Consider the following 52,293-nt stretch of genomic DNA (forward strand, 5'->3'; position numbering starts at 1 on the left):
AAATACTGGCCTCCAACAGTTTTTCTCAAATTGAGAAAACTTGCAACGTCATCGTTTCATTCCTTGTGATTTCTCACAATTCGAGCGAATCTGCCGTTTTTCACCAGACTTCTAGAGTTATCCGCTTCTGTCGCTTAGTTGTCGAAGCGGCCCCGCGTCTTTTCGCGAAAATCTATTTTTCTTGCCCATATGCCCCTTCGAGCAATAAGTCAATAATCGGGCAGTTGTAGAGATTCTCCTCATGGGGGCAACATGCCTTCAGCTCAAGGAGCATCGCCTCCATTTTCATTAAGTCCTGAATCTTCTCCTTGATCTCCTTGATTTTCTGCTCGACAAATTGGTACATATCTTTGCATCGATCGCGATCCCGATCGACAACGCCAAGCAGTTTATCAATCTCTGCCAAGGTGAACCCGAGCGCTTGCAACCGCTTAATAAACTGGATGCGCCTGACGGTTTCCTCCGTATACAGACGGTATCCGCCTTCCGTCCGCTCGGTTTCGGGAATGAGCCCCTTCCGTTCGTAGTACCGAATGGTTTCTTTATTGACATGGCATTTTTCTGCCAGCTCCCCGATGCGGTAATGTTTCACATAACCACCTCACCCAAAAGGATCCACCGTGCACGATCGTACACGGTCAAGGAAATAGGAACGTTGCGCCGACATTTCGTTATGAATGGGGAAGCGCCCGGCCAAACGGATCGCTTCTTATTCCGCTTCATTGCAACCGCAATGAGTTCCAGCCCCTTCATAACGGTCCGCGAAGCGGCGGCCCCATTCGAAGGCCTCATCCCGCGCAGCACGATAACTTCGAAACATCTTGGTCAAACGTCAGCGCCGCTAATTTCAGCCCCTCCGCCATCGTTAAATACGGAGCCAACGTGCTGCGAAGGTCGTCAATCGTTAATCCGAACTGAATCGCCAACGTGGCGGCATAAATGACATCACCGGCATTGTTCGCCACAACATGGGCGCCTAACAGCTTGCCCGTGCGCGCCTCAGCCACGAGTTTAAACAGTCCTGTCGTGTCCCGGTTGACGATCGCGCGCGGCACCGCCTCAAGCGGCAAGACAGACGCTTTCACGTCATACCCGTTTTCTTTCGCCTGTTGCTCAGTCAACCCGACGGTGGCGATGGCCGGATGGGTGAACGTCACCGCCGGAACAACGGCCGTATCCCAGCGCTTGTTCAGTCCGCCGACGGCATTGGCTGCGGCAACGGCGCCTTGATAGGCTGCGACATAGACAAACTGCGGGCCAAGCGTGACATCGCCTGCCGCATAAATGTACGGGTTCGTCGTCCGCGCGTATTCGTCAATCAAAATTTCCCCGCGCGCCCCGACGTCCACACCGGCTGCCGTCAAGTTCAACGCGGCTGTATTCGGCGTTCTCCCCGTCGCCACAAGCAGTTCGTCCGCTTCGATGACCCGGGTGCGCCCGTCTACGTTCACATATACGTTTTTCGTGTTTCCGTTTTGTTCGACACGTTCAAACGAAGCGCCCGTGATGACGCGGATGCCTTGTTCCGCGAGCGCCTCTGCCACCGCTTCGGAAATTTCCGGGTCATACGCTTTCAAGAGGCGCGGGCTCCGCTGCATCAATGTCACCTCGGAGCCAAGATGGTGGAACAGCTGCCCCAACTCCATCCCGATGTAACCGGCGCCGATGACAGCAAGCCGCTTCGGCACCTTTTTCAGCTCAAGCAGCGTCGTGCTTGTCAAGTAATCGACATCATGGAGCCCTGGAATGTCCGGCACGGCCGGGGAAGCACCCGTCGCAATCAAAAACCGTTTCGCCGACAGCGTTTGGCCGCTGACGTCAATCGTTTGACGTCCGACGAATCGGGCTTCCCCTTGGATGAAATCGAACCCGTACTCCGCGATTAAATCGGCATACTTCGCTTGGCGAAGCTGTCCGACCAATTCATTTTTTTGCTTCACTAACGGCGCCAAGTCCACCGGACCGGCAAAGGTGTGCAGGCCAAAAAACGGGTGATTACGCGCCAACGCATTGATTTCCCCAGCCCGAAGCAACGTCTTTGACGGCACGCAGCCGATATTGACGCACGTCCCCCCGACCGTGCCGCGTTCGACCATGGCTACTTTCGCCCCGTATTTCACCGCTTCGATCGCCGAGGAAAACGCGGCCCCGCCGGAACCGATGACGATGTAATCATACTCTCCCCCGCCATCGAAGGAAGGGGTGGCTGGCACGGTGATCTCCTCGATATCCCCCGGCTCGTAATGAGCGTTTCGGACCGCTTGTTTCGCCAGGCCAATCTCCGTGCCATCAGGAAGCGCGAATACCGCTTCACCGCGCCGGAAGCTGACGTCAATCTGCTTGGCCCCGATCGCCTCCAGCGCTGCAGTGACATGTTGTTCACAACCGGTGCATGTCATGCCTTGCACATTCATTCGGTACGTTTTCATGGTCACAAACACTCCTTAATGAAAAGTGGTCTTTCCTAGTTTTGAGCAAAAAGGCGGCTCCTACCACAAAAAAACACGAACGTCACTCCTGCCTGAACGGAGCACAGCACGCCTCATCGCCGTTTCCCGTTTTCCCCGGGGAGCAGCCGGCCGTTTCGCCTGACGGTTTTGGCTTTCGCCTGTAAAATATCATTGTCAGTGAAACGAAACATAACACCGTCAAAAGACCAACAGCAAGACTTTGGTGCCGGGTCAAATACGCACCGGCCGATGTTCCGGCCAACAGCGGCAGAACAAGCACCAAATGGCACGGGCAGCTGAGCAGCGCCAGCACCGCCCAAAACGATGGTTTGACCATTTCGTCCGTTCTCCCTCCTCACCATGACGAAACGTTTCTCCTCGTTGTTTCCCATTATAAACGGTGTACTAAGGTACAAGGTCAAGAGAAATGACGTGTAGACCGGCTGTGAAGTCGAGAACCGAAGAAAAAGACAAGGCATTTTTAATGGCCGCGCCCCCGCCCGGAAGACTGTTGATTTCATGAGAAGCCTGCCCAAAACGTGCTTTTCTCAAGTTGAGAAGCGTGTTAAAACCCGATTTTTTATGGCGGCTGCCAATACTTGTTGGAGGAAAATGGCCGTGTTTCACCGGCAGTCGACACGAACGAATGACAAAAAAAATACGCAACTTGTCCGCCTCATAGACAGACAAGTTGCGTATAGGAGAATTTCTTTCTTAATTTAGAAAGCGATGTAACCGCGCGGATCGACCGCATTCGTTTTCCCTACGTTCCAGCCGCCGCGGTGCAATTCAAAGTGAAGGTGCGGGCCGAACGAACGGCCGGTATTGCCCATGTAGCCGATCACCTGGCCTTTGCGGACGCGCTGTCCTTCCCCGGCCAGACGCGCCTCGAGATGGGCGTAGACGGTTGTGTACGTTTGTCCGTTGATGACATGGCTGACAAAAATGACGTTGCCATAGCTGCTAGAATAGTAGGATCGGAACACAACCCCATCGGCGGCCGCGACAACCGGAACGACCGGGGCGCGCTTGCCGATGTCAACCCCTGGGTGAAAATCAGTGCCGCCAAACCGGTAGCCAAAGCCGGATGTGATCGGCCCGTTGGCCGGACGGGTGAAAGCGCCGCTCGACACAGGCGGGGTGCTGCCACCAGATGGCGTTCCGCTATTCGGTTGCGAATATGTACGTCCACCTTGCCGGGCGGCTTCCGCCTCCGCCCGTTTTTGCCGCTCGAGTTCGGCAAGCTGCTGCTTAACAGCCGCTTCTTGCTTCGCGATCAATTCTTTTTCCTCTTCAAGCGCCATTTTATGGTCATGCTCTTCCTGTTCTTTTCGTTTCAAATCAGCCATGAGACGGTTTTTCTGTTCCAGCTGGGCGGCAAGCTCGGCTTGCAGCTGCTTCAATTCTTGCAAGTCCGCTTGCAGCTTGTTTCGTTTTTCGGTCAGTTCGGTTTCTTTTTTCTCTTTCAGCGCCTTGTCCGCTTCCTGCTCGCGGATGATTTGCTGGTCGGCTTCCATAATCGTGGTGACGGCGCTCATCCGGTCGATAAAGTCGCTGAAGCTTTGGGCGCCAAGCAGCACTTCCAAATAGCTGACCGCCCCGCCGCTTTCCTGAAGCGAACGCATCCGCGCTTTTAAAATTTCGTTTCGCTTTTCAATCCGTTCTTGGATTTCGGCAATCTCTTGTTTCAGCTTCTCAATCGCCCGTTCGGTTTCATCAATGTTTTTGCTGACGTTGCGGATTTTGCCGCTCGTTTCTTCAATGGCGGCGTTGAGTTTTTCAATGTCGTTGGCCACTTGAGTTTGCTGCGACCGAAGCGATTCGATCGTTTTTTGCGCCTCGTTGATCTTTTGCTCGACATCGGACCGCTTCGAGCGCAGCGAATTCACTTCATTCTGCTTTTGCTCAATCTCGCGCGTGCTGACAGCGTTCGCCGCCGGCGGGAGAATGCCCAGTCCGAGCGCCCCGGCAACGGCGAGCGCCAACATGCTTTTCTTTTTCATTGCCTATCCCCTCTCCCTATCAGTCTTTATTTCTACACTTTCAAAAACTTGCGCACGGACATAACGCTTCCCCAGACGCCGATTACCGCGCCAATGGCCAGCAACAAAACACTCAGCTGCCAAATGAATGGAGAAAACGGCAAAAGTTCAAAAAGCTGCAGTGAAAACTGTTGCTCATATAGGCGGTACACATTGTAATAGACGAGCGCCAGTACAGCGATCGGAACGATAGAACCGAGCACCCCAAGCCATAGCCCTTCAAGGAAAAACGGCCAGCGGATGAAGCCGTTTGTCGCCCCGACGAGCCGCATGATTTCAATTTCGCGGCGGCGGGCGAAAATCGTGATTTTAATCGTGTTGGAAATTAAAAACATCGCCGTAAACAACAGGCCGAGAATGAGCACGAGCCCGACGTTGCGCATAACTTTCAGCGCATCAAACAGCTTTTCAATCGTCCCTTGGCCATAATTGACTTTATGGACAGACGGGAACGTTTCAATTCGCTTCGCAATTTTGACGGTATCTTGCGGATGAGCTGCCTTCACGACATACACATCGCTTAACGGGTTGTCCTGCTCAAACAGACGGAATGACGAGCCTTCCTCGCCCATGCTTTCAATCAACCGCTTCAGCTCTTCATCTTTTGATGAATAGCGGACTTCTTTCACATTCGGAATGGCTTCAATCCGCCCCCGCAGCGCTTCCTTGTCTTTGGCGTCAGCGGTCAAATCGATATGGACGCGAATTTCCACGTCATTTTCAACTTTTTTCGCAAAGTAGTTAATGTTGAACATGACGACAAAAAAGACACCGACAAGCAATAGCGTCACCGTGACGGCGCTCGCGGAGGCAAACGTCATCCAGCCGTTGCGGCCAAGGCTTTTGACACTCTCCCGAACGTGGCGCTTGAACGTGTTAAGCGTCATAACCGTATTCTCCCTTCGCCTCGTCACGGACGATTTTCCCGTTTTCGATGGCGATGACGCGCCGACGGGTGGCGTTGACAATTTCCTTGTTGTGGGTGGCCATTACAATCGTCGTGCCCCGATCGTTGATTTTCCCAAATAGCTCCATAATATCCCATGACGTTTCTGGATCCAAATTTCCTGTCGGTTCATCGGCAATGACGATTTTCGGGGAATTGACAATCGAGCGGGCGATCGAGACGCGCTGCTGTTCGCCCCCAGATAGCTCGTTCGGGTAAGAGCGGACTTTATGTTTGAGGCCGACGAGATCAAGGACTTCCATCACTTTTTTGCGGATCACTTTCGGCGATTCTTCAATGACTTCCAACGCAAACGCGACATTTTCGTAGACATTGAGCTTCGGAAGCAGCTTGAAATCTTGAAACACGACGCCGATGTTGCGGCGCAGCAACGGGACTTTGCTGTCTTTGATTTTGGCGAGGTTCACGCCGCTGACGATAATTTTGCCGCTCGTCGGCTTTTCCTCGCGGTACATCATTTTAATGAACGTCGATTTGCCCGCTCCGCTGGGGCCAACGACATAGACAAATTCTCCCTGCTTAATCCGGACATTGACGCCGTTTAGCGCCACAACCCCATTTGGATATGTCTTGTACACATCTTGCATTTCAATCATCATAATCACCTATTTTTCGACTCACTTGCTGTCATTCCTCGAGCTGTTTCGAATGAATCATACAAAATTCCGCAAGGTTTATTATAGCACGATTTTCTGTTGTCGAATTTTACATTTATATTTCAAATAGGGGACAACAGTAAAACTAGGGGAAAAGACCTAACAAATGCAATAAAATACCGTCCAGTTCCTGAAACAAACTGGACGGTGCTTGTTCATGCATTATTTTTTCGCGGCAAGCCATTCAGCCACTTTGTCGGCGTCTTCACCTTTAATGATTCCCCCCGGCATAGCGCCGCGGCCGTTGGCGATGACATCTTTAATTTCATCCGCCGAATATTTGCTTCCGACTTTTTGCAAGTTCGGGCCAACCCCGCCAGAGAGGTCTTGCCCATGACATGATGCACAGTTTTGTTGATATACTTGCTCAGCAGCAGCAACGGTGTCCCCTCCGCCGCCCGCATTGCCACCGTTTTGCTCCCCGGCGTTATCCTCGCCACCGCCACATGCTGCCAGCGCGAGCGAAGCGCCAAGAAACAGAGTAGCCAATTTCCATTTCATGGTGAACTCCCCCTAAAAACATAAATTCAGTTCTTCACTTATTATAACCGATTTCGTCCGTTTTACGTACGTTGAAATCCTTCCCCGAGCACTTCGGCGGCGTTGGCAGCGACGACAAACGCGGTTGGATCAATGGTTCGCACGATTTGTTTCAATTTTGTGAACTCCGATTGAGCGACGACGCACATCAACACCGGCCTTTCGTGTTCGGTGTAGCCGCCGTACGCCGGCAGCCGCGTCACCCCGCGATCGATTTCATGCAAAATGGCGCGCCGCACTTTTTCTTCTTCCTTGGTGATAATCAAGGCAATTTTCGAATAGCCAAGGCCAACTTGGACGAGATCGATCGTTTTGCTTGTCACATACAACGCAATCAAAGCATACAGCGCTCGCTCAATGTCAAACACAAACGCTGCGGTCAAGACGATCAAGCCATCGATCAAAATGACGCACATCCCAAGCGACAGCCCGGTATATTTATGGATGATTTGCGCCGCCAAATCGGTGCCGCCCGTCGAAGCGCGGCCGCGAAACACAATGCCAAGGCCGAGCCCGACGCCGATGCCGCCAAAGATCGCGCCAAGAAGCGGATTGGCCGTCGCCGGTTCCATCTCTTTCGTCATGTAGACGACAAGCGGCAAAAACACTGTCCCGACAAACGTTTTCGCGCCAAATTGCCGGCCCAGCAGCACGACGCCGGCGATAAACAGCGGAATGTTGAGTGCCCATTGGACGTAGGCCGGCTCAATGCCAAACAAGGCGTGCACAATCGTGCTCACGCCGCTTACCCCGCCCGAGGCGATCCGATTCGGCAGCAAAAACACGTTAAACGCCACCGCGACGATCGCCGCGCCGGCAAGAACGTACACATAGTCCAACGCCGCCTCCGCCGCTGGATGCATCGTTTTGTCTCTTTTCCTCCGCATGCTTCCCCACCTTCCTCTGTGAGTATAGCATGCCCGTTTTAGTAAGTAAATGACAGCCGATTAACGCGATAATCGTCTGCTATAGTAAAGGAAAAAAGGACGATCCGATGATCGCCCTAGCCAAAAAATACAAGCCTCAATACACATCCCCGCGGTTGCCGATTGCCTCAATATAGATGATTCGTTCATCATGATCGATGCGAAACAAAACACGATATGTTCCGACCCGCAGACGATATAATCCATCCTGCCCCTTCAACTTCTTTATATCCCCCTGCGGCGGGATCGCAAGCAGACCTTGCACCCCAGAGGCCAACCGTTCTTGAACCTCTTTTTCTTGCCTAGCGATAAATTTGACTGCGGCCCTACGGTAAATCAACTTGTAGCCCGAATTCACGCTTGGCTTCTCCCCCAGTGATATATCCTTCATCGCTTTGCAGCTGCTGGCGCTCTTCTTCCGTCAACGCTTCTTCTTCATCTGTTTCGTCAATCCGCTCCCATACCATTCGTTCCTTTCTGGACCGATCAAGCAAGTACATCAAAAAATCGTACGCGGTTTGATGATCCGTTTCATCCAACCGGTCAATCAGTTCGTAAAGCAATTGTTTGCGCACAGCCAAAGCCATCGCCCTCCTTTTGCCTTTCGTTACCTTCAGCATACCACCGGGGTGCAGATGCGTCAAAATCAGAAAAATGATTTTTGAAACGAAAAAGGACGATCGGATGATCGCCCTTTACTTCAACTTCGCGCGCAAATACGCGTCGATGAACACATCGATTTCCCCATCCATGACCGCCTGCACGTTGCCGACCTCGACGTTCGTCCGATGGTCTTTGACAAGCGAATACGGGTGGAAGACGTACGAACGGATTTGGCTGCCCCAGCCGATTTCTTTTTGCTCGCCGCGCAGCTCAGCAAGTTCCGCTTGCTGCTCCTCGAGTTTCTTTTGATACAACTTCGCTTTTAACATGTTCATCGCTTTTTCACGGTTTTTAATTTGCGACCGCTCCGACTGGCACGTCACAACGATCCCTGTCGGCACGTGGGTGATGCGCACCGCCGAGTCGGTCGTGTTGACGTGCTGCCCGCCCGCGCCGCTCGAACGGTACGTGTCGATTTTCAACTCTTCCGGCCGGATTTCGATCTCAATGTTATCGTCCATCTCCGGCACGACTTCGCACGAGACGAACGACGTATGGCGGCGGCCCGAGGCGTCAAACGGGGAGATGCGCACGAGCCGGTGCACCCCTTTTTCCGCCTTTAAGTAGCCGTACGCGTTATGCCCTTTAATGAGGAGCGTCACGCTTTTCACCCCGGCTTCCTCGCCCGGAAGGTAATCAAGCGTCTCGACCTTAAACCCTTTCTTCTCCGCCCAGCGCGTGTACATGCGCAACAGCATCGACGCCCAGTCTTGCGACTCCGTGCCGCCCGCGCCCGGGTGGAGCTCTAAAATCGCGTTATTTTTATCGTACGGCTCGTTGAGCAGCAGCTGCAGCTCAAACTCGCTAAAGTCTTTCGTCAATTGTTTCGCTTCCGCGACAAGCTCATTTTGCAGCTCGTCATCCGGTTCTTCTTTGAGCAACTCATACGTCACTTCCAAGTTTTCAAACCGCTCTTGCAATGATTCAAATTGGCCGACAAGATCTTTGAGCACATTCGCTTCGGAAATGACCGCCTGTGCCGCCTTTTGGTCATCCCAAAAGTTGGACGCCGCCATTTGCTCCTCTAATTCACGAATGCGCGCCTGCTTCGCATCGAGGTCAAAGAGACCCCCTGATTTCCGCTAATCGCTTAGCCATTTTCTCGAGCTCTTGCTTAATTTCCACCAAATCGATCATGTTGCCTCACCTCATCATGAATATAGTATGCAGTTGGCCGTTGTCTGCCATTCAAAAGGGAGGCATCGCCCCCCTCATTATTTATAAACGGTTAGACCGCTCTTCCGCAACAATGTTTATATTTTTTCCCGCTGCCGCACGGACACGGATCGTTGCGGCCGACGCGCACCGCCCGGCGCACCGGTTTTCGCTTCGGCTCTTCACCGTCTTCTTTCGGATGCACGGCCTCGCCTTTCGCCACTTCTTGGCGTTCGAGGTTTTGATGGATTTCCGCTTTCATGATATACGTCGCGACTTCCTCCTCGATCGCAGCAACCATGTTTTCAAACATCGTATATCCTTCCATTTGATATTCGCGCAGCGGGTCGACCTGCCCGTACGCGCGCAAATGGATGCCTTGGCGGAGCTGTTCCATCGCATCAATATGGTTCATCCATTTCATGTCAACAGCACGCAAGACGACGACGCGCTCAAATTCGCGCATTTGTTCCGGCGGAATTTGCGTTTCTTTCTCATCATAGCGCGCCTTCACTTTTTCCCAAACGAGTTCGATCATCTCTTCCGGTTCTTTGCCGCGCAAATCGCCCTCGGTCACATCACCGTCCGGAAGCAGATGGGCGTTCACATAATCGACGAGCCCTTTTATATTCCACTCCTCCGGCAAATCCTCTTTCGGCGTGTAGGCGTGAACGGCGCGCTCAATGACCGAGCGGATCATGTTTTCGATGATGCCGCGCAAATTGTCGGCATCGAGCACTTCAAAGCGCTGGCGGTAAATGATTTCCCGCTGTTCGCGCAACACATCGTCATATTGAAGCAGCTGTTTGCGGGCATCAAAGTTGTTCCCTTCGACCCGTTTTTGCGCCGACTCGACCGCCCTTGTGACCATCTTGCTTTGGATCGGCTGCGAATCATCCATCCCGAGCCGATCCATCATCGCCATCAAACTTTCTGAACCGAAGCGGCGCATCAGTTCGTCCTCAAGCGACAAGTAAAACTGCGACACTCCAGGGTCGCCTTGGCGCCCCGAGCGGCCGCGCAGCTGGTTGTCAATGCGCCGGCTTTCATGCCGCTCGGTGCCGATGACGGCCAGTCCGCCAAGCTCTTTGACTCCTTCACCGAGCTTAATGTCCGTCCCGCGCCCGGCCATGTTCGTCGCGATCGTCACCGCGCCTTTTTGCCCGGCCTCGGCGATGATTTCCGCCTCTTTCGCATGGTTTTTGGCGTTTAAGACGTTGTGTGGGATGCCGCGTTTTTTCAACAGCTGCGACAACAGCTCTGACGTCTCAATCGCCACCGTGCCGACGAGCACCGGCTGCCCTTTCGCATGACGGGCGGCGATATCCTCCACGACCGCGCGGAACTTCCCTTCCATCGTCCGGTAAATCAAATCCGGGCGGTCCTCCCGGATCACAGGGCGGTTCGTCGGAATGACGACGACGCGCATGTTGTAAATGTTGCGGAATTCTTCCTCTTCCGTTTTCGCCGTCCCCGTCATCCCCGCGAGTTTTTCATACATGCGGAAATAGTTTTGGAACGTAATCGTCGCGAGCGTCATCGACTCGTTTTGAATCTCGAGCCCTTCCTTCGCCTCGATCGCCTGATGGAGCCCGTCGCTGTAGCGGCGGCCGTGCATCAAGCGCCCGGTAAACGGATCGACGATGATCACTTTGCCGTCTTGCACGACGTAATCCACATCGCGCTGCATCGTCACATGCGCCCGCAGCGCCAGTTGAATATGGTGGTTGAGCGTCACGTGCTTCAAATCGAACAAGTTGTCGATGCCAAACGCCCGCTCCGCCTTGTTCATCCCTTCTTCCGTGAGCTGGACGCCTTTCGATTTTTCATCGTACGTATAATCGACATCTTTGCGCAGCGTGCGGACAAACGCGTTCGCCTGCACATATAGCTTCGTCGACTTTTGCGCCGTCCCGGAAATAATGAGCGGCGTCCGCGCCTCGTCAATCAAAATCGAGTCCACTTCGTCGATAACGGCAAAATACAATGGCCGCTGCACCATATGTTCTTTATACAGCACCATGTTGTCGCGCAAATAGTCGAACCCAAACTCGTTGTTCGTCCCGTACGTAATGTCGGCGTTGTACGCCGCCTGCTTCTCTTCGCGCGACATACCGCTTAAGTTCAAGCCGACGGTCAAGCCTAAAAATTGATACAGTTGGCCCATCTCCGTCGCGTCGCGCGTCGCCAAATATTCGTTGACCGTCACGACATGCACGCCGCGCCCTGTCAAAGCGTTCAAGTAGACGGGCATCGTCGCCGTCAACGTTTTCCCTTCCCCGGTTTTCATCTCGGCGATGTCGCCCTCATGCAAGACGACGCCGCCCATAATTTGCACTTTATATGGGTACAAACCGAGAACGCGCTTCGCCCCTTCACGGACGACGGCAAACGCTTCAACAAGCAAGTCGTCGAGCGATTCACCTTGTTGGTAGCGGGCCTTGAATTCCTCGGTCTTTTGCCGCAACTGGTCATCCGTCAACCGCGCCATCTCCGGCCCGAGCGCATCGACTTGATCGGCGATTTTCTCAAGCTTGGCCAGCTGGCGCTTGTTCGGGTCAAATACTTTTTTTAAAACTCCAAGCATAGGAAACGCTCCTTATTTTTCATGGACTCACTTATTCATCATATCATTTCCAGGGATCAGTGACAACTGTTGCACAGGTTGAGAGAGGGGCATGTCCAAGAGAGGGGATCACGCCTTGGACTGAAGCTGCTCGATCGCCGCTTCCGCATGATGAAGACGCCGGTTAAGCGCATAAATTTCAAAACGTTTCTCATCTACTTTTTCATGAATTGTGCGAAGCAATATTTGCACATCATCCACAAGCTGCGTTTCGACTCGATGAAGCGTCTCTTTCACTTCCTCCAGTTCAGTTTCCACACCATTCAACCGCGTTTCCACACCGTCCAACCGGGTCTCTACGCCATTCAACCGCGTTTCCACACCGTCCAACCGGGTCTCCACACCATTCAACCGCGTTTCCACACCGTCCAACCGGGTCTCCACACCATTCAACCGCGTTTCCACACGGTCTAACCGCTCTTTCACCGCGCTCATTTCCTGTTCGAGGCCGACGAGGCGTCCGTTCATCTCCGTCAAACGGCCATCCATCTGCTCAAACCGTTGGCGAGTTTCTTCTTGGAACACCAAAAATCCTTTTTCCATGTTGTCCAACTTGGACAAGATTTGACGCAACAATTCCTCCATCGCTCTCCCCCATTTTGATTTTTCTCATGCATATTATAACATCCCCTGCCAAGAAAAGCAGGGGATGCGTTTTGCCAACAACGGATTCAGTTCGCCTCAATCAGTCCGTATTTTCCGTCTTTGCGGCGGTAAACAATGTTTGTCCGATTCGTTTCCGCATTCGTAAAAATGAAGAAATTGTGCCCCAACAAGTTCATCTGCAAAATCGCCTCTTCGCTGTCCATCGGCTTCAAGCTGAAGTGCTTCGTGCGCACGATTTCAAACTCATCTTCACCGTCCGCCGCAGCGCCGTTCGGCACAGGGGCGGCCAGCTTCACCTCTTTTTCGCGATCGCGCAGCTTGCGGTTCACTTTCGTTTTATGTTTGCGGATTTGCCGCTCCAATTTATCGGTTACTAAATCGATCGCCGCATACATATCGTCATGGCGCTCTTCAGCGCGCAACAGCAGATGCGGAATCGGAATGGTCACCTCGATTTTCCCTTGCCCGTCGTTGTAGACTTTTAAGTTCACGTGCACGTGCACGTCATCAGTGCCATCAAAGTAGCGTTCCAATTTGCCGATTTTTTTCTCCACATACTCGCGCAAAGCTGGAGTTACTTCGATGTTTTCCCCGCGAATGTTATACATCATCGCTGACCACTCCTTGTTTTAAAACTGTACTTCCTACATTTCTTTATTACCCGCCCAAACCCTGCTTCAATCAAAAATCTTTTTGAAGATTTTGTGAAAAACATGAAAATATGGTAATATAGGCATAGGTGTTTTTTCTTATGATTCAGCCATCCGGGGTGTGTGAACGAATGAGAAAAGTCCATATTTCCCATGTGAAAAGCGGCGACGTGCTCGCCGTCGATTTATTTGCCGCCAACGGCGGCGTGCTTTTGTCGCGCGGCGTGCGGCTGACGGGCGGGTACATCCGCTCCCTCGAACAAAAAGGGATTCAATACATTTATATCGATGACAGGCAAACGTATGACATCCGCCCGCTCCCGCTCATCAGCCCGACCGTGCGCCAGCAGGCGGTGAAAAAAGTGTACGAGACAATGACCGCCTTGATCGAGCAAAAAAAGCTGCTCAGCCGCGCCTCCTCGCTCGATTTAGGAAAAGAGTACGAAAAAGTGTTCAAAGACATTTTGGACTACTTATTGAAGCAAGAAAACTTGCTCATCAACTTGTCGGATTTGGTCATCTCAAACGGTTACTTTTTCCATCACTCGGTCAACGTCGCCACCATCGCCGGCGTCATCGGCATCGCCAAAAGGTATCGCCCCGATCAGCTGCTTGACCTCGGCATCGGCGCGCTGCTGTTTGACATCGGCATGACGCAGCTGCCGGACGGCCTTTGGCGGAAAAAAGGAGCGTTGACGGAAGAGGAAAAGGAAATCGTCCGCCGTCATACGTATCTCGGTTTCGAACTGTTGCGGCGCCAGCGCAACATTTCGCTCTTTTCCGCCCACTGCGCCTTGCAGCACCACGAGCGGTGCGACGGAAGCGGCTACCCGCGCGCCTTATCGGGCAAGGAAATTCACGAATACGCCCGCATCGTCGCCATCGCCGACGTCTTTGACGCCTTGACGTCAGCGCGCTACCACCGGAAGCAATACTCGCCGCACGAAGCGGCCGAGTACTTATCCGCCGCCGGCGACATTTTGGACTACGAACTCATCAAACTGTTTCTTTCCCATATCGCCATCTACCCGGTGGCGACAACCGTCTTGCTCAACACTGGCGAGATCGCCGTCGTCTCCGAAGTGTTCCCAGGCTTCCCGCTCCGCCCCGTCGTCCGCGTCATCAAAAACCCGGCGGGCGAAGAGCTGAAAAGCCCGTATGAGATCGACTTGCGCGACAAAATGAACATCACGATCGTGAAAGCCGTCTAACACGAAAAGGACAGCGAGCGCTGTCCTTTTCGTGCGTAGTATATCGCCAAGAGACCCGCATCGGCAGGCGGACGGGCGCTTCTCGGTTCTCCGCATCCTTCCCCGCCCACTGCCTTGTCACTGACACCCGCGCCCGTCACGGCCAGCCAGCTCCTTGTCCAGCGCGTGACGGTCAGCTGACAGCACGCCTCCGATCCGTTGCGGTGCGCTGTCACAGCCGTCTATGCCAGCAGGTGACTTCATCGGACGACCACGTACCGCAATCTACCCTTGGCTTCTTGTCCCCCTCACTGCACAACATAGCGCCGCAACCGGCTCTCGACCGCCATCCTCCACGCCTGAAACGAAGGCGACAACCGCCCGCAAATGATCCGCTCTTTCGCCGCCGTATCGCCGAACTGTCCGTCAAGCGCTTCCGCCGCCTCAAGCACATCGGCAAACCGCTCAAGATGGCTAACCAAATCGCTCTCCTCGGCGAACAATCGGCATAAATACACGTTCGTCTCGCCGATTTTCCCAAGCGCCAACAAAATATCCCGAAGCAATGCATCCGCATGCATCCGCCGCGGATCGGAAAAACTTGCCTCTACATAATCGAGCCCTTCCTCGACCGTCTCCAGCAACGAAGCATACTGGCGGATGACCGCCAGCGCGTCGCTCGTCAATTCCGCCATCTTCATCCCACCTATCGCCGTTTATCATAAAACATCCCATCCAACGAAAGCGGCTGTTCGTACGGATGGACATAGCGGGCGTTCGCCCGCCGCTTCGCCCCCGCCATCCGCAAATCGCGGCGAATCTCATCTTGCACCGCCTTCAGCCGCTCCGCAATGTCCCGATTCCACGCAACGATGTCGCGCCCAAGCGCCCGTTCCTCCTCGCTGTACGGCGGCCGCAGCGCGCCAAGCAGCTTCTCGCGCCGCCTCAACAACTCCTCAACCGCCTTCAGCCGCTCCTCGCGCTCTTCGGGAGACCACGGCGCCGTCACCGTCTCAAGCAGCTCCTTCGTGACAAGCCAAACGTCGCGCACAACGCCCATTACGCCTGTCCGCCTTCCGCGTACTGGCGCTGCCGATGAAGCTGAATCACTTGTTTCCACGCATCGCGAAACTCGGTGACATGCCCTTCGACCTCGTCCAAAATCGCCACATCGTTTTTCACATTCGCCTCGACTAGACGGCGGTAGATGTAGTCGTACATCGTCATCATCGATTTCGCGACCTCATACTCCATATTGAGCGTCACCATCAGCTCTTGAATGATCTTTTGCGCCTTAATCAAATTTTCATTGCGCGCCGCTATATCGCCCGTTTCCATCGCCTGACGCGCAAACTTGATAAACTTCAAGCAGCCGTTATACAACATCAGCGTCAACTCGCCAGGGGACGCGGTCTGCACCGCGTTCGCCTGGTAATGTTGATACGGATTGTTCGTCGCCACGTTCAGTCACTCCTTTTCCATATTGTTCATCCCAACGCAAGCCATCCGCTCATTCAGCGCAACGGGCCGCGTCGGCCCCGATCACCGCTTACAGCGCCGAACGTCTTTCATTCATCAACGTTCGTGAACGGGGCCACCTCTTCCCCACGTTCACCGCAGCGGCTATTCCAGCCTTCATCCACCGCCCCGTCACCCTTGCATGCCGCCAAAAAAGGCGTTCATCAAATACATGCTTTGCTGGTTGGCGCGCTGAATCGCCTCTTCCATCGCCGTAAATTGCCGCCAATAGCGGTCTTCGATTTGTTTCAAGCGGTCTTCAAACCGGTCGATTTGCTCGTCAATGTCGCTCAAATCGCGCCCGATCGCAAACTGCTGGTTCGTCCAAATCGTCTTTCCCGCCTTTTGCTCGATCTTCCCAATCGTCGCTTTGATCGTATCGCGCAGGCGGCGGGCGATCCCTTTTTCCGCATCGGTCGTGCCGTCTTGGTTGAACAGCTGATAGATGGCATCCGGATTCTCTTGAATTTTCTCCCGCAGCTTCGTCTCATCAATGATCAGCTTCCCGCCGTCAAGGTAATTGGACGACGTCGTAATCCCGATTTGCGCCAGCTGCGAAAACCCGCTCGCGACATTCGCCCCCTCTACCTTCGTATACAAGTTCATCCGCATTTGGCTGAGGGCGCTCGACAACATCGAATCGCCGCGAAGCATCCCGCTCCGCGCCTTTTCTTCCCACAGCTCAATTTGTTTCTCCGTCATCGCCTCTTTCTGTTCGTCCGTCAGCGGCGGATAGTCGCGGTAGCGCTCCTCTTTCAGCTCAGCGTTGATTTTGGCGATTGTGTCGTTGTATTTGTCGACAAACCCTTTAATGGCGTTAAACATCGCATCCGTATCGGTCGCTACCGACACCGTCGCCGTTCCTTGCCCGTTGACCGTATACGTCACGCCGTTGATCGTAAACGTGTTCGACGAGCGGGTTGTCGCCAATCCATTGATCGTCACAACGGCGTCCTTCCCCGCCGTTTTTCCAGTCAGCTCTCCGCCTGACACCGCGCCGGTGAACCCGAGCTTTTGGGCAAAAAAGTCAGCCGTCGCCTGATCGGCGAGCACAAGGCTGGCCTGGGCCCCCGTCTCTTTTTTCATAATCGAAATGCGCCCGGTTTGCTCGTCGTAAAAGGCGCTGACGCCAAGGTCTGCGTTGCCGTTGAGCTGGGCGATCAGGCCGTCCAGCGTCGTCCCCTGCTTGACAGTTATTGACGCCTGCTTCGTCGTCCCATCCCCGTTCGTCACGTTGATCGTCAGCGTGACATCGGCGTCTACCGAGAAACTCGACTTATCCACCCTTGTCGTGGCATCGGACAGCCAAACAGCCGATGTCGCCACTTGGTCGACCTGAATCGTCGTCGCCACGTTCGCCGCGCTCGAGCCCGCCGTCGCCGTGACGACCGATTCGTTGGAACTCGAAACGGTTTTTTTCAGCATGCTGCTTTGGAGCGTAATGTTGCTGAACAAATAATCGTCAAGCCCCTGAAGCAGCGTATTCATCGCCCGATAGTCATCGCGCTGCCACTCAAGCAGCTGCTTTTTCTGCTTCAACTTATCAAGCGGCATCCGCTCCGCTTTCATCAAATCGCTGACGATTTGGTCAATATCCATCCCGCTCGCCAAACCGCCAATGCGCATATTGCCTGCCAATTCCTCTCACCACCATTAAATTTTTCGATCGACCAAAAGCCCGACAAACTCCATCATCGCCGCATACATATCGAGCAGCTTCTTCGGCGGAATTTCCCGGATCACCTCATGCGTCTTCTCGTCAATGACTTGCACGTAATACTCGTTCAGTTTCTGGTGCAGCTCAAACCGAACCGACGTATGGCTTGGCTGCAAGAACTTGTTCAAACCGCCGACGACCTCTTCCAACTTCTCTTTCGACAGCGGCTGTGAAAGGGAAGAAGCCGACGCCTCCGCTTCTTGAAGCTGCGCCGCCAAGAATTCGACTTTCGGATTCACTTGGCCGCTTCGCATCGGCTCATAGGAAGGGAAAGAAGAAGACACCCGCTCAATCGTCATCGCCATTCGCTCCTTTGCCTCGACGCTTTCTACCGTTTATATCGGATGAAATGCAGGGAATGTGAAGAGGGAAGCAGAGAAAGGCAACAGATAAAAAGAAAAGTGAACTTCCCAAGAAATTCGATGTATAATGACAGGCAGCGAAAAGCAAAGGAGGAGTACGTTGGGGGGAGCTTTTAGAAGGCCGGTGATTTAATCTAATGAGAAAAAGCCGTTCAAAACCAGTTCTTTTTGAATTGAGCAGTTCTGTAAAATGGGCTCTTATTTCCCGAAGAACTCCATCGATTTGGCAAACATAATCGTTTTTCACCGGCCTTTTCAGTTTTTGAAACAAAAGACATCCATGAACAAGTCTCGCTCATCGCCCTTTCATGAAAATGATCGATCGAGACAATGCATTTTCACACCAAACAAGGTGGCAATCCTCGTTATTTTCGGTAAAAGGAGAGCACCTTGTTCACCCCTTCAATCACCGTTTTGATATCATATTCACTCATTTTTGGAAAAAGAGGAATGGTCAACGCCCCTTCATACCACTTTTCCGCAACTGGGCAAATTCCTTTCTTATATCCTAATTGTTGATAATAAGGGTGAAAATAAACCGGAATGTAATGAACGTGCACTCCGATATTTTCTGCCCGCAATGCTGCAAATATCTCTTTGCGCCCCACCCGAAATTGCTCTAATTGCAACTGAAGCACGTATAAATGCCAACTTGAGTCCACATACGGAAGCTGATAAGGAATGCGCACCCCCGGAATGTGAGAAAACGCCTCATGATACATCGCGGCAATTTCCCGCCGTTTCTGCACAAAGGCATCAAGCTTTGTCAACTGGCTGAGCCCAAGCGCTGCCTGCAAATCCGTCATTCGGTAATTATAGCCAAGATCCACCATCTCATAATACCAAGGTCCTTCATTCTTTCTTACATTCTCCGTTGTAATCCCATGCGTACGAAAACGTTTTAATTTAAGGTAGTATTCTTCATGATCAGTGACAATAACGCCGCCCTCACCCGTCGTCATCGTTTTGACAGGATGAAAGCTGAACATCGTCATATCTGCTAACGAACCTACTTTTTTCCCTTTATAGCAAGCTCCTAAAGAGTGAGCGGCATCTTCGATGAAGACGAGGCCATATTTTCTGGCGACTTCCCGAATCGGATCAAGGTCAGCGGGCTGGCCTGTAAAATCAACAGCAATAATCGCTTTTGTCCGAGGCGTAATGGCCTTCTCAATCAGGCTTGGATCGATATTGTACGTTTTTTCATCAATATCCACAAACACAGGAGTGCCGCCAACATACAGCACGCAGTTGGCGCTGGCTGCAAAAGTAATGGGAGTCGTAATCACTTCATCTCCCCGAGAAATGCCAGCAGCAAAGCAAGCACCATGCAGGGCGGCCGTCCCATTGGCAAACGCCACCGCATATTTCGCACCGACATAGTGAGCAATTGCTTCTTCAAACTGCTGAATTTTCGGTCCTTGCGTAATGAATGGGCTTCTTAATGTTTCCACCACCGCTTCAATATCATCTTCATCAAGCCATTGCTGTCCGTAAGATAAAAATGATTCTCGCACAGGAGTTCCCCCATCGATCGCTAACTTCATGCTCCATTTCCTCCTTGATATCCTAAAGAAAAGCCACCCGACTATATCAGGCGGCTCGTTTTGATCCATTCTTCCGTCTTTTGAATTCCCTCTTCAAAAGATACTTTCGGCTCCCAACCTAACAGCTGTTTGGCTTTCTCATAATTGCACCGCAACTTTTGAATCTCACTTTGTGGGTGAATATGGGGAACATGCTCAATCCGCTTTTCATCCCCCACGATGAGCTTGGCTAAATCATTGATTGAAATGTCCCTGCCTAGTCCGGCGTTCAAGATTTCACCATTCACCTTGTCTGAATAACCAGCCTGAACAACAAATCTCGCACAATCATCAACATACAATAAATCCCGTGTTTGTGTACCATCTCCATAAACTTGAAGCGTCTCGCCGGTCAATTTCTTTCGAATAAAAATCGCGACAACCCCGCCTTCACCGCTTGTCTTTTGATAAGGGCCATAGGTGTTAAACGGCCGGACAATGACAACCGGCAGTTGATAGGCGTAAAAATAAGACAGCACCATGTTTTCCGCCGCAATCTTCGCCCCGGCATACGGCGAAGCCGGCTTTGTCGGGTGAGTTTCGGAAATCCCCGTTTCATGATAGCAACGGTCATACACCATACAGGTGCTCATAAACACCAATTTGGTTCGGTGCATCCGACATTGCTCAAGGAGATAAAATGTTCCAATTGTATCGTTGTAAAACGTTGTTCTTGGATCATCAATGGAATCTTGCACATTAATCGACGCCGCTAAATGGTAACAAAGATCATATGTATGCTCACGAAAAAGCTGCGCAAGCAAACGTTCATCTTTGACATCCCCGACGATGAACTGCTGCAAATTCGGATGATGGCGAAACTCAGCAATATTTTCTTCTCTCCCGTTGGAAAGATCATCGAGAATCCAAACATCATGACCGTCCTCAAGCAGCTGTTTGGCCACCGCACGACCAATAAATCCCGCACCGCCTGTCAATAGTATTCTCATCTCGCTCACCTCTTACAATAATAAATCCCATGCCACCGGTGTTCCTTTTTTCACATCGCGCTTCACCGTTTTTCCAAGCAGCTGATCGAAATATTTCGGCGGCAATCCATTTCCAGGACGAATTGCGCGGACGTTTTCCTTCGTCAGCGTTTCTCCCGCTTTCATATCGCGCACAATGTATAACGACCGCCGATGTTTCAATGATGCTTCCTCCGCTTTCGTAGGACCATATTGAATCCCGCCGATGCTTTGCCACGCCTGTTCCGTTTCAATCACTAAGTCAGCCATTTCATGCGGTTCCATGGAAAAGGCTGCATCCACCCCTCCTTCTGCGCGTGAAAGGGTAAAATGTTTTTCAATGACAGTAGCTCCAAGCGCAACAGCGGCGACACTGACCCCAATGCCCATCGTATGGTCGGACAGCCCGACTTGACATTGAAACAACTCCCTCATATGCGGAATGGTGGCCAAATGTGAGTTCTCCGGCGTCGCAGGATAGGTGCTTGTACATTTTAACAAAATCAGATCCTGGCATCCCGCTTCCCTTGCTGCTCTGACTGTTTCGTCCAACTCCTCCGCTGTTGCCATTCCTGTTGAAATAATCAATGGTTTCCCCGTCTCGGCAACCTTGCGGATCAAAGGCAAATCCGTATTTTCAAACGAGGCGATTTTATAGGCTGGGACATTGAGTTCCTCTAAAAACTCAACGGCCGTTTCATCAAAAGGAGTACTGAACGCGATAAGTCCCAGTTCTTTACAGCGCCGAAAAATCGGCTCATGCCATTCCCAAGGCGTGTACGCTGCCTGATAGAGCTTATAAAGCGAATTCCCTTGCCAAAGGTTATCAGGGTCATCAATAAAAAAATCTCCTTCGTCTATATCGAGCGTCATGGTATCCGCCGTATACGTCTGCAATTTCACCGCATCGACACCCGCCCGCGCTGCCGCCTCCACGATGGCCAACGCTCTTTCCAACGATTGATTATGGTTGCCAGACATTTCCGCAATCACAAACGGTTTATGATTCGGCCCAATAAGACGATGGCCAATTTGAATATCTTTGATCAATGGATCATCCCTCCAATAGCGCCTCCACGACCGGATGTACGATATACCCTTTTGCACTCCCTGCTAGTTCGAGCGCTTTGCGGCTCATACTCTTCAGTTGCTCCGGCAAAGCAATCACCTTATCTATTATATCGGCATAATGAGACGATTTTACATCTCTATGCCACCCTATATTCCAAACAGCCCCGTATGCGGCGGCGTCTTCCGTCGACCGCCTTTGATTTTCTGCAACAATCGTCACCGCCGAGGGCAGGCCGAGAAAACAGCGTTCCCACATCGACGCGCCGCCAGCCCCAAGCGAAAAATCCGCCTTGGCCATCAGCTCGGCAATGTAATCGATTTGGCAATGGTAGCGAAAGTCCATTTCACGGCACAATTGTTCCACGCGAAAACGATTCAAATTGGCTTTCCCTACCACAACGTCAACTTCCACATCAACAACATCCAACTCTCGAAAAGCACGCAACGCTTTCTCTGTTTCATTCGTCGGATCGCTGCCGCCAAAAAATAGGAGGATCCGTTGCACTTCACCACCGCGAAGGCTTACAAATTGTTTGGCTTCATAAAATTCCGGCCGCAACAACATATATTGCGGGCCTAACAATAGACGGCAGCCTGGCGGCACAAGACTATGATACCGCTGTTTCGCCTGACGGTAATAGTTTTGATCCAACAACAAATCACATTGATGAGGTCGGTTCGCTAAATCATCGATCACCATCACACGGCCGACATAAGCTCTCACGTTTTCTTCCCAGCGATGGTCAAGTTCATAATGATCGACAATGCACCAATCTACTGACGGAAGGAATCGTCGAACCACATCAATCGTCCATTGTGCATCCACTTCTTGTATCACAGATCCGTTGTAAACAAGCCGGAACACAGGAAACCCATTTCTTTCCACCTCATCACACAAATCCCCTAGGCCCGCCCTCATGGCAAAATAAACGGCACAACCGGCGTCTTTCAACATCCTCGCCAATGTCAAACATCGCATCACATGACCGGTGCCAATCGCAAACGATGAGTCGACACGGAATAAAATATGCATGATCCTATCCGCCTCTATCCATTCAAGACATAAAATGTTTGTGATAAATCACCGTTTCAATGATTTTTTCCGCTCTTGCCAACCAAGTATGCTTTTCCATCGCTTTCTTTCTTCCATTCTCAGCAATCTTCTGCAACGTTACTTTATTGTCCAAAAATGACTGTATTTTAGCGTGAGGATATCGAGTAAAAGAGTACAAAAGAAGATCCTCTCCGTCCTTAAATTCACTTTCCAAAAATAGATTGTTGTCTGTCAAACTAACGGATCCATTTAGCATAGTCGTAAAAATTCTCTCATGACCACCGTGAACAAAATTGGGCAAAACATTCAAAACAAGTTTGGAGTCCTTCATCTTCTCGTATACATCTCCAAAACCAATAGCTTGATTCAACTTTATAGAATGATGATTAGTGAATAAATTTTCCCATCCATTTCCGTATACTTCAAATCTGCAATCTAACTTGGCAGTTTCCAAAACTGCTTCCATTCTTCTTCTGTTCCGTATATATAAATCTACATTCACAAGATGACTCCAAAAATTAAGGTGATGCATATATTCCTGATCAATTCCATAATCGGTAAATACACTCTCAGCTATATCAATTAACGTTTGATTATGAGTATACAAATATTTTTCCATAATTGCATCAAACAATTTACTGATATACTTATCACAGTCTGTCCACTGTTTTCGGAAGTGATCTGGATTTGTAAACGTTCCTACAAACAAAATATCGATCTTTCTCTCTTCCATTGTTTTACTTGAAACAGAAACCTCATGATACGAAGAACCATGAGGAATAAAAACTTTGGAGTATACTCCATTCAAAAATGTCCGTAGAAATGAAAGATGGGTTTGATCTACAGTTGAAACAATGAGATTTTTTACTCCTTGGTTTAATCGATTTATATGATACATAGGATGGTCAACTAAAAAGGCGAATAACGGAATATTGAAATGGTCATATAACGACTTATCTCCAACCTTTATGTCAATTCCCATGGCATTCATGGATAAGAAGAAAAATACCTCTTTTTCTCTTAAAACTCTTTCCAGTTCCGCTATCCATGAAGGTGCTAGAAGATCTATCACTTTCACTTCAAAACCAAGTTGTTGAAAACTTGCAGCGAGGTCTTGAATAAAATATCGAAGCACACCATACTGACTTTGCCCATTATAAAGGACAATCGTTTTATTTTGATGACTCATAACTTCGCCTCCGTGCACACATTTTACACCACCGGCTTTTGCCGAACATGGGCGTTGAGCCTGGCCACATCCGGACGATTGAGCAAAAACTGAACGACCTCATGCGAACGAACGAGCCGATCTCCTCTGAAATGGTTCGCAACAGCTTTGCACAATTGATAATCTTCTTCAGTATCCAATGTGATGCGCAACTGAGGTTGACAAATGTCTTTCGGCGCTTGAACAAGTGTACGCTTAAATTCATCCAGGAATTCATAAGCGTAATACGTCACATGCTCGCGATGACGCGGCTCTTTCCCATGATGGTAGATGTATTCGAGCGCGGAAAACGACACCATTTCAACGACTAAACCGCGCGGTAAATTTCCTTCCACAATCACGATATCAGATGGTTCAGCCTTCATTGCCTCAATAATTTGATTGGCCAGTTCATAATCGACAAACGGGCAATCCGCCGTCACGCGAATCACATAGTCAGGCTGATAAGGTTTTGCACATTCATAATAGCGCGCAAGCACATCATCCTCCGATCCGCGAAAGCACGAAACGTGATGCTGTTTGCACCACGACTCAACCGCATCATCCTGCAGCAGAGTGGACGTGGCGACAATCACGTCATCTATTTCCTTTACTTGTTGGCACCGCGAAACAACATAGTCCAACACAACCGTATCCCCCAGCGGCATGAGCACTTTTCCCGGCAGCCGGGACGATCCCATGCGCGCTTGAATGATGATGATCGTTTTCAAGTCGATCCTCCTTCACCAATCAATCACAAAATCGGCCGGATGTCGAATTTGCCTCTTCTCTTTCGGTGAACGATGAAATGGATAATCGTCCAAATTCCTCCCCTGCGCCTCAAGAAAGAACCAATAAAAACTGTCCAAACCCGCTTCGATGCTTAACGTCGAAGCCCCGCCAAAGCGGGGGTTGCACTCGATGAGATGAAACTGCCCCTCACGATCAATGATCACCTGCATCACTGCATGCCCGTATAACCCTAAATAGGAGGCGACAGCGGTACACATGCCCTCTAATTTTTCATTTCTGATCGTTGTAGTGATTTGCGACTCCCCATTGACCACGTAATCCCTTTTTCGCGCTACTGCTCCTTTCGTTCGCCCCATCCGCGTCATGTAGAGATCGATGCTGATCTCTGTCCCAGCGATAAAAGGTTGAAAAACAGGGGCCTCCAGCTTCTTGGCATGCCGATTTGCTTCCTCTTTCGTTAAACAAATCCCTATGTTTCTCGCCCCCGCTCCGTAACGCTCCTTCACAACATAATCGCCATCATCCAGTTCTGCCAACGAAAGCGTCGTCGGAACGACCGGAAATCCATAAGCGGAGAGCACTTCATAAAACCGCAGCTTATCAAGACAAACGTCAACCGCTTGTTGTTCAGACACCATGACAAATATACCGTTCTCTTCGAATGCTTGACGATAGAACGAAAAAAACGGAAGCTCGCCGTCTCTTGTCGGTATAATGAAGTCGATCTGCTTCTTGCGACAAATTGAAATGAATTCTTCAACGGTGAAATGCTCTAAAGAAGGCATTGGCCAGAATTCATCGACAAAATATTTCCCAATACAATTTCCATTCCGATCAGCGCCAATTACGGCCCCTGATATTCCCATTTTCTTCATCGCGCGTCGAACCGCTTGAAGCAAAGGAACCTTTTTCGAAATGCTGGTCACCAAGACGTTGATACAAACCACCTCTTTCACCAAACGCAGAAAAAGCTTCCTCGACCTACCAACGCTTGTCAATCAATTCTGTCAACGAACGAATCGTTATGTCCGCTTCGTATTCCGTCCCCAACTTCGTTCGCATATGATCGCCAACCTCTCGAACAATCCGCACGGTCCCCATCCCGAGGCGTTTGGCAGCAATAAAATCCTTATTTGGGTTATCACCGATGTATACGCAATCGCAAAAATTCAATCCCAAACACTCGACCATCTTTCGATACGGCGTCTCGCTCGGCTTCCAATGTTCCCTTCCCAAATCACCGGTCACGATGATTTTATCTACGAAATGCTCAAGTTCAAGAGCTTTGATTTTCGCCCATTGCATCGTCGAATCCCCATCAGTGATGATGCCGAGCTTTTTTCCTGCCTGTTTGAAATGAGACAGAACTTCCTTCGCATCATCATATAGCGAAATATCGGGCCAATGACTGCGATAAAGATGGACGAGGCGGGCAATATCGGCGTCAATACCCAGCTGCTTGCATACGTCATCAAACACCCGTCCACGTCCATTTCGTTGCCATTCGTCGATAAGCATTCGATAAATGTTGTGTACCCCCATATCTGACCGCTGATTCGCCAACTCATTGGCCACCATCCAAAATCCCGATCTGACGTAATCGTACTCGCAATATAGTGTGTCGTCGAGGTCGAAGATGTAGGCTTCGAAGTCCTTCATTTCATCAGTTCACCGTGAAATTTTATTGTTGAATACGGTAAGCGCCCTTGCGATAACCGCATCCATATCATAATAGCGATATTCAGCCAACCGTCCTACAAAGAAAACATGCGGGAACTGCCGCGCCCTCTCTTTATATTTGGCATACAACTCTAAGTTTTCTTTTTTCGGAATAGGATAATAAGGAATATCCTTCCCTTTTACCTTTCGTTCGTAACCTTGAGGATATTCTTTGACAATTGTTGTTGATGAATGCTCTTGGCCAGTTAAATGTTTAAATTCCGTAATTCTCGTAAATTGATATTCATTCGGATAATTGATGGTACCAACAGGCTGCACAAACTCCTTTTGAATGTTTTCAAATTCAAAGCGAAGAGAACGATAAGGAAGCTCACCAAATTCGTAGTTAAAAAATTCGTCGATTTTCCCTGTATAAACGAATATTCCTTTAAATTCCTGCCCAAACAAACTGATCTTTCCATTCTTAACGTCAATGTCTATTACTTCTTTATAATCCGTATTTAACATAAGCTTAATATTAGAATGGGATAATAACTTTTCGAAAATTTTCGTATAACCTTCTTTCGGCATTCCCTGATAAGCATCTTGAAAATAGCGGTTATCCCTAGAAATATATACCGGCACTCTTCCAGTAACCGTCGGGTCTAGCTCTTCCGGTTTCATTCCCCATTGTTTTGTCGTATAGTTCAGAAACACTTTTTCATAAACAAAATCCGCCAAAAACTTTAAGTCCTTATCATCCGTTTCACGCAACTTCAAAATGGGAACTTTTACGTTATAACCGAATTTGCTCACTAACTTCTCTTCCAAAGGTCTGGCAAGCGATTCAGGTAACAGCTCATGTAATGTATTTAAATTAAACGGAATCGGAACCTTTTTCCCATCAATGGAACCGAGAACATGATGATGATATAAATGCCAATCCGTAAATTGCGACAAATAGTCCCATACTTCTCTGGAACGAGTATGGAAAATGTGCGGCCCATACTTATGGACTAAAATTCCGTTTTCATCATAATAGTCATACGCGTTGCCACCAATATGATTTCTCTTCTCAATGACTAATACCTTTTCGTTTAATTGAGTAGCAATTCGTTCTGCTATGACTGCTCCAGCAAATCCTGCACCAACAACGACATAGTCAAACATGTTGCTATTCTCCTTTTTTTTCAAGCCTTTTTAACACGAATGGCAAGAACAGAACAACCAATAGCCCAGCGATGATTGATCCAGTCATAGATACAATTGACATCATGATATGCTTCATTCTCATCCAGCGAATTTGTCCTGGAGTAATGTCCCATAAATCAGAAATCAGATTGCAAATTATTCGCCTTTTCGACTTTAATGACAATGAAAATTGAAAAACATTAAAAAAGCCAGCTCCGGTCAGATTGGAAACAGGGATGATCACAACATCATAAATTTCGTTTTTTAATTCAGGCACCGGTCTTTTGATTGAAAAGGATTGTTTATAAGGATATACAATGATTTTTTTGATGACATCATATTTTTCTACAAGTTTGACACTGTGCTCATGTGTCAACATATGATACTCGTAATCAGGAAATGTATTGATAATAGCCTTTAGGTTGTTATCTAACTGCTGCATACTTGCAGACCGAACGATTAATAGTTTTTTCATCCGACTATGTACTCCTCAAATAACCATGCATAGATGCTTCAATTCCTTTTTCGCCTAAAAGAGGCCGGTGGGATGAAGCGGCTGATGCCCATTATGGATCTACCGAAAAAACTTTGTCATATTCGTATCCTTTTCCCAATCAAAGCCGCTGAGTTGGATGCAAAACCTGTTTGCCACCGGCCTCCTAAGCGTTACCGATAGAATGTAAACGAAAGATTGAATGGGACACGCAGTTTCTGTGCGATAGCCCGATCCACTGCCTTTCGCTTTCCTTTTAATTTGTATGCTTCACGAAAAGCTGACCACATCGCCTTTAAGTAAACCGTCGTTTTCTGCTCTATAGAATAATAAAAACAATTATATATTAATCTAAGCGTTGTGTTTAACGCCATATCCATAGGATAATGCTTCCAAACGAGCCAAAACGCATTTCTTGTGTAGTAGAACGGCGCTCTCCAAGAAGCGCGATTTTTAGGCGAATACTTGTGATAAGAAACAATGTTAGAATAAAATTCAATGCGATACCCTGCATTCCAAATTTTAAAGGCGCAATCCATTTCATTATGATAAATAAAAAATTCTTCAGGATAATATCCAATTTTTTTGAATAAATCTTTCCGAATCCCTACGCCCGCACCATTAAAAGACATCAAGTAGTCGCTGGCTACGGCTTTCACTTCTTCTGTCTCATCTGTATCCTCTAATTCGTTTTTAATCTCATCGTAATGATAATAATTGCGCACATCAAAGGCCACTGCACCCAGCCGTTCATCTTTTTCAAACACTTGAACCATTCGCCGAATCGCATGTCTGGCGGGGAAAGAATCATCGTCGACAATCACAATGTACTTCCCCTTAGCATTCTCAAATCCAATATTATATGCTTCAATCCCAATGTTTTTGAACATTCGTATGAAACGAACATCTGGAAACTCTTTCTCAATCATTTCCGAAGTGCCATCTTGGGAAGCATTGTCTACCACAATCACTTCAAGCGGTGCATAGTCGATTTCTCGAATATGCAGCAAGCTTTCGCGCACATCATCTTTACGATTCCATGTGAGCATAACGATGCTGACAAGAGGAAATTGGTCTTTCATTTTTGCTCCTGCCTTAAAACTAATCTTAATTTTTCTGATTCATCACCAAAAGATGTACTTGAATTTTAAAGACAAACATGATAACAATATTGCTCAAAGAGACGTATGGTATTAAAAGGAAAAAGATGTTTTGATTTTCTCAATCATGATCGTCTTTATTTGTCAAGTACACTTTGTGGTGAAGAGCCATTTTTCTCTCTCCAGTCTAAAAAGCGTTGCTTTAAAACAGGGAAATAAATACTTTGATAAATTTGATACATCGTTTTGTAGTTCGCCATGTAGTACCGATCTTCTTCAGATTGAACAACATTAAAATATTGGTCTACATATAAATCTATATCATTCGTAAAATCCGCATCTAATACATGATTATACACCGCAATAGAAGGGAGAGTTCCCTTCTCATAAACTGAACGAATATTTATTGTTGGAAATTGCAACTCTAACAACTCTTTATCCTCATTACTTGCAACTATAGCTTCTATTTTCGCTTCTCCAATTTGCCCAACAATTGATTGAAGTACTCTAAACTCACACTGAGGAATTAATACAATACGCTTTTCATTATTCACAAATTTAGCCAATTGATCAAAAGCATTGGTTTTTTCACGTTCGAAAATGCGACCTTCAGGAGCTTTACCTCTCAATCCCTTTAATGCATCTTCAATAGCTAGTAATATTGTCTTGGCAACATTATATTGCTTATTATAGTTACACATATAAACAGCCTGAAATGCTTCTTTTATAATTTGCTTAGCAAAGCTCTCCAACAACTCGTCATCAAGATAGTTTAAAAAGAAATTTATACGATTACGCCAAAAATAGTAAGTTGAAAATGTACTTGTCTTATTAGCTGCCCCCATCTTATGCCATACTTTTGATCTGGAATTAGCTACAATCCGATACCCGGCTAACCTCATTCGATAAAACCATTCAATATCATCCCAATAGATAAAAAACGATTCATCCATTAAACCTGCTTTTTTAATCACTTCAGTCCGAATCATTACTGAACATGCAGGAACATAATCACACTCAATAAGTTCTGGTATCGTTTCATCATCAATATATCCTTTGTAGTTAGGTCTTATATTAAATTCGTTCCAATTAATTGATGCTCCCAGCTCTTGAAGCTGATTAGGCTGATCAAAACTATATATTTTTGATCCTGCTGCTGCTACATTCGGATTCTTCTCCATAAAGTAAAATAACTCTTCTATTGCTTTAGGATCCACAATTACGTCATTGTCTAATAAGTGAATATATTTATACCCTTTTTTTAATGCAATACGAATCCCTGTGTTAAAGCCGCCAGAACCTCCCTTGTTTTCTTTATTAGCAATTATTTTAATCCTATCCCCAAATTGTTCTATAATCGCATCCACAGAACCATCTGTAGATGCATTGTCTACTACAATTAATTCAAAACCTTCTAAACTAGAACTGAGCACAGATTTTATGCATCGCACCAACCAATCTTTACCATTCCAATTACAAATAACAACTGCCATTTTTGTTTTCATATATAGACTCCCATGACAAAAAATTTCGTCACCATCGGAAGGATGAAAATGCCTCTATGTTGAATTCTATAACTTTGCGCATTTTGGAGTTCGGGTATTTTCAGGATAGATACCCTCGATAAATCTTCTTGATTCAACTAGATCAATATCCTCTCAATTTTACTGCATTTTCACGCAAACGATTTAAAAGAACTGGAAGAAATGTTTCTTCTAACGTCTTTAAAAATTCAGTATAATTCTCTACATACTCTTTATCCTCATTATTATTAATAATACAATTCTGATAACCATCAATATATATGTTGACATCTCGTTCAACCTTATATTTATGCATCTTTGATAAATGGTGTAAATATTGGGCTATATGTTCAAATTTACTTCGATCAAATTCACTATAATGAATAACTTTTATCCCCTCTATTTTTAAGCTATTTAACCATTCACAATAATTCTTTGGTGAATCAAGAACCACGGTAATGTCAATGTTTTTATTCATCTTACGGATTATTGAAGCCAAATAAACTGCAGGACCTATATCCCCTATATTATAAGTTTCATCCTCTTTATAAAAAATAAGTGCCATATTATTTTGTATATTTTTCACATATCTTTCGAGAGGGGTTTCTTTCAGTTCTTTTGCAAAAATTCTACCATCTTGGGCTTTTCCTCTAATATTCGCTAAAGCGTCCTCTATTGCATAAAGCACTGTCTTACTAGTGCTATATCGTTGTTTTTTATGCCCAAAATACATTGCTTCTGCCAAGTCTTTAATTAATTGTCTAGCAAAATTATTAATGCTTACACCCTCTATATTTAGGAATTTCATAAAAAAATGAACACGATTTCTAAAAAAGTAATAATGTGTAAAAGTGTCTTGCCTTACTTTTACTCCACTCTTATGCCAAACTTTAGATTTATTAAGTGCAACAACTCTATAACCTCTTAATTTCATACGATAACACCAATCGATATCATCCCAATACAAAAAATATTCCTCATCCATTAATCCTACTTTCCGTATAACATCTACTCTAACCATCATCGAACACGCAGGAACGTAATCACATTCTACAACTTCAGGTAAATTTCCAACATCTAAATGATTAGCATAATTTAAATGAATTGTATATTTTTTATAGTCAATTTTTGCTCCAATCTCTTGAATTTTATTAGGTTCATCCAATACATAAATCTTTGATCCTACTACTGCAGTATTTGGATTGTTTTCCATATAGTTATAGAGTTCTTCTATTGCTTTTTCATCCACAATTACATCATTATCAAGAAGTTGAATATATCGGTAGTTGTACTTTAAAGCCTCCTTAATACCTCTATTAAATCCTCCGGAACCACCCTTATTTTCTTTATTAATAATTAAATTCACACTATTTCCGAATTTCTGCTTAATAGCTTCTACAGAACCATCAGTTGATGCGTTATCTACTACAAATAAATCGTAATCTTTAAAGGTTGACTTCTTTACTGATTCTATACACTTAAGGACATAGTCTTTTTTATTCCAGTTGCATATTATAACCGCTAATTCATTTGCCAATTGTTGGTCCCCCTATCAAAACATGTTGTAAAGGAAAAATTTTAGATATTCGATAATTATAATATAACCTGTGGTGCTAGTTGAACACTAACACTCGAATAGGAGCCTATTGCTTTTGATTTTTGATCAGACCTGCAGGAACAGAAAACATGTTCTTGCATGGAGATTCTCCTTTGGTATGACAGGCTACGCTTTCATTCTACAGGCAATCCGCTATGCAAGAACTATTTTGATGCTGGCTCAAGTTGATCTAGCACCACGGGTTAATAATATATAAATCTATGCATACCCTAGTGTTTTTCTAAGATTAGATGCTATAACCTCAATCATTTTCTTGTGATTTTCGGTTAACTTAAACTGTGACTTATCAATATTTTTTACAACTGCAGAAGTTAAACTTATATTTCTATCTGCTCCTGAAAGCACTCGATCCTTCCAATCTTTTGGCAAATCTATTCCTATAGAATTAAATATATTTAAAAAATAAATTTCTGATTCCTTATTATTAATGTTTTTTATATGGTATATAAGGTCTTCAAATCTTATAACTTGCACTGCATCATCAAACCATTGAATTCCCCACTTTAGATATGATTCACTTAATCTTGGAATTCCGTCGTTACCTAATTGAATCCCAGAAATCACGTAAGATATTGTTTCCTGAACAGAGATCTCATTTGCTTGAATATAGTGACCTATTCTATTCCATGGTATTATCTCTGAATAAAGAAACTTGGCAGTTGATAGAACTAAATCATATGGATCACGAATTAGTGTTAACATATTACATTTTGATGCAAAAGTGGACGTTTTGAAATCTTTAGGTAAATGTCCAGTGAAAAGCTTTTTCTCTCCCTGTAATAATTCATTTTGGGCCTCATCAAGCGTTTCATAGTGTACAAAATTCCAATGAATATATCTTTCATCAATAAAATGTGCTATTATATTACGCAAAAGATGCGTACCACTTTTAGGAATTGAGTTAATAAATATAGGCTTGTTAGGTACGAATTTAGTTTCGAATTTTTTTAATGATTCAATAACCTTTTTATCATACATCCTAGCCATAATAGCAGAATTTCTTTTAAGGACTTCATCTAAATCTTCTTCTAAAATAACTCCTTTTATAAAATGTTTATCTTCCTCTAAACCCATTTTAGAAAGTTGTTGAGATATTTCTTCATAAAACATACTAGCTACAACTATCAATATTTCGTCTAATTTCTCTCCTAATATAATTTTAGGATCATATACCTTTTTATTCATAAAACTCTTTCCCCATTTTCTAGAATCATTATCAATAAAATAACTAATACTCCTTATAAACGGTACGATTCTTCTACTAGCACTACCTGTACCAAAAACTATTATCTTACGATCTCTTCTTCTTAAAATATCAATTAAGTTCATATTTACATACCGCCCTTTCAAATTTCTAAAATGAGGAAATAAAAGGAAATTCTCCAAATTTCAGGTTCATCACCAAAAGATGTACTTGAATTATAAAGACAAACATGATAACAATGCTACTCAAAGAGACGTATGGTATTAATAAGGAAAAGATATTTTGATTTTCTTAATCATGATCGTCTTTATTTGTCAAGTACACTTTGTGGTGAAGAGCCAAATTTCAGCTTTTTCCTAAAAATTATAGGATAGACCTTTTCCTTTCTGAATAATTATGTTCTAAACAATCTCCAATTATGAAATTTTTCATAAATTAAAACTTTTAATATATCGACAGTTTTAGTCAGTATATGAAAATTTTCAACACAATTTTCAATATTCTTATTGATTGGATCCGCTTCGCAACCACTATTAGTCAAATTGAACCTCTTCTCTCATTAAAGCTCTATGAGCAAGAGTATTTGCAATCCTTTCCCTAAAATTCGGTAAATATTAACCTACGAGTTCTATTCTCTGGAAAATAAATGTTCCATCCCCTAAGAGCTTCATCTCAACGTTGTGTATCCCTTCTTGCAAACCAGATATTTGAAATAAAACCTGCTCAAATTGCGGAGAAAATCGCCCTTCTACTCCTCTATCTTTGACAGAGAACTTTCTATTATAGCCATCAATCATTATTTGCAATTGGTCCGAACCATCCGCATGCCTCGCCCCGATCACCCGAATCGCCGTCCCTTTAAACGTAAACTTAATCGTGGCATTCGGTTCGTTCGTTTCATAATATGTGCCGATCACGTCGGATTCCATTGACGATTGTTTTTGAATTTTGATTTCTTTTTTGTGCCATTGGCCGCTATAGTGGAATGCGCTGGACGTGCATTCGTATCTCTTCCATCCAGGTTCCTCTCGCGTCAGTTTCGGATGCAGATATATTTGCACGAATGGTGCCATTTCGTTATAGACTTGCTGGCATGTATGCAAATAGCGGCGAAAAGATCGGACGACTTTGTCCGCCTTCGCAATCGGATCTTTCTCTTCTCGGATGGTGTGAGCCTCTTTTTGCAATAGCTCGGTGTCGACGCGGACGATGGGCCGGACGTATATGTCAAAAAAGTCGTTGTTCGTCCAGCGGCGAAACTGCTCATCAAAGCGGGCAAACAGTTTGAGCAATTTTCCCTCTTTCCGCCGTTGAGCAGCTTGTGCCAATTCATCAAACATCGCTGAAATGTCTTGATATCCTTTGATAAAGTCGACCATGGCCCGATTCATGTTGTCGATCTTGGGTTCCACCGCTTGGGCTGTATCGGATTGCCGGCTGACATGCCAGTTCTCCTCCACAACTTTCTCCGTTAAACGAGTTGAAATCACAGTCTCCAGCGGGATAAACGGAGCGCCAACGATATCCGCGCCTCCCTTGGTTGTGTTGATGACTTCGATCTGTGAATATCTCTGAATATAGTGCTCCATCAACAGCCGCATTTGGTTGAGCGATTCATTCGTCGTGATAAGATGTCCGTATACGTCCTTCACTTGCATTAAGCCATGCCGCTCATGTTCGAGCACTTCAGCGGTTTGCTTTTCTCCCCGTTTGATTTCCTTCGCATAATAGTAATTGTCGCGGAAGGCGAAATTTTGCCCGACAAGAATGACAGGATTCGCCTCCAGCTTCGCCAAGATTTGCAATGTAATGATGGCGATGGAGAACGCATCGTCGATCACTTCGCTGCGGTCAAGGCTGTCCAGATAGTACGGCGTGACCGTATCTTGAGATGTCACGGCATAAAACTTTGGTCCTTTGTATTTTTGAATCGTTTCGTACCCGACGCTCGTTCCGTAAATCATCGGCACGTTGGCGTCGATCCCTTTGTCAATCATGTCCCAAAACACAGCGAAATTATGAGCCTGTGGATCATACGTGCAAACAGCGTCGGGCAGAATGCCGTTTGCCACGAGCGCTCGATTCGCCGATCCGACGGCAAAAATGTAAGCGAGCCCCTTTTCCTTTATATAACGCAGGTGATGATACTCCTCCTGCAACGAAGGACCAGCGGCGACGAGCAAGACCGGTTTGGAACGAAAATGCTCTTTCCGGCTGAAAATGCTTGGCGACCTCAACGTTGTCGGCAAGTTCATCACACTGTTTAGGGTCCAACGTTTGCTAAAGGCAAATTCTGTTGCCAAATTGATGCGCTTCGACTGTATGATATCGCGGAACTGGCAAAGAAATTGTTGAAATGAATCGGCGAAAATGCGCTCATAACTCGGCAGCGCAATGAGCTCCACATTCACCTCCAGCGCGTTCGCAAACTCGGCCAAAAACCGTCTGCGCGAAGCCTCGTCCGTTTCCACATAAAGATAGCGAAGCCGCTGAATCGGCCATTCTGTCAATCGTTTGTATGATAGAAAGCGAAAAAAGATCCATGGATTTGGTTCATAAATGGTGAATGCTTTATCAGGAAACATCGATAAAATTTTTTCAATATGATATCCAAGCCCGATACCGTAAAAGAACAAGTGATCACATGATTTGATTTTGTCTTGAAGCTGTTCGACGAGACGATCGGCTTCTTGCTCGGGATTGTATTTGCTGTGCAAATACAGCGGGCGTCCATCCACATGAACTTGAATCGTCGGCAGCCCAGCATGGGATGGGATGATCTCATATTGCGGCCACACTTGCTCATGCTGGATTTGGTTCCATTGTTGCCAAAGGGCCGGATAGTGGTTTTGCAAAAATCGTTGATTCTCTGCCAACATCGTGATGCTCATCTCCTAATCACTCACCGTTTCCTCTATATTAAGCCTTCTGCCAAAATCCAACGGCGCAATGTTTCTTTATCAATCATCTCGCCTTGAAACGGATTTTGACACGGGCAGATGTTCCATTCCTCCGGATAGGCATGCGGTTTCCAGCCGAAAGGAGGGCTGATGATATACATGTCTTCCGTCTCCCAAGCCGTATATGCTTCGTCTTCTGTCATGAGCTCTTCGTACATTTTTTCCCCTGGACGCAACCCGATTTCTTTGATGGCAATCGGTTCAGTAATGCGGTATTTTCTTGACACTTCTTCAATCATGACTTCAACTAAATCTTTCAAGGCGACAACAGGCATTTTCAACACGAACACTTCTCCGCCTACGGCCAGTTCATTAGCTTTTAAGATGAGAGAAATGGCTTGCGACGGCGTCATCATGTAACGAAGCATATCCATATGGGTGACGGTCACTTCCCGATCCTCTAAAATTTGTTTTTTAAACAACGGAATGACCGAACCGCGCGAACCCATGACATTGCCGAACCGCACCGCGGAGAAAATCGTTTGTTTCGGTCCTTTTTGATATTCGGTCGCCGCGATTAACCGTTCCGCCGCCAGTTTGGTTGCCCCGTACGTGTTCGTTGGGGAAATGGCCTTATCCGTGCTTGTAAATAACACTTTTTTCACTCCGGCTTTCAAAGCGGCCTGAATGACATTTTGCGTACCGATAATGTTTGTTTTCACCGCTTCAAACGGATTGTATTCACAAGCCGGAACATGCTTCATCGCGGCAAGATGAAAGACGTAGTCAATGTCTTCCATCGCCCGCAGCACACGCGCTTCGTCGCGAACATCACCAATTAAATAGCGAAGCGCATGGGAATATTTAAATTGCTGCGCCAGTTCAAACTGTTTATACTCATCGCGGCTAAAAATGCGAATGACGCTCGGTTCATGCTGCAACAGCGTTTTGGTGAGGTGTTGCCCGATCGTTCCTGTACCGCCAATAATTAAGATTTTTTTTCCTCTGTAGATGCTCAACTTTGTTCACTGCCTTTGCTGTCTCCGTTTAGTTCACGACATTGACGTTCACTTGCTCGATGATGTCCTTCCATAGCGGCTTGACTTCATACTGGATCAAGTCGGCGATCAAAATCGAATCCCCCGCTTCTACGGCCTCAAGCAATTGCCGCAATTGTTCCGCCAGCGTCTCCCGGATGCGGGCAAGCGCTTGACGATCAAACGGATGTTGCGGATGTTCGGCCAGCCAATAAAGGACCTGGTTAATCCATTGGATTCCTTCCAGCATTTGTTCAAATCGAATCCATGTATGCTCCGAAGGGGTTTGATAAAATTCATCAATGATCCGCTCAATCTCTGGCAAGGCACGCGTCAAGTATGAATGCATCGTCTGGAACACATCACGTATATATTCTTCAATTGTCACCGCCACAACGTCAATCGTGCGAATGGAATCGATCCTCTCTTCCATATAAGCCTCCATCTCGTCGTACACTTCGACGCCATCGATGACGAGATGGCTCAATTGCCGATCCGACTCAGCAACCATGGCGAAGATTTTTTGCAACATCGCCTCAAGCTCCGATCGATCATTGCGATATTCAAACGTTTGTCCGAAAATGTTGAGCTGCATGTCTCGCACTCTCCTAAACGAGATTTGTCGACAATTCTTTCGACGCCTTCTATCATTATTATCGGATGGTTTTTGTCAATATAAAGTGAATCATAGGAGGATAATTCCCTCAATGATTTCATAAAAAGGAAGGAAGGCCTCTCCCGTAGACCGAGAAGAGGCCTTTGACTGTTCCTTTATCGCAGCAACTGAAGCACGCTCTGCGGCTGTTGGTTCGCTTGGGCCAGCATCGATTGGGCTGCTTGGGTGAGAATGTTTTGTTTCGTGAATTCCATCATCTCTTTCGCCATATCGACATCGCGGATGCGGGATTCTGCTGCCGTCAGGTTTTCTGCCGACGTATCCAGATTGTTGATCGTATGCTCTAAACGGTTTTGGTACGAACCAAGGCGAGCACGTTCTGTCGAAACCGTGTTGATCGCAATGTCGATTTTCGAAATCGCTGCCGTTGCACCACTAAATGTCGTAATGCTCAACGCATACTCAGCAGTACCTGCAGCGCTGACATCGGTCAATTGGTTGGCAGTGCCGCTTGTAAATGTCGCATTTTGAATGGCCGTTTGAAGCTCGGCAGATACGCTCGTACCGTTTGCCGTAGTTGCTGCACCGGTACCGCTGGCAGACCCACCACCGGTTGTGCCAGCCAATCCAAGCGCTTGGGCACGCATGTCATAAATTTTAATGTCAAACGACTGATTGGTGTTCGCCCCAATTTGCAGTTTAATCGGGCTCGCGCCGCTCACATTGCCGTTCAGCAATTTTTGCGTGTTGAATTCCGTCGTATTGCCGATCCGGTTGATTTCAGACGTCAATTGGTTAAATTCTTTTTGCAATTGCTCGCGGTCTGCTTGTGTATTCGTGCTGTTGGCCGCTTGTGTCGCCAACTCGCGCATCCGTTGCAGGATGGAGTGTACTTCATTTAAGGCTCCTTCTGCCGTTTGGATGAGCGAAATGCCGTCTTGAGCGTTGCGGCTCGCTTGCTCCAACCCGCGAATTTGGCCGCGCATTTTTTCCGAAATCGCTAGTCCTGCGGCGTCATCGCCGGCGCGATTGATGCGGAGGCCAGACGAAAGTTTTTCAATCGATTTGGATGCGTTCATCGTATTGGTCGTCAACTGCCGATACGTATTCAACGCCGCGATGTTGTGGTTGATTCTCATGCTCTCTTCCTCCTTGAAATAATTTTTCTTCCACATCCTTGTGGAAGCGGCCGGCATGGGGCGAAAGTCGGCCGCCTTTCGCCGGATGCCGCGCTCATTTTTTATATCGGCGCGTTTGTTAGAAATTTAATAGGGAAAATGAAAATTTTTTGTCGATGAGGGACGAAAAAAGCGCCGCTTGGGCGCTTATCGGGTGTTCCATTGTTTTAGCTTGGCGGTCAGTTCGGCGAGCGATGTTTCCGACGCTTGGGAGGCGGCGTTGTTTTCCGCTTGGATGGCGAGGTACACTTCTTTGCGGTGGATGTCGATCGATTTGGGCGCGTTGATGCCGAGCTTCACTTGGTCGCCTTGGATGGCGAGGACGGTGATTTCGATGTCATCACCGATTTGAATCGCTTCTTTGAGTTTGCGCGTTAAAACAAGCATAAGCCGCCTCCTTTACGTCGCCACTTTTTCCGGGAAGAGGCGATGTTTCGTTTTGTACGGGGTGTTTGTTAAGATCACCTGCTTGCCGATTCGTTTTCGGGCGTTGATGACCACAGGCGCCTGCAAGTTCGCGGTCGTGTTGTCAAACGGGTCAGCGACCGTCAAGATGGCGTATAAGGCGACGTCGCGCTCGCTTTCGATGCCGAGCTGCTCAAGCGTTGCCTCGTCCAACTCGATTTCGTACGCGGGAAAGTACGAAAACGGTTCGATCAAAACAAACCCGAGCGCAGGCGTGTCGACCGACTGCAAGATGACAAACGGCGTGTCGGCAAGCGGGAGAAGGACGAACCGCTTTTCCTCCGCAAACCCGGGCAGGCCGTGGGGGAAGCGGATGATCTCATCCTCGCGAATATCTCGTTCACCGTGGTATTTTGTCGCAATGTTCATTTCATTCATCCCTCAACTTCGTGGTTAGATGGAAACGTCAATATGAAGCGACGGGCGCTGGGCTAAGCCGATATGCACCGCCCCTTGTTCGTAGCGGACGACGGGCGGGTGCGGCTTGACATCTATGCGCGGTACGTGGGTGTTCCAGTCGATCGTGAGTCTGCCTGGTTCATAGTCCACCTTGACGCTAAACGGCGGCGGGACGAGGGCGACGTTCACTTCGAAAGGCGGGTTGGTGCTGTTTTCCGCTGCCTGCTCGGCAAGCGGATTGCCGCCGTTTTCGATGCGCATGAGCTCGTCGCCTTGGGCGGCGACATGGGCGGTGTAGTCAAGCGCCGCCTGGCGCCCGCGATCGGCCGCATCTTGAATGAGTTGGAACACGTGCTTGTTGTTCATTGCCGCCCATGCCTGCGACTGGTCGATCGTCAAGCGCGCGGGGACAGAGTCGATGCGCATGTCGGCAGGCGGCTGCTCGATCGTCATCTCGGCGGGCGGTTGGGTGATCTCAAGCCGCGCGGGTTCGGTCGAGATCGCCAGTTTGGCGTACGTCGCTTCCATCGTGAGCTGCGGAATGCGCATGGCCATCGCTCCTTTCGATGGGCGTTAGGCTAGTTTAACGCAAAAAGTCGACCAATGTCGGCTGGATAACGCGCGCGCCGACCGCCAAGGCGGCGCGGTGGACGCTTTCTTGTATTTTTAAATCCGTGATGACTTTCTCCAAATCGACGTCTTCGTTATCCGACAACATTTTTTCCGCAATGATTTGTTGGCTGTCGATGCGGTCTTCCATCAGCTCAATCCGGTTCATGCGCGCCCCGAGTTCAGCGCGGACACCCAACAAGTTGGTCATATGGCTGTCAAGCTTGTCCAAATAGCCCGATAGTTCATCACCCGTCGTGTTCGGATTTTCTAATGAAGCGGCAAGGGCCTGCAAGTCGGCAAACAGCCCGCTGCCTGCGCCAAACGCCGCACTAGGCGGAATGTTCACCGGGATATAAATCCCTTTGGCCAACTCGATATTCAATTCTTGGTCGTTCGTTGAGACATCAATCGTGCCGTCAGCGTTCACTGTGACGGGCGGGTCGGTCGTATGGGCGCCGTTGAAGATGTATTTGTCGCCGACTTTCGTATTGGCGATTGTTACGATATGCTCGGTCAGCTGGCGCACTTCTTTGGCGATCGCCTGGCGCTGCGTCTCTTCGTATGTATCGTTGCTCGCCTGCACGGTGAGCTCGCGGATGCGCTGCAGCGCCTGGGTGGCCTTATCGAGCGCCGAATCGGAGTTTTCCACCCAGTTGTATGCTTCCGAGAAATTGCGTTTGAACTGCTCGACTTCGGCCAAATTGGAGCGATACGCGATGCCCTTCATCGCGACGACAGGGTCATCGGACGGGCGGGTGATTTTTTTCCCTGTCGACAATTGCGTTTGGTATTGGTCCAAATTCGCGTAGCTCCGGGTGATTTGTTTCAACATATTATTCGTCAACATGCTTTGTGTAATGCGCATCACCGTTCACCTACCTTCCGACCACACCCATGCCGTTGATGATTTTATCAAGCATTTCATCAACGACAGTAATTTGCCTTGCGGCGGCGTTATAGGCGTGTTGGAATTTGATCATGTTCATCATTTCTTCATCAAGCGACACGGAACTGACCGATTGCCGCTTTTCTTCCACCGACTGGCGCAAAATGTCGCTGTTGTGTTTCATCCGGTTCGCCTGTTCGCCGTCGACCCCGAGTTGGCCGATCCAGCCTTGGTAATTCGTTTCAACCGTTCCGGATGAAAGCGGGAGGTTGAGCGCTTGAAGATCAACGGACAACCCGTCCAACAGCGCGGCGGAAGGCTGGGATAAAAGCAAACTGCGGACGTTCGCCAAGTTAATGGCGTTGTTGCCATTCCCCGATTCGTTGTTCTTGGTAGCGGCGGCGATGTTCGCCAAGTCGTTCACCGCGTCGGCCAGCTTGATCGTTTTCGCTGCGCCGTTCACTTGATCCAACCCGGCGAAAAATGAAACACCCGTGCTTCCGTTCAATCCGTACCCTTGTTCATGCACGGCGTTAAAGAGCGTGCCGAACGTATAGGCGAGTTGATCGAGGTTCGTTAACATGTCCGGGTACAGCCCTTTGACGATCGGCTGTCCACCGGCGTCCGTTCCCGCCTGGTAGCCGTAACCTTCCATCAACCCGCGCAATTTGCCGTTCGGAAGGGCGGAAAACGTGAGTGTATTTCCGCCGATCGCAATGTTCCCTACGCCTGTGGTAGGCGGCGTTTCCTTCGCCCCGTCGCCGTCGACATCGTGGCCATCCGGGAACGACAACGTGGCGGCGGTGCGCCCTTGCACGAGGTATACTTTTTCATTGCCGTTAACGATATACACATCATACGTCCCCTCCGCCGCTGGAAGGGAGTTGCCGCCGACGGGATGTTTTTCGACTTGGAGATCGACGAACGTTGATAATCTATCGATCAGCCGGTCGCGCTCGTCATACAAGTCGTTCGGCAAATAGCCGTTCGGTTCAATTTCGGCGATCCGTTCATTGAGCGCGCGAATTTGATCCACAAGGGAGTTGATTTCCGTCACCGCCACTCCGATTTGCGCCCCGATGTCCTCACGGATTTGTGCGAGCGAGTTGGACAAGTAATGGAACGTCTCGGCGACCGCCAGCCCGCGCTGGCGCACGACGGAGCGCGCCCCTTCGTTCTCCGGATGGGTGCTCAAGTCTTGAAGCGCTTGCCAAAACTGGTCCATCGTTTTCGCCAATCCACTGTCGGATGGCTCATTCATAATGTCCTCCATTTTCGCTACAGCGTCGGCGCGCGCTTCCCAATAGCCGAGCTTGCTGTTTTCGCCGCGGTATTGAACGTCCAAAAAGTACTCGCGCACCCGCTCAACCGATGCCGCCTCCACCCCTGTCCCCATTTGGCCCGGGATGTTCGGACGGTTGAGCCCCGGCGTCGGGAACGGCGGCGTCGGCCGCAGTTGAACGCGTTGTCTCGTGTATCCTTCTGTATTGGCGTTGGCGATGTTATGGCCTGTCGTGTACAAGGCGGCTTGTTGTGCCATCATGGCACGTCGGGCGGCTTCGAGGCCGTGGAATGTCGAGAGCATCTGTTCTCCTCCTTACGCTTTCGATTCAAACAATGGACGCTCAGGCGAAGGTGCATATTCTTGCGTGCGGCTGTAAGTGTACGGCGTCGGGGCAAACGTCTCGATCATCGCGGTGACGAACTGGAGCGACTGTTCAATGAGTTGGCGGTTTAACTCATTTGCCTCGGCCACCGCGTCCACCGCCTTTTTCAGCCGCTCGCGGCATTCACGCAGCTGTTTGCGCTCTTCGCCTGTTGCCATCGCCTCACATTCGGCGACCGTCACCGCCTCGCTGCCAATCGCCTCCTTCAGCCAATGCCGCCGCCGCTCTTCCAACTGGCGAATGGCCAACACATGCTTTTGTTCATCGGCAAGCAGCGCCGACAGCGCCTCGATATCGTTTTTCTTCAACACTTCCGTTTTCTGCCGCGAGAGCGCCAACAAGCTTTCATGCAGCTCGATGTGCGCCCGCAAAAGATGGATGAGTGCCGCAAATGTCATCGCAATCCGCTTCCTTTATCGGTGGTGTCGGTAGTAGTCGATCATCCGCTTCGCGACCGCCTGCGGATCGACTGTATATGTGCCGTTTTCGATTTGTTGCCGCAGTTGTTCAAGTTTCGCCTGCCGAGTTTGTTCCCAGCTTGCCGCTTCTTGCAGTTCTTTCGCCTCTTTAGAGATTTCCACTTGATCGCCCGCCGCCTTCCCCGCCGCCAGCCGCTCCGTTTTCCCAAGCTGGCGCTGGTACGGATTGACGTTCATCGGGCCGATGTGATGGATCTTCATCCCGTTCACCTCGCTTGTCTAGCACGATGAAAATAGTGCTATTGTTTATATCGGAACGTTGGCGCAAATGTTTAGCGCTTTGTTTTGTCCTGGGTGTAATACGTCGTTTGCCGCGGGCTTGATGCCCCTCTTTCCTTCTCTTCCTCCGCCCGCCGCAAGTCGGCTTGCAGCTGGCCGAGACATTTGGCGCACAGCCGCCCCTCGCGGATCATCGCCCCGCACGAGTCGCACGGGTAGCCGAGATTCGGGAAATGAACAAGTTGCAACCGCCCCGCGCGAATCCATTTGATGATCAGCTTCTCCTCCACCCCCGTCGCATCAACGACTTGCGCCATCGTTGCCGTGCGGTTTTCCCGCCTGCGCAAAAACGCATAAACGCGTTCGAACTGCCGTTCTTCTTCCCGGTAGCACGATTCGCATACATCCCGAATGGAATGTTTGACAAACAACCGCCCGCACTTTGCGCAGTTTGCCAGTTCCGCCACCATCTTCCCCTCCCCGGTCTTGGCCTATAAGGAATGAACTCCCTTATGCTGCCGCATAAGGCCGATTGCGGCAGACAGAGCGATTTGACTCGTTAGTCAGTTATGTGTATATATTGATGATCAATCCTTGAATTTCGCCGACGAGCCGCAAAATATCGAGCCCTTTTTGCTCTTTTTTCAACACTTCATTCGTCAGCTCAATGAGTTTTTGATCGACTTCTTTGACGAGTTTATAAAGGCGCGCCCGCCCGCCGCGGCTGAAGCCGCGCTGCTCCTCGAGCTGGAGGCCGTTTTTCACCGCGTCGTCCAAAAACGCCTTGACGAGCTGCTTATACTTGCGCAAATCCTCAACCGTCCGCGACTCGGCGAGCTTTTTCCCTTGTTCTTCGATTTGCCGGACTTGGTCGTTGATGCGCTCCCATATGACATCGCGGCGCGTTTTCGCCATCACTTCGGTGAAGGACACCGATTCCATCGGGACGTCATCCTTGCGGCTTACATTCGCCAACCCGGCGCGTGTCACTTTTTGCACTTCCATCGTCATCACCTCTCACTACCTCCATTATCGCACAACCATAGCAAAAGGGCGAGGCGTGATTGCCCCGCCCGATGCGGTGAAATTAGCTTTGCAACAGCTGCAAAATCCCTTGCGGCAGCTGGTTCGATTGCGCTAGCATCGCCTGCGCCGCCTGCGTCAAAATGTTGTTTTTCGTAAACTCGGCCATCTCCATCGCCATATCGGTATCGCGGATGCGGGATTCGGAGGAGGTTAAGTTTTCCTCTGCTGTCTTTAAGTTGTTGATCGTATGTTCAAGACGGTTTTGAATAGCCCCTAAACTCGACCGTTGTTCCGATACCCGGGCGATGGCATAGTCATAGACTTTTACCGCCGCTGTCGCCTTTTCATGCGTTGTCACGTCAAGAGCGTATTCTGTCGCATCGCCATTGTTGACACCAGCAGCGTTCGTATAGTAGGCAGTGACCGTTTCTCCTAAATGATTGGTGAATGAAACAGCGCTGCTGGCACTGTTGCCGGAGAGTTTTAACGCGAGCGCGCGCATATCATCAATGCCAACGCTTAACATTTGCCCTTCATTGGCGCCGATTTGAATTTTCAGCGACTGGTCGTTCGTTCCTCCCATGATCGTAAAGGAAGCTTCGCCATTTGTCAGCGCGCCAATGTTCATGGTGAGATCGCCGTTATGGAAGCGCAATGTCGTATTGGGAGTAATATTGTTCAACGTCTCTACCTCAACACCGTTTGTGCTCAAGGTCGCTTTCGTTGTCACCGTTGCCCCTACCGTAAACGTCCGTGTTCCTGCCGATAACGTACCGGTTGTAAACGAAACGCCTGTACCGTTGCCAAACGAGTACGTGCCGTTATTGTCGACAATGAGCGTCGGTGCGGCAGACAGAGCGTTACCCGATGCATCGACAAGTGTCGCTGTATACGATGAAGTCGTGCCAACGTCAATCTGTACCGTCGTATTCCCTGTCGTATAATCAGTGATATTGTCGGCTGTATCGATGAAAATACCGCCGTTTAAGGTAAGATTGTCACCTGCATTAAACGTGGTGAAAGTTGTCCCATCAGTCGAGTATTCCAATGTGCTCTGCACGCCGAACGTTGCCGTTTGACTGACATTCGTGTTAGCGTATCCATCATGGTTGATTGTGTAACTAGTCCCATCTGAGTCATTAATAACAACGCTGCCAGCAGCCGTATCCGTTGGAGTAATGGTGGCCGTTCCGATTTGCGTGCCATTTTTCTCTAAAGATAACGCTACGTCGACATCGAACTCGTTGTATTTTCCGTTTTCACTGGATCCAGATAGCCCAGATAGCGCCCCGTTAATATTGGAAATCGTAGTAAAGGAAACGCCGAGCTTGTTGCCGGATAAATCATAAAACTCATAGTTTTGTTGGTTATTATCCAAGATGACTGCTTGGGACAAATTATTCCCGTTTTTATCTTGCAATGTTACCGTGAACTGGCCCGGTGATGTTTCTGCATAGACAAGACGGAAATCCTCATCCTTTAATGAAAACTTGCTTGGGTCAATCGTCACATTGTTAATATACACAGCTGTAGCAGTTCCGCTTCTGACATCGGACGCTTGACTCACTGTTTTAACCGCAAACGTGTCGGACGGGTTTAAATCAGCGTTTGTTGTTGCCAGCTGTACCCCTGTGAGCCCGGTTCCGTCCGCTTGAAAATTGCTCACGTCATTCGTGCGACGAATCACTAAATTCACTGTTCCATCCGATAACGGGGAGTTCGGCGCAATCGATACCGCATCGATGGCGGATGACGATTCCGGATTGTTTGTAATGACTTTTACGTCCTGTTGTTCAATTTTTACCCCGTATGTACTACCGACGGCCAAGCTCGATGTTGGGTCTAGCGTGATTTGTTGCACCCCGCCGGCAACTGTCCCTGTGCTTTGCAGTGATTTTGTCGCGACGTCTTCGATTTTCACTTTATAATCTCCAGCCACCATCGTGCTTTCTGGGTTTAGCTGCAGGCTTGTTCCATCGATCGCTGTGCTACCAGCTGAGAAACTGCCTGTGGCAATTTGTACGCTTCTTGCTTGGTTGGAAACAGACTCATTGAGCAATTTTTTCGTGTTGTACTCGGTGGCATTGGCAATCCGATTAATTTCAGACGTTAACTGGTTAATTTCTTTTTGGATCGCTTCCCGGTCTTCTGACGTATTCGTATCATTCGCCGCCTGCACGGCCAACTCCCGCATTCGTTGGAGAATGCTATGGACTTCGTTGAGCGCTCCTTCCGCCGTTTGGATCATCGAAATCGCATCGAGCGCGTTCCGTTCCGCCATTTGCAAGCCGCGAATTTGCGAGCGCATTTTTTCCGAGATGGCGAGACCCGCCGCGTCATCAGCCGCGCGGTTGATGCGCAGGCCCGATGAGAGACGCTCTAAGTTTTTCGAGATGCTTGACTGGTTAGCCGCCAAATTGCGATAGGCGTTGAGCGCTTGAATGTTATGGTTAATTCGCATGAAAATCCGCTCCTTTGCTTATGATTTCTCGTATGTAATGAATTGTTCGTACGCTGCGGCTTTTTGCCTTTGTGCCGCATGCGCGGAAGGGGCGCCGCTTTTCAGCGCCTCGTTCCATGCCGCAGCGATCGTAGTCGTTAATTGCAACACTTCCTGAACAATTTTCATGTCTTTTTTCATATTCGCCTCGATCAAGCGCTCTGCCATATAGTTGTAGAGCGCATCCAACTGATGGGCGATAATGCCCGCGTCATAGCGCAATCCGACGCCGAGGCGGCGAAGGATGTTGTTTCCTTTTTGCAGCTGCTTGTTGGCTAAAAAGTAGTTCTTTTGTTCAAGGGCCGCAATGGCCTCTTCCAAACATTCCATCAACCCTTCATATAACAATGCTGTCAGCTGTTGTGGGTTTTTTTGATAAATCCATTCTTCGGTTAAAAAGTCCAACGCCGTGCACCCCCATTGGCTCTCTGTCATTTATATCGGCGGTCAATCGACAATGTTTAACGGTTTTTTTCAATTTCTTCAATCAAAATCAAAATTTCGGCAATGACCGCGTACAGCTGTGGCGGAATGCGGTCGCCAAGATCAAGCTGAAGCAAGTTTTGCACGAGCAACGGATCTTCTTGAATCGGGACGTGGTGCTGTTTCGCCAGTTCAATGATTTTCTGCGCCACATGCCCGCTTCCTTGGGCGACAACGGTCGGCGACTGGCCCGACGATTCGTCATAGCGGATGACGGCCGCCGTCGGACCAGTCAGTTGCTTTCGTCTTTTTTGGTTGAAATATTTCGCCATCATATTGTGAAATCGTACCCTCTTTCCGTAAACGGCGCAGATAAACGAGCGGATGGCGCTCGCTTTTCCTCTTCCTGCCGTTTCGTTTCATTCGTCAGTTTCGTCACGTTGACCGATATGACGCGATAGCCGATCTCTTCGAGCCGTTTTTTCGCCGCATCGATGAACGGGGAGGCTTTCTCGGCAAAATCTTCGCGGTCATTGCGAAGCGTAATTGACAAGTGGCGCTCATTGGCTTGAAGCAAAATGCCGAGATCTCCTAACTTTTTCGTCTCTAGCAAGAAATACAGCCGACAATTTTCCCAATCGATTCGCTCGCCATCTTGGCGGGCATTGACATATACGTTAACGTTCCGCACTTCGTTTTGCCATAGCAACGGCAACGAGAAAAACAAACTTTGCATGCCCGCTCCAGCGTCCCATCGGTTTAGCAGTTGCTGGCCCGTCAAATTCGTCAACGCTTGTTCCGCCTGTCGGGCGATGGGCTCATTTCCGCTTTGCGCGAGCTGCAGAAGCATTGCCTTCATGTTCTGTGGCGTCCCTTCCCCGTTGGCATCTTTCTGCACGAGCGACTCAGCCGCCTCATAATCGTGCATGAAGCCAAATCGGCGGAGTGCTTCAAACAATTGCCGCGCCGACGGCCCGTCAACGAACGGTTGCGCCGCTTCGTTCATTTGCCGGAAAAATGTTTCTGACAAATCCCCCTGCGGTTCACCCAAACCAGCGACAAAATGTTTCACTTTTGCTTCAGACGGTTTCAGCACTATGTTCGCGAGGACGTCTTTTACCTCTTTGACAATCGTTCGCGCCCCATGCTCATCCCCTTGTTGAAGCCGTTTTTTCGCCTCAGCCAGCTGGGAGCTTGCTTTCATCAGCCGCTTTTCCGTCACCATATCCGTAAACAGCATGATGTCACTTTTTAAAATGGTGTTGTCCAATTGTTTGATCGCTGTTTCCAACAGCTGCCTTGCCTGCAGGCGGGCGGCTTGCCCACCTTGTTCCGTCCATTGCAGCGCCGTTTCCAAATGACGCATCACATCGCGCTTCACTGTTTGAAAATCACGGGCCGCCTGCGCCATTTTTTTCGTGACCGTTTGCACGAGAAAGTCTTTTGTTTCCAACGACAAACCCGCTTGCCATGCCCCGTCAAATAATGCATCCACATTGGCAGGGCGGTCGTTCAGTGTGGAAGACAACGACGATTCGATCTCGTTCAATGTTTTCAACACCGTTTGCCTTGCGGCGAGCTCCCGCCCTTTTTCCTTCAGTTCCATAGCTTTAGCGAACGCATCGTTCCATGATTGTCTCCAGTGAGGTTGAGAGTGAAGCGCTTCTCTCATCTTCCCCTGAACCACATCCAACGCTTTATCCAATATCGGCTCGTGTTGGAAAAGTTTGATCGCCTGGCGAATCGCTTCATATATCTGTCCAGTTCGTTGTGCTGCATCTGTCTCTTGTACGTTTGCCAGCGGGGCGTGACGTGGTGGTTCGTGTTCAATGACGCTTTCCATCGGCTCTAGCGGTGAAGCTGCAGAAGTCCGCGCTGCTTCTTTCCCCACCGCACCGTCCGCCGTCTCTTGTACGTTTGCCGCCTGCCCCGTGGAAACAGGGGAGGTGGGGCCCACGGTATGGCCAACAGCTGCCATTTGTTCAAGTTGGGCAAGCTGGCGCACAAGATAAGTTTGGGCCAGACGATGTTGGTTGATTTGCTGCAGCCAAATCGTTTCTTTGAGCACCACCTCTACTTTCTGACGGACAACTTCCGGCACCCGGCCGTCTTCGACCAGCCGGCTGCGAATCCGCGGCAACACCACGGACAAATCCCGTGTCCGTGCCGCCTCAGTCCGAATATCCCCAATCTGCTTTGCTAGATCTCTAGGGTCATAGGACATTTGATGTTTGGGCTGCTGCCCTGTCTCTGGGATGCGAACCTCCTGTTCCACCTGCATCAACGCCTGGTTCAACCGCACCCGCGCTTCGCCTTCACGACCTTGGCGCTGCAGTTGAACCACCTCGCGCAACGCGCGGTCAACTCGTTCCGCCACATTCCGATCGACGTCCGGCGCTTCGACTACTTGGCGGCGGGCATATTCCACCGCTTTTGATACGTTTGGTTCACGGGCGATTTGGTCACGTACTTGGTGAATACGGGAAATTGTTTCACCGCTACTTGATGATTTTTCGGTATGAACGGCCTGCACGGTCTCCTCCAACGCCTGGTTCAACCGCACCCGCGCTTCACTTTCACGCCCTTGGCGTTGCAGTTGAACCACCTCGCGCAACGCGCGGTCGACTTGTTCCGCCACATTCCGATCGACGTCCGGCGCTTCGACTACTTGGCGGCGGGCATATTCCACCGCTTTTGATACGTTTGGTTCACGAGCGATTTTGTCACGTACTTGGTGAATACGGGAAATTGTTTCACCGCTACTTGATGATTTTTCGGTATGAACGGCCTGCACGGTCTCCTCCAACGCCTGGTTCAACCGCGCCCGCGCTTCACTTTCACGCCCTTGGCGCTGCAGTTGAACCACCTCGCGCAACGTGCGGTCAACTCGTTCCGCCACATTCCGATCGACATCCGGCGCTTCGACTACTTGGCGGCGGGCATATTCCACCGCTTTTGATACGTTTGGTTCACGGGCGATTTGGTCACGTACTTGCTGGATTCGGGCGGCTGTTTCACTGTTAGTCGACAGTTTTTCGGTACGAACTGCTTGCTCCATCTCGTCGAGTGCTTGAACCAAATGGCGGCGGGCAGACGCTTCCTGGCCATTGGCTCTTAACAGTTGTGCTTCTTTTAAGGCAGCAGCGGCTTTCTCTCGCACTTCCATCGGCACTTGATCACGGTCGACAAGCTGTTCACGCACTTGCGTTAACACTTTGGACAGGTCGAAAGACCGCGCTGCCTCAGTCCGAATATCCCCAATCTGCTTCGCTAGATCTCTAGGGTCATAGGACATTTGATGTTTAGGCTGCTGCCCTGTCTCTGAGATGCGAACCTCCTGTTCCATCTGCATCAACGCCTGGTTCAACCGCACCCGCGCTTCACTTTCACGCCCTTGGCGTTGCAGTTGAACCACCTCGCGCAACGCGCGGTCGACTTGTTCCGCCACATTCCGATCGACATCCGGCGCTTCGACTACTTGGCGGCGGGCATATTCCACCGCTTTTGATACGTTTGGTTCACGAGCGATTTCGTCACGTACTTGCCGAATTCGGGTGGCTGTTTCACCGCCAGTCGACAGTTTTTCGGCACGAACTGCCTGCTCCATCTCGTCGAGTGCTTGAACCAAATGACGGCGGGCAGACGCTTCCTGGCCATTGGCTCTTAACAGTTGTGCTTCTTTTAAGGCAGCGGCGGCTTTCTCTCGGACTTCCACCGGCACTTGATCACGGTCGACAAGCTGTTCACGCACTTGCGTTAACACTTTGGACAGGTCGAAAGACCGCGCTGCTTCGGTTCGGAGCTCACGAAGTTGTTTGGCCACGTTGTCCAATGTTCGGGAAGCTTTCTCACTGACACGATTGCCTTCCTCCGGGGCTCGAACCTCCTGCTCGACCTGCATCAACGCCTGGTTCAACCGCGCCCGCGCTTCACTTTCACGCCCTTGGCGTTGCAGTTGAACCACCTCGCGCAACGCGCGGTCAACTCGTTCCGCCACGCTCCGATCGACGTCCGGCGCTTCGACTACTTGGCGACGGGCATATTCCACCGCTTTTGATACGTTTGGTTCACGAGCGATTTCGTCACGTACTTGCCGAATTCGGGTGGCTGTTTCACCGCCAGTCGACAGTTTTTCGGCACGAACTGCCTGCTCCATCTCCTCGAGTGCTTGAACCAAATGACGGCGGGCAGACGCTTCCTGGCCATTGGCTCTTAACAGTTGTGCTTCTTTTAAGGCAGCGGCGGCTTTCTCTCGCACTTCCATCGGCACTTGATCACGGTCGACAAGCTGTTCACGCACTTGCGTTAACACTTTGGACAGGTCGAAAGACCGCGCTGCTTCGGTTCGGAGCTCACGAAGTTGTTTGGCCACGTTGTCCAATGTTCGGGAA

At 48.9% G+C, this 52,293-nt stretch carries 52 protein-coding genes; 1 reads left to right on the forward strand and 51 read right to left on the reverse strand.

The genetic code is table 11. The features are described 5' to 3' along the window. Positions 1-172 precede the first annotated feature (172 nt). The 15 genes from merR to hpf all read right to left on the reverse strand — a co-directional run bounded on the left by merR (position 173) and on the right by hpf (position 13,242). Positions 173-592 carry an Hg(II)-responsive transcriptional regulator gene (gene merR / locus ACTVDO_RS11075; protein ID WP_020961232.1) on the reverse strand — a complete coding sequence of 140 codons (420 nt, stop codon included), beginning with the start codon at positions 590-592 and terminating at the stop codon, positions 173-175. A gap of 196 nt (positions 593-788) precedes the next feature. Continuing rightward, positions 789-2,429: a mercury(II) reductase gene (gene merA, locus ACTVDO_RS11080; protein ID WP_442901516.1), complete on the reverse strand. Its 1,641-nt coding sequence runs from the start codon at positions 2,427-2,429 to the stop codon at positions 789-791. A gap of 82 nt (positions 2,430-2,511) precedes the next feature. Continuing rightward, the gene (locus ACTVDO_RS11085; protein ID WP_442901517.1) at positions 2,512-2,787 is read right to left on the reverse strand and encodes a transporter; all 276 of its coding nucleotides are present in this window, start codon (positions 2,785-2,787) and stop codon (positions 2,512-2,514) included. 68 nt (positions 2,788-2,855) lie between these two features. Continuing rightward, positions 2,856-3,116, reverse strand: coding sequence for a hypothetical protein (locus ACTVDO_RS11090; protein ID WP_442901518.1), 261 nt, complete (start codon positions 3,114-3,116; stop codon positions 2,856-2,858). Between the two features lie 53 nt (positions 3,117-3,169). Further along, on the reverse strand, positions 3,170-4,453 hold the full coding sequence (locus ACTVDO_RS11095) for a murein hydrolase activator EnvC family protein (RefSeq protein ID WP_442901519.1): 1,284 nt from the start codon (positions 4,451-4,453) through the stop codon (positions 3,170-3,172). 32 nt (positions 4,454-4,485) lie between these two features. After that, the gene (gene ftsX / locus ACTVDO_RS11100) at positions 4,486-5,379 is read right to left on the reverse strand and encodes a permease-like cell division protein FtsX (RefSeq protein WP_020961236.1); all 894 of its coding nucleotides are present in this window, start codon (positions 5,377-5,379) and stop codon (positions 4,486-4,488) included. Then, positions 5,369-6,055 carry a cell division ATP-binding protein FtsE gene (gene ftsE / locus ACTVDO_RS11105; protein WP_020961237.1) on the reverse strand — a complete coding sequence of 229 codons (687 nt, stop codon included), beginning with the start codon at positions 6,053-6,055 and terminating at the stop codon, positions 5,369-5,371. The genes ftsX and ftsE overlap by 11 nt, the downstream gene beginning before the upstream one ends. 222 nt (positions 6,056-6,277) lie before the next feature. Then, positions 6,278-6,616: a cytochrome c551 gene (gene cccB / locus ACTVDO_RS11110; RefSeq protein WP_020961238.1), complete on the reverse strand. Its 339-nt coding sequence runs from the start codon at positions 6,614-6,616 to the stop codon at positions 6,278-6,280. Positions 6,617-6,678: 62 nt separating this feature from the next. Further along, the gene (locus ACTVDO_RS11115) at positions 6,679-7,542 is read right to left on the reverse strand and encodes a YitT family protein (protein ID WP_442901520.1); all 864 of its coding nucleotides are present in this window, start codon (positions 7,540-7,542) and stop codon (positions 6,679-6,681) included. Between the two features lie 136 nt (positions 7,543-7,678). Continuing rightward, positions 7,679-7,939 (reverse strand): type II toxin-antitoxin system RelE family toxin, encoded by a 261-nt coding sequence (locus tag ACTVDO_RS11120; protein WP_023817745.1) that lies wholly within the window; start codon positions 7,937-7,939, stop codon positions 7,679-7,681. Next, on the reverse strand, positions 7,908-8,168 hold the full coding sequence (locus tag ACTVDO_RS11125) for a hypothetical protein (protein ID WP_011232575.1): 261 nt from the start codon (positions 8,166-8,168) through the stop codon (positions 7,908-7,910). The genes ACTVDO_RS11120 and ACTVDO_RS11125 overlap by 32 nt, the downstream gene beginning before the upstream one ends. Positions 8,169-8,276: 108 nt before the next feature. Then, positions 8,277-9,378 (reverse strand): peptide chain release factor 2 gene (gene prfB / locus ACTVDO_RS11130; RefSeq protein WP_235183474.1). Its coding sequence is split into 2 segments (ribosomal slippage): positions 8,277-9,305 and positions 9,307-9,378, totalling 1,101 coding nucleotides; the frame shifts between segments, so codons are not numbered across the junction. Positions 9,379-9,472: 94 nt separating this feature from the next. Further along, positions 9,473-11,986, reverse strand: coding sequence for a preprotein translocase subunit SecA (gene secA, locus ACTVDO_RS11135; protein ID WP_442901521.1), 2,514 nt, complete (start codon positions 11,984-11,986; stop codon positions 9,473-9,475). Positions 11,987-12,094: 108 nt separating this feature from the next. After that, positions 12,095-12,610 carry a hypothetical protein gene (locus tag ACTVDO_RS11140; protein WP_442901522.1) on the reverse strand — a complete coding sequence of 172 codons (516 nt, stop codon included), beginning with the start codon at positions 12,608-12,610 and terminating at the stop codon, positions 12,095-12,097. Between the two features lie 86 nt (positions 12,611-12,696). Beyond that, on the reverse strand, positions 12,697-13,242 hold the full coding sequence (gene hpf, locus ACTVDO_RS11145; RefSeq protein WP_020961244.1) for a ribosome hibernation-promoting factor, HPF/YfiA family: 546 nt from the start codon (positions 13,240-13,242) through the stop codon (positions 12,697-12,699). 170 nt (positions 13,243-13,412) lie between these two features. Here hpf and ACTVDO_RS11150 point away from each other — a divergent pair, with 170 nt between their 5' ends. Further along, a complete protein-coding gene (locus ACTVDO_RS11150; RefSeq protein ID WP_020961245.1) occupies positions 13,413-14,492 on the forward strand; it encodes an HD-GYP domain-containing protein in 1,080 nt (359 codons plus the stop codon). Between the two features lie 287 nt (positions 14,493-14,779). Here the strand turns inward: ACTVDO_RS11150 and ACTVDO_RS11155 are convergent, their stop codons facing one another. The 36 genes from ACTVDO_RS11155 to ACTVDO_RS11330 form a co-directional block, all read right to left on the reverse strand. Next, complete coding sequence (locus tag ACTVDO_RS11155; RefSeq protein WP_442901523.1) at positions 14,780-15,166, reverse strand: hypothetical protein; 387 nt, start codon at positions 15,164-15,166, stop codon at positions 14,780-14,782. 11 nt (positions 15,167-15,177) lie between these two features. Further along, positions 15,178-15,531, reverse strand: a complete 354-nt coding sequence (locus ACTVDO_RS11160) for a flagellar protein FliT (RefSeq protein ID WP_442901524.1) — start codon at positions 15,529-15,531, stop codon at positions 15,178-15,180. Next, positions 15,531-15,932 carry a flagellar export chaperone FliS gene (gene fliS / locus ACTVDO_RS11165; protein ID WP_442901525.1) on the reverse strand — a complete coding sequence of 134 codons (402 nt, stop codon included), beginning with the start codon at positions 15,930-15,932 and terminating at the stop codon, positions 15,531-15,533. Before fliS (ACTVDO_RS11165) ends, ACTVDO_RS11160 begins: the two co-directional genes overlap by 1 nt. A gap of 189 nt (positions 15,933-16,121) precedes the next feature. Then, positions 16,122-17,627 carry a flagellar hook-associated protein 2 gene (locus ACTVDO_RS11170; RefSeq protein ID WP_442901526.1) on the reverse strand — a complete coding sequence of 502 codons (1,506 nt, stop codon included), beginning with the start codon at positions 17,625-17,627 and terminating at the stop codon, positions 16,122-16,124. A 15-nt stretch (positions 17,628-17,642) separates the two neighbouring features. Then, complete coding sequence (gene flaG, locus ACTVDO_RS11175) at positions 17,643-18,005, reverse strand: flagellar protein FlaG (RefSeq protein WP_442901527.1); 363 nt, start codon at positions 18,003-18,005, stop codon at positions 17,643-17,645. A 428-nt stretch (positions 18,006-18,433) separates the two neighbouring features. Continuing rightward, positions 18,434-19,615, reverse strand: coding sequence for a UDP-4-amino-4,6-dideoxy-N-acetyl-beta-L-altrosamine transaminase (gene pseC / locus ACTVDO_RS11180; RefSeq protein WP_442901528.1), 1,182 nt, complete (start codon positions 19,613-19,615; stop codon positions 18,434-18,436). Between the two features lie 41 nt (positions 19,616-19,656). Then, positions 19,657-20,604: a dTDP-glucose 4,6-dehydratase gene (locus ACTVDO_RS11185; protein WP_442901555.1), complete on the reverse strand. Its 948-nt coding sequence runs from the start codon at positions 20,602-20,604 to the stop codon at positions 19,657-19,659. 12 nt (positions 20,605-20,616) lie between these two features. Beyond that, complete coding sequence (gene pseI / locus ACTVDO_RS11190; protein ID WP_442901529.1) at positions 20,617-21,672, reverse strand: pseudaminic acid synthase; 1,056 nt, start codon at positions 21,670-21,672, stop codon at positions 20,617-20,619. 4 nt (positions 21,673-21,676) lie between these two features. After that, positions 21,677-22,726 carry a UDP-2,4-diacetamido-2,4,6-trideoxy-beta-L-altropyranose hydrolase gene (pseG, locus tag ACTVDO_RS11195; protein WP_442901530.1) on the reverse strand — a complete coding sequence of 350 codons (1,050 nt, stop codon included), beginning with the start codon at positions 22,724-22,726 and terminating at the stop codon, positions 21,677-21,679. Positions 22,727-22,748: 22 nt separating this feature from the next. Further along, on the reverse strand, positions 22,749-23,936 hold the full coding sequence (locus ACTVDO_RS11200) for a glycosyltransferase family protein (RefSeq protein ID WP_442901531.1): 1,188 nt from the start codon (positions 23,934-23,936) through the stop codon (positions 22,749-22,751). Positions 23,937-23,959: 23 nt separating this feature from the next. Continuing rightward, positions 23,960-24,685, reverse strand: a complete 726-nt coding sequence (locus ACTVDO_RS11205) for a cytidylyltransferase domain-containing protein (RefSeq protein WP_442901532.1) — start codon at positions 24,683-24,685, stop codon at positions 23,960-23,962. Positions 24,686-24,697: 12 nt separating this feature from the next. Further along, positions 24,698-25,663: an ATP-grasp domain-containing protein gene (locus tag ACTVDO_RS11210; RefSeq protein WP_442901556.1), complete on the reverse strand. Its 966-nt coding sequence runs from the start codon at positions 25,661-25,663 to the stop codon at positions 24,698-24,700. A 25-nt stretch (positions 25,664-25,688) separates the two neighbouring features. Then, on the reverse strand, positions 25,689-26,366 hold the full coding sequence (locus ACTVDO_RS11215) for an HAD family hydrolase (RefSeq protein WP_442901533.1): 678 nt from the start codon (positions 26,364-26,366) through the stop codon (positions 25,689-25,691). A gap of 9 nt (positions 26,367-26,375) precedes the next feature. Then, complete coding sequence (gene glf, locus ACTVDO_RS11220; protein WP_442901534.1) at positions 26,376-27,536, reverse strand: UDP-galactopyranose mutase; 1,161 nt, start codon at positions 27,534-27,536, stop codon at positions 26,376-26,378. A 4-nt stretch (positions 27,537-27,540) separates the two neighbouring features. Beyond that, positions 27,541-28,032 carry a hypothetical protein gene (locus ACTVDO_RS11225; protein ID WP_013524639.1) on the reverse strand — a complete coding sequence of 164 codons (492 nt, stop codon included), beginning with the start codon at positions 28,030-28,032 and terminating at the stop codon, positions 27,541-27,543. Positions 28,033-28,223: 191 nt separating this feature from the next. Then, positions 28,224-29,132, reverse strand: coding sequence for a glycosyltransferase family 2 protein (locus tag ACTVDO_RS11230; protein ID WP_442901535.1), 909 nt, complete (start codon positions 29,130-29,132; stop codon positions 28,224-28,226). Positions 29,133-29,287: 155 nt separating this feature from the next. Then, positions 29,288-30,655, reverse strand: coding sequence for a glycosyltransferase family 2 protein (locus tag ACTVDO_RS11235; RefSeq protein WP_442901536.1), 1,368 nt, complete (start codon positions 30,653-30,655; stop codon positions 29,288-29,290). 142 nt (positions 30,656-30,797) lie between these two features. Further along, positions 30,798-32,210: a glycosyltransferase family 2 protein gene (locus ACTVDO_RS11240; protein ID WP_442901537.1), complete on the reverse strand. Its 1,413-nt coding sequence runs from the start codon at positions 32,208-32,210 to the stop codon at positions 30,798-30,800. Positions 32,211-32,489: 279 nt separating this feature from the next. Continuing rightward, positions 32,490-33,620 (reverse strand): nucleoside-diphosphate sugar epimerase/dehydratase, encoded by a 1,131-nt coding sequence (locus ACTVDO_RS11245; RefSeq protein ID WP_442901538.1) that lies wholly within the window; start codon positions 33,618-33,620, stop codon positions 32,490-32,492. A gap of 489 nt (positions 33,621-34,109) precedes the next feature. Then, complete coding sequence (locus ACTVDO_RS11250) at positions 34,110-36,374, reverse strand: 6-hydroxymethylpterin diphosphokinase MptE-like protein (RefSeq protein ID WP_442901539.1); 2,265 nt, start codon at positions 36,372-36,374, stop codon at positions 34,110-34,112. A 35-nt stretch (positions 36,375-36,409) separates the two neighbouring features. Further along, the gene (locus ACTVDO_RS11255) at positions 36,410-37,414 is read right to left on the reverse strand and encodes a UDP-N-acetylglucosamine 4,6-dehydratase family protein (protein WP_442901540.1); all 1,005 of its coding nucleotides are present in this window, start codon (positions 37,412-37,414) and stop codon (positions 36,410-36,412) included. Positions 37,415-37,442: 28 nt separating this feature from the next. Further along, positions 37,443-38,027, reverse strand: a complete 585-nt coding sequence (locus ACTVDO_RS11260) for a hypothetical protein (protein ID WP_442901541.1) — start codon at positions 38,025-38,027, stop codon at positions 37,443-37,445. Positions 38,028-38,203: 176 nt separating this feature from the next. Further along, positions 38,204-39,187, reverse strand: coding sequence for a flagellin N-terminal helical domain-containing protein (locus tag ACTVDO_RS11265; RefSeq protein ID WP_442901542.1), 984 nt, complete (start codon positions 39,185-39,187; stop codon positions 38,204-38,206). A gap of 186 nt (positions 39,188-39,373) precedes the next feature. Beyond that, positions 39,374-39,613 (reverse strand): carbon storage regulator CsrA, encoded by a 240-nt coding sequence (gene csrA, locus ACTVDO_RS11270; protein ID WP_442901543.1) that lies wholly within the window; start codon positions 39,611-39,613, stop codon positions 39,374-39,376. Positions 39,614-39,625: 12 nt separating this feature from the next. Further along, positions 39,626-40,060, reverse strand: coding sequence for a flagellar assembly protein FliW (gene fliW / locus ACTVDO_RS11275; RefSeq protein WP_442901544.1), 435 nt, complete (start codon positions 40,058-40,060; stop codon positions 39,626-39,628). A 24-nt stretch (positions 40,061-40,084) separates the two neighbouring features. Further along, on the reverse strand, positions 40,085-40,639 hold the full coding sequence (locus tag ACTVDO_RS11280; RefSeq protein WP_442901545.1) for a DUF6470 family protein: 555 nt from the start codon (positions 40,637-40,639) through the stop codon (positions 40,085-40,087). A 34-nt stretch (positions 40,640-40,673) separates the two neighbouring features. After that, on the reverse strand, positions 40,674-41,567 hold the full coding sequence (flgL, locus tag ACTVDO_RS11285) for a flagellar hook-associated protein FlgL (protein WP_442901546.1): 894 nt from the start codon (positions 41,565-41,567) through the stop codon (positions 40,674-40,676). 10 nt (positions 41,568-41,577) lie between these two features. Then, a complete protein-coding gene (gene flgK, locus ACTVDO_RS11290) occupies positions 41,578-43,173 on the reverse strand; it encodes a flagellar hook-associated protein FlgK (protein WP_442901547.1) in 1,596 nt (531 codons plus the stop codon). 12 nt (positions 43,174-43,185) lie between these two features. Then, positions 43,186-43,653, reverse strand: coding sequence for a flagellar protein FlgN (locus tag ACTVDO_RS11295; protein WP_442901548.1), 468 nt, complete (start codon positions 43,651-43,653; stop codon positions 43,186-43,188). A 15-nt stretch (positions 43,654-43,668) separates the two neighbouring features. Then, on the reverse strand, positions 43,669-43,935 hold the full coding sequence (gene flgM, locus ACTVDO_RS11300; protein WP_442901549.1) for a flagellar biosynthesis anti-sigma factor FlgM: 267 nt from the start codon (positions 43,933-43,935) through the stop codon (positions 43,669-43,671). A 71-nt stretch (positions 43,936-44,006) separates the two neighbouring features. Then, a complete protein-coding gene (locus tag ACTVDO_RS11305; protein ID WP_442901557.1) occupies positions 44,007-44,420 on the reverse strand; it encodes a TIGR03826 family flagellar region protein in 414 nt (137 codons plus the stop codon). A 100-nt stretch (positions 44,421-44,520) separates the two neighbouring features. Beyond that, complete coding sequence (locus tag ACTVDO_RS11310; RefSeq protein ID WP_442901558.1) at positions 44,521-44,958, reverse strand: YaaR family protein; 438 nt, start codon at positions 44,956-44,958, stop codon at positions 44,521-44,523. Positions 44,959-45,040: 82 nt separating this feature from the next. After that, positions 45,041-47,440, reverse strand: a complete 2,400-nt coding sequence (locus ACTVDO_RS11315; RefSeq protein ID WP_442901550.1) for a flagellin N-terminal helical domain-containing protein — start codon at positions 47,438-47,440, stop codon at positions 45,041-45,043. 18 nt (positions 47,441-47,458) lie between these two features. Then, complete coding sequence (gene fliS / locus ACTVDO_RS11320) at positions 47,459-47,884, reverse strand: flagellar export chaperone FliS (protein WP_442901551.1); 426 nt, start codon at positions 47,882-47,884, stop codon at positions 47,459-47,461. Positions 47,885-47,940: 56 nt separating this feature from the next. Next, positions 47,941-48,237: an EscU/YscU/HrcU family type III secretion system export apparatus switch protein gene (locus tag ACTVDO_RS11325; RefSeq protein WP_442901552.1), complete on the reverse strand. Its 297-nt coding sequence runs from the start codon at positions 48,235-48,237 to the stop codon at positions 47,941-47,943. After that, on the reverse strand, positions 48,234-52,293 hold a 4,060-nt coding region (locus tag ACTVDO_RS11330; RefSeq protein ID WP_442901553.1), incomplete at its 5' end, for a hypothetical protein. The genes ACTVDO_RS11330 and ACTVDO_RS11325, both read right to left, overlap by 4 nt.

The sequence above is a fragment of the Geobacillus sp. BK01 genome (assembly GCF_052220245.1).
Taxonomy (GTDB): Bacteria; Bacillota; Bacilli; order Bacillales; family Anoxybacillaceae; genus Geobacillus.

Bases quoted from the DNA above. Each gene is read 5' to 3' on its own strand.
- flgK (WP_442901547.1), bottom strand. From the start codon at position 43,173: ATGCTCTCGACATTCCACGGCCTCGAAGCCGCCCGACGTGCCATGATG.
- ftsX (WP_020961236.1), bottom strand. From the start codon at position 5,379: ATGACGCTTAACACGTTCAAGCGCCACGTTCGGGAGAGTGTCAAAAGC.
- fliW (WP_442901544.1), bottom strand. From the start codon at position 40,060: ATGAACATTGCGACAAAATACCACGGTGAACGAGATATTCGCGAGGAT.
- ACTVDO_RS11215 (WP_442901533.1), bottom strand. From the start codon at position 26,366: ATGAAGGACTTCGAAGCCTACATCTTCGACCTCGACGACACACTATAT.
- ACTVDO_RS11325 (WP_442901552.1), bottom strand. From the start codon at position 48,237: ATGATGGCGAAATATTTCAACCAAAAAAGACGAAAGCAACTGACTGGT.
- merA (WP_442901516.1), bottom strand. From the start codon at position 2,429: ATGAAAACGTACCGAATGAATGTGCAAGGCATGACATGCACCGGTTGT.
- flaG (WP_442901527.1), bottom strand. From the start codon at position 18,005: ATGACGATTGAGCGGGTGTCTTCTTCTTTCCCTTCCTATGAGCCGATG.
- hpf (WP_020961244.1), bottom strand. From the start codon at position 13,242: ATGATGTATAACATTCGCGGGGAAAACATCGAAGTAACTCCAGCTTTG.
- ACTVDO_RS11125 (WP_011232575.1), bottom strand. From the start codon at position 8,168: ATGGCTTTGGCTGTGCGCAAACAATTGCTTTACGAACTGATTGACCGG.
- ACTVDO_RS11230 (WP_442901535.1), bottom strand. From the start codon at position 29,132: ATGAAAGACCAATTTCCTCTTGTCAGCATCGTTATGCTCACATGGAAT.
- ACTVDO_RS11095 (WP_442901519.1), bottom strand. From the start codon at position 4,453: ATGAAAAAGAAAAGCATGTTGGCGCTCGCCGTTGCCGGGGCGCTCGGA.
- ACTVDO_RS11160 (WP_442901524.1), bottom strand. From the start codon at position 15,531: ATGGGCGTTGTGCGCGACGTTTGGCTTGTCACGAAGGAGCTGCTTGAG.
- csrA (WP_442901543.1), bottom strand. From the start codon at position 39,613: ATGCTTGTTTTAACGCGCAAACTCAAAGAAGCGATTCAAATCGGTGAT.
- ACTVDO_RS11185 (WP_442901555.1), bottom strand. From the start codon at position 20,604: ATGAGAATACTATTGACAGGCGGTGCGGGATTTATTGGTCGTGCGGTG.
- ACTVDO_RS11140 (WP_442901522.1), bottom strand. From the start codon at position 12,610: ATGGAGGAATTGTTGCGTCAAATCTTGTCCAAGTTGGACAACATGGAA.
- flgL (WP_442901546.1), bottom strand. From the start codon at position 41,567: ATGCGCATTACACAAAGCATGTTGACGAATAATATGTTGAAACAAATC.
- pseC (WP_442901528.1), bottom strand. From the start codon at position 19,615: ATGAAGTTAGCGATCGATGGGGGAACTCCTGTGCGAGAATCATTTTTA.
- ACTVDO_RS11235 (WP_442901536.1), bottom strand. From the start codon at position 30,655: ATGAAAACAAAAATGGCAGTTGTTATTTGTAATTGGAATGGTAAAGAT.
- ACTVDO_RS11115 (WP_442901520.1), bottom strand. From the start codon at position 7,542: ATGCGGAGGAAAAGAGACAAAACGATGCATCCAGCGGCGGAGGCGGCG.
- ACTVDO_RS11225 (WP_013524639.1), bottom strand. From the start codon at position 28,032: ATGAAAAAACTATTAATCGTTCGGTCTGCAAGTATGCAGCAGTTAGAT.
- cccB (WP_020961238.1), bottom strand. From the start codon at position 6,616: ATGAAATGGAAATTGGCTACTCTGTTTCTTGGCGCTTCGCTCGCGCTG.
- ACTVDO_RS11295 (WP_442901548.1), bottom strand. From the start codon at position 43,653: ATGACATTTGCGGCACTCATCCATCTTTTGCGGGCGCACATCGAGCTG.
- ACTVDO_RS11265 (WP_442901542.1), bottom strand. From the start codon at position 39,187: ATGAGAATCAACCACAACATCGCGGCGTTGAATACGTATCGGCAGTTG.
- ACTVDO_RS11310 (WP_442901558.1), bottom strand. From the start codon at position 44,958: ATGGAAGTGCAAAAAGTGACACGCGCCGGGTTGGCGAATGTAAGCCGC.
- ftsE (WP_020961237.1), bottom strand. From the start codon at position 6,055: ATGATTGAAATGCAAGATGTGTACAAGACATATCCAAATGGGGTTGTG.
- ACTVDO_RS11085 (WP_442901517.1), bottom strand. From the start codon at position 2,787: ATGGTCAAACCATCGTTTTGGGCGGTGCTGGCGCTGCTCAGCTGCCCG.
- ACTVDO_RS11150 (WP_020961245.1), top strand. From the start codon at position 13,413: ATGAGAAAAGTCCATATTTCCCATGTGAAAAGCGGCGACGTGCTCGCC.
- ACTVDO_RS11200 (WP_442901531.1), bottom strand. From the start codon at position 23,936: ATGAGTCATCAAAATAAAACGATTGTCCTTTATAATGGGCAAAGTCAG.
- ACTVDO_RS11280 (WP_442901545.1), bottom strand. From the start codon at position 40,639: ATGCGCATTCCGCAGCTCACGATGGAAGCGACGTACGCCAAACTGGCG.
- glf (WP_442901534.1), bottom strand. From the start codon at position 27,536: ATGTTTGACTATGTCGTTGTTGGTGCAGGATTTGCTGGAGCAGTCATA.
- ACTVDO_RS11245 (WP_442901538.1), bottom strand. From the start codon at position 33,620: ATGAACTTAATTGATATTTTAAGAAGAAGAGATCGTAAGATAATAGTT.
- flgM (WP_442901549.1), bottom strand. From the start codon at position 43,935: ATGAAGATCCATCACATCGGCCCGATGAACGTCAATCCGTACCAGCGC.
- pseG (WP_442901530.1), bottom strand. From the start codon at position 22,726: ATGCATATTTTATTCCGTGTCGACTCATCGTTTGCGATTGGCACCGGT.
- ACTVDO_RS11260 (WP_442901541.1), bottom strand. From the start codon at position 38,027: ATGCAGCTCAACATTTTCGGACAAACGTTTGAATATCGCAATGATCGA.
- secA (WP_442901521.1), bottom strand. From the start codon at position 11,986: ATGCTTGGAGTTTTAAAAAAAGTATTTGACCCGAACAAGCGCCAGCTG.
- ACTVDO_RS11315 (WP_442901550.1), bottom strand. From the start codon at position 47,440: ATGCGAATTAACCATAACATTCAAGCGCTCAACGCCTATCGCAATTTG.
- ACTVDO_RS11250 (WP_442901539.1), bottom strand. From the start codon at position 36,374: ATGTTGGCAGAGAATCAACGATTTTTGCAAAACCACTATCCGGCCCTT.
- ACTVDO_RS11155 (WP_442901523.1), bottom strand. From the start codon at position 15,166: ATGGCGGAATTGACGAGCGACGCGCTGGCGGTCATCCGCCAGTATGCT.